The 57,671-nt window shown below is 37.6% G+C and carries 55 protein-coding genes (1 of these 55 only partly in view); 43 read left to right on the forward strand and 12 right to left on the reverse strand.

What is annotated here, in order from left to right; all coding sequences use genetic code 11:
- Positions 1–102: 102 nt before the first annotated feature.
- Positions 103–552, reverse strand: coding sequence for a CYTH domain-containing protein (locus CRN97_RS10805; RefSeq protein WP_097076895.1), 450 nt, complete (start codon positions 550–552; stop codon positions 103–105).
- A gap of 145 nt (positions 553–697) precedes the next feature.
- On the opposite strand from CRN97_RS10805, the gene efp reads away from it, so the two are divergent.
- The 22 genes from efp to CRN97_RS10915 all read left to right on the forward strand — a co-directional run bounded on the left by efp (position 698) and on the right by CRN97_RS10915 (position 20,719).
- Positions 698–1,255 carry an elongation factor P gene (gene efp, locus CRN97_RS10810; RefSeq protein ID WP_044935548.1) on the forward strand — a complete coding sequence of 186 codons (558 nt, stop codon included), beginning with the start codon at positions 698–700 and terminating at the stop codon, positions 1,253–1,255.
- A gap of 2 nt (positions 1,256–1,257) precedes the next feature.
- Entirely contained in the window at positions 1,258–1,458 is a 201-nt protein-coding gene (locus tag CRN97_RS10815) for a hypothetical protein (RefSeq protein WP_033151764.1), read from the forward strand.
- Positions 1,459–2,223: 765 nt separating this feature from the next.
- Positions 2,224–3,600, forward strand: a complete 1,377-nt coding sequence (locus CRN97_RS10820) for an MATE family efflux transporter (RefSeq protein ID WP_242962075.1) — start codon at positions 2,224–2,226, stop codon at positions 3,598–3,600.
- A gap of 104 nt (positions 3,601–3,704) precedes the next feature.
- The gene (locus CRN97_RS10825) at positions 3,705–4,850 is read left to right on the forward strand and encodes an FprA family A-type flavoprotein (protein ID WP_242962077.1); all 1,146 of its coding nucleotides are present in this window, start codon (positions 3,705–3,707) and stop codon (positions 4,848–4,850) included.
- A 119-nt stretch (positions 4,851–4,969) separates the two neighbouring features.
- The gene (locus tag CRN97_RS10830) at positions 4,970–5,923 is read left to right on the forward strand and encodes an L-lactate dehydrogenase (RefSeq protein WP_097076897.1); all 954 of its coding nucleotides are present in this window, start codon (positions 4,970–4,972) and stop codon (positions 5,921–5,923) included.
- Positions 5,924–6,006: 83 nt separating this feature from the next.
- Positions 6,007–6,570: a GNAT family N-acetyltransferase gene (locus CRN97_RS10835; RefSeq protein WP_097076898.1), complete on the forward strand. Its 564-nt coding sequence runs from the start codon at positions 6,007–6,009 to the stop codon at positions 6,568–6,570.
- Between the two features lie 13 nt (positions 6,571–6,583).
- On the forward strand, positions 6,584–6,877 hold the full coding sequence (locus CRN97_RS10840; protein WP_090394953.1) for a hypothetical protein: 294 nt from the start codon (positions 6,584–6,586) through the stop codon (positions 6,875–6,877).
- A 27-nt stretch (positions 6,878–6,904) separates the two neighbouring features.
- Positions 6,905–7,438, forward strand: a complete 534-nt coding sequence (locus tag CRN97_RS10845) for a hypothetical protein (protein WP_097076899.1) — start codon at positions 6,905–6,907, stop codon at positions 7,436–7,438.
- A 128-nt stretch (positions 7,439–7,566) separates the two neighbouring features.
- A complete protein-coding gene (locus CRN97_RS10850; RefSeq protein WP_097076900.1) occupies positions 7,567–8,046 on the forward strand; it encodes a YbaK/EbsC family protein in 480 nt (159 codons plus the stop codon).
- A gap of 18 nt (positions 8,047–8,064) precedes the next feature.
- Positions 8,065–8,445 carry a DUF4186 domain-containing protein gene (locus tag CRN97_RS10855; protein ID WP_097076901.1) on the forward strand — a complete coding sequence of 127 codons (381 nt, stop codon included), beginning with the start codon at positions 8,065–8,067 and terminating at the stop codon, positions 8,443–8,445.
- A 16-nt stretch (positions 8,446–8,461) separates the two neighbouring features.
- Entirely contained in the window at positions 8,462–8,632 is a 171-nt protein-coding gene (locus tag CRN97_RS10860) for a chorismate--pyruvate lyase (RefSeq protein WP_097076902.1), read from the forward strand.
- A 12-nt stretch (positions 8,633–8,644) separates the two neighbouring features.
- Complete coding sequence (locus CRN97_RS10865; RefSeq protein WP_097076903.1) at positions 8,645–9,103, forward strand: HD domain-containing protein; 459 nt, start codon at positions 8,645–8,647, stop codon at positions 9,101–9,103.
- A 23-nt stretch (positions 9,104–9,126) separates the two neighbouring features.
- Positions 9,127–9,540 (forward strand): EamA family transporter, encoded by a 414-nt coding sequence (locus CRN97_RS10870; protein WP_097076904.1) that lies wholly within the window; start codon positions 9,127–9,129, stop codon positions 9,538–9,540.
- A 165-nt stretch (positions 9,541–9,705) separates the two neighbouring features.
- Positions 9,706–11,505: a cache domain-containing sensor histidine kinase gene (locus CRN97_RS10875; RefSeq protein WP_097076905.1), complete on the forward strand. Its 1,800-nt coding sequence runs from the start codon at positions 9,706–9,708 to the stop codon at positions 11,503–11,505.
- Between the two features lie 2 nt (positions 11,506–11,507).
- Positions 11,508–12,998, forward strand: a complete 1,491-nt coding sequence (locus CRN97_RS10880; protein WP_097076906.1) for a response regulator transcription factor — start codon at positions 11,508–11,510, stop codon at positions 12,996–12,998.
- Complete coding sequence (locus CRN97_RS10885) at positions 12,995–14,197, forward strand: sugar ABC transporter substrate-binding protein (protein ID WP_097076907.1); 1,203 nt, start codon at positions 12,995–12,997, stop codon at positions 14,195–14,197. Before CRN97_RS10880 ends, CRN97_RS10885 begins: the two co-directional genes overlap by 4 nt.
- 130 nt (positions 14,198–14,327) lie before the next feature.
- The gene (locus tag CRN97_RS10890) at positions 14,328–15,605 is read left to right on the forward strand and encodes an extracellular solute-binding protein (RefSeq protein WP_242962079.1); all 1,278 of its coding nucleotides are present in this window, start codon (positions 14,328–14,330) and stop codon (positions 15,603–15,605) included.
- Positions 15,606–15,670: 65 nt separating this feature from the next.
- Entirely contained in the window at positions 15,671–16,585 is a 915-nt protein-coding gene (locus tag CRN97_RS10895; RefSeq protein ID WP_330400132.1) for a carbohydrate ABC transporter permease, read from the forward strand.
- 1 nt (position 16,586) lies between these two features.
- Entirely contained in the window at positions 16,587–17,420 is an 834-nt protein-coding gene (locus CRN97_RS10900) for a carbohydrate ABC transporter permease (protein ID WP_074791745.1), read from the forward strand.
- An 8-nt stretch (positions 17,421–17,428) separates the two neighbouring features.
- Positions 17,429–19,384 (forward strand): glycoside hydrolase family 127 protein, encoded by a 1,956-nt coding sequence (locus CRN97_RS10905; RefSeq protein ID WP_097076908.1) that lies wholly within the window; start codon positions 17,429–17,431, stop codon positions 19,382–19,384.
- Between the two features lie 184 nt (positions 19,385–19,568).
- A complete protein-coding gene (locus CRN97_RS10910) occupies positions 19,569–20,387 on the forward strand; it encodes an MBL fold metallo-hydrolase (protein ID WP_097076909.1) in 819 nt (272 codons plus the stop codon).
- A gap of 44 nt (positions 20,388–20,431) precedes the next feature.
- The gene (locus CRN97_RS10915) at positions 20,432–20,719 is read left to right on the forward strand and encodes an ABC transporter ATP-binding protein (RefSeq protein ID WP_097076910.1); all 288 of its coding nucleotides are present in this window, start codon (positions 20,432–20,434) and stop codon (positions 20,717–20,719) included.
- Positions 20,720–20,756: 37 nt separating this feature from the next.
- On the opposite strand, the gene CRN97_RS10920 is transcribed toward CRN97_RS10915, so the two are convergent.
- From CRN97_RS10920 to CRN97_RS10935, 3 genes are all read right to left on the reverse strand, one after another.
- The gene (locus CRN97_RS10920) at positions 20,757–21,566 is read right to left on the reverse strand and encodes a hypothetical protein (RefSeq protein ID WP_097076911.1); all 810 of its coding nucleotides are present in this window, start codon (positions 21,564–21,566) and stop codon (positions 20,757–20,759) included.
- Between the two features lie 191 nt (positions 21,567–21,757).
- Positions 21,758–22,438: a dihydrofolate reductase family protein gene (locus CRN97_RS10930; RefSeq protein ID WP_097076912.1), complete on the reverse strand. Its 681-nt coding sequence runs from the start codon at positions 22,436–22,438 to the stop codon at positions 21,758–21,760.
- 129 nt (positions 22,439–22,567) lie between these two features.
- Entirely contained in the window at positions 22,568–23,347 is a 780-nt protein-coding gene (locus tag CRN97_RS10935) for a DeoR/GlpR family DNA-binding transcription regulator (protein WP_179670744.1), read from the reverse strand.
- A 151-nt stretch (positions 23,348–23,498) separates the two neighbouring features.
- On the opposite strand from CRN97_RS10935, the gene CRN97_RS10940 reads away from it, so the two are divergent.
- From CRN97_RS10940 to CRN97_RS10955, 4 genes are all read left to right on the forward strand, one after another.
- Positions 23,499–24,290, forward strand: a complete 792-nt coding sequence (locus CRN97_RS10940) for an HAD-IIB family hydrolase (RefSeq protein WP_090477948.1) — start codon at positions 23,499–23,501, stop codon at positions 24,288–24,290.
- A gap of 316 nt (positions 24,291–24,606) precedes the next feature.
- Complete coding sequence (locus CRN97_RS10945) at positions 24,607–25,083, forward strand: pyridoxamine 5'-phosphate oxidase family protein (protein ID WP_097076914.1); 477 nt, start codon at positions 24,607–24,609, stop codon at positions 25,081–25,083.
- A 110-nt stretch (positions 25,084–25,193) separates the two neighbouring features.
- Positions 25,194–25,961: an alpha/beta fold hydrolase gene (locus tag CRN97_RS10950; RefSeq protein WP_242962081.1), complete on the forward strand. Its 768-nt coding sequence runs from the start codon at positions 25,194–25,196 to the stop codon at positions 25,959–25,961.
- 32 nt (positions 25,962–25,993) lie between these two features.
- Positions 25,994–26,614: a DUF4317 family protein gene (locus CRN97_RS10955; RefSeq protein ID WP_097076915.1), complete on the forward strand. Its 621-nt coding sequence runs from the start codon at positions 25,994–25,996 to the stop codon at positions 26,612–26,614.
- A 45-nt stretch (positions 26,615–26,659) separates the two neighbouring features.
- Here the strand turns inward: CRN97_RS10955 and CRN97_RS10960 are convergent, their stop codons facing one another.
- Both CRN97_RS10960 and CRN97_RS10965 read right to left on the reverse strand, forming a co-directional pair.
- Positions 26,660–26,851: a helix-turn-helix transcriptional regulator gene (locus tag CRN97_RS10960; protein ID WP_029319104.1), complete on the reverse strand. Its 192-nt coding sequence runs from the start codon at positions 26,849–26,851 to the stop codon at positions 26,660–26,662.
- Positions 26,852–26,853: 2 nt separating this feature from the next.
- A complete protein-coding gene (locus tag CRN97_RS10965; RefSeq protein WP_097076916.1) occupies positions 26,854–27,381 on the reverse strand; it encodes a hypothetical protein in 528 nt (175 codons plus the stop codon).
- 309 nt (positions 27,382–27,690) lie between these two features.
- On the opposite strand from CRN97_RS10965, the gene CRN97_RS10970 reads away from it, so the two are divergent.
- On the forward strand, positions 27,691–28,932 hold the full coding sequence (locus CRN97_RS10970; RefSeq protein WP_242962083.1) for a DUF438 domain-containing protein: 1,242 nt from the start codon (positions 27,691–27,693) through the stop codon (positions 28,930–28,932).
- A 2-nt stretch (positions 28,933–28,934) separates the two neighbouring features.
- Here CRN97_RS10970 and CRN97_RS10975 read toward each other — a convergent pair whose 3' ends face one another.
- Positions 28,935–29,588 carry a Crp/Fnr family transcriptional regulator gene (locus CRN97_RS10975; protein WP_033151745.1) on the reverse strand — a complete coding sequence of 218 codons (654 nt, stop codon included), beginning with the start codon at positions 29,586–29,588 and terminating at the stop codon, positions 28,935–28,937.
- Positions 29,589–29,693: 105 nt separating this feature from the next.
- Between CRN97_RS10975 and hcp the strand changes: the two genes are divergently transcribed.
- Positions 29,694–31,325: a hydroxylamine reductase gene (gene hcp, locus CRN97_RS10980; protein ID WP_097076918.1), complete on the forward strand. Its 1,632-nt coding sequence runs from the start codon at positions 29,694–29,696 to the stop codon at positions 31,323–31,325.
- A 208-nt stretch (positions 31,326–31,533) separates the two neighbouring features.
- On the opposite strand, the gene CRN97_RS10985 is transcribed toward hcp, so the two are convergent.
- Positions 31,534–33,267, reverse strand: a complete 1,734-nt coding sequence (locus tag CRN97_RS10985) for a methyl-accepting chemotaxis protein (RefSeq protein ID WP_097076919.1) — start codon at positions 33,265–33,267, stop codon at positions 31,534–31,536.
- Between the two features lie 195 nt (positions 33,268–33,462).
- Between CRN97_RS10985 and CRN97_RS10990 the strand changes: the two genes are divergently transcribed.
- From CRN97_RS10990 to CRN97_RS11000, 3 genes are all read left to right on the forward strand, one after another.
- Entirely contained in the window at positions 33,463–35,427 is a 1,965-nt protein-coding gene (locus CRN97_RS10990; RefSeq protein WP_097076920.1) for a fructose-1,6-bisphosphatase, read from the forward strand.
- A 66-nt stretch (positions 35,428–35,493) separates the two neighbouring features.
- Positions 35,494–36,822 (forward strand): MATE family efflux transporter, encoded by a 1,329-nt coding sequence (locus tag CRN97_RS10995; protein ID WP_097076921.1) that lies wholly within the window; start codon positions 35,494–35,496, stop codon positions 36,820–36,822.
- Between the two features lie 133 nt (positions 36,823–36,955).
- On the forward strand, positions 36,956–37,306 hold the full coding sequence (locus CRN97_RS11000) for a DUF3783 domain-containing protein (RefSeq protein ID WP_143483262.1): 351 nt from the start codon (positions 36,956–36,958) through the stop codon (positions 37,304–37,306).
- A gap of 12 nt (positions 37,307–37,318) precedes the next feature.
- Here CRN97_RS11000 and CRN97_RS11005 read toward each other — a convergent pair whose 3' ends face one another.
- Positions 37,319–38,530: an EAL domain-containing protein gene (locus CRN97_RS11005; protein WP_097076923.1), complete on the reverse strand. Its 1,212-nt coding sequence runs from the start codon at positions 38,528–38,530 to the stop codon at positions 37,319–37,321.
- A 247-nt stretch (positions 38,531–38,777) separates the two neighbouring features.
- Here CRN97_RS11005 and CRN97_RS11010 point away from each other — a divergent pair, with 247 nt between their 5' ends.
- Positions 38,778–40,313 (forward strand): DHH family phosphoesterase, encoded by a 1,536-nt coding sequence (locus CRN97_RS11010; RefSeq protein WP_097076924.1) that lies wholly within the window; start codon positions 38,778–38,780, stop codon positions 40,311–40,313.
- A gap of 98 nt (positions 40,314–40,411) precedes the next feature.
- On the opposite strand, the gene CRN97_RS11015 is transcribed toward CRN97_RS11010, so the two are convergent.
- Positions 40,412–40,774, reverse strand: a complete 363-nt coding sequence (locus tag CRN97_RS11015) for a hypothetical protein (RefSeq protein WP_074792095.1) — start codon at positions 40,772–40,774, stop codon at positions 40,412–40,414.
- Positions 40,775–40,907: 133 nt separating this feature from the next.
- Between CRN97_RS11015 and pepF the strand changes: the two genes are divergently transcribed.
- The 9 genes from pepF (at position 40,908) to CRN97_RS11060 (ending at position 51,637) form a co-directional block, all read left to right on the forward strand.
- Entirely contained in the window at positions 40,908–42,704 is a 1,797-nt protein-coding gene (gene pepF, locus CRN97_RS11020; protein WP_097076925.1) for an oligoendopeptidase F, read from the forward strand.
- A complete protein-coding gene (locus CRN97_RS11025; protein ID WP_097076926.1) occupies positions 42,705–46,211 on the forward strand; it encodes a DNA polymerase III subunit alpha in 3,507 nt (1,168 codons plus the stop codon).
- 101 nt (positions 46,212–46,312) lie between these two features.
- Complete coding sequence (gene pfkA / locus CRN97_RS11030) at positions 46,313–47,299, forward strand: 6-phosphofructokinase (protein WP_044935639.1); 987 nt, start codon at positions 46,313–46,315, stop codon at positions 47,297–47,299.
- On the forward strand, positions 47,283–48,089 hold the full coding sequence (locus CRN97_RS11035) for a TrmH family RNA methyltransferase (protein WP_097076927.1): 807 nt from the start codon (positions 47,283–47,285) through the stop codon (positions 48,087–48,089). The genes pfkA and CRN97_RS11035 overlap by 17 nt, the downstream gene beginning before the upstream one ends.
- Positions 48,090–48,227: 138 nt before the next feature.
- Positions 48,228–49,109, forward strand: coding sequence for a ParB/RepB/Spo0J family partition protein (locus tag CRN97_RS11040; RefSeq protein ID WP_097076928.1), 882 nt, complete (start codon positions 48,228–48,230; stop codon positions 49,107–49,109).
- A gap of 16 nt (positions 49,110–49,125) precedes the next feature.
- Positions 49,126–49,626, forward strand: coding sequence for an HAD family hydrolase (locus CRN97_RS11045; protein WP_083380780.1), 501 nt, complete (start codon positions 49,126–49,128; stop codon positions 49,624–49,626).
- A 30-nt stretch (positions 49,627–49,656) separates the two neighbouring features.
- Positions 49,657–49,923, forward strand: a complete 267-nt coding sequence (locus tag CRN97_RS11050) for a hypothetical protein (RefSeq protein WP_097076929.1) — start codon at positions 49,657–49,659, stop codon at positions 49,921–49,923.
- Between the two features lie 118 nt (positions 49,924–50,041).
- Entirely contained in the window at positions 50,042–50,722 is a 681-nt protein-coding gene (locus tag CRN97_RS11055; protein ID WP_097076946.1) for a GTP pyrophosphokinase, read from the forward strand.
- A 60-nt stretch (positions 50,723–50,782) separates the two neighbouring features.
- On the forward strand, positions 50,783–51,637 hold the full coding sequence (locus tag CRN97_RS11060) for an undecaprenyl-diphosphate phosphatase (RefSeq protein ID WP_177175725.1): 855 nt from the start codon (positions 50,783–50,785) through the stop codon (positions 51,635–51,637).
- A 604-nt stretch (positions 51,638–52,241) separates the two neighbouring features.
- On the opposite strand, the gene CRN97_RS11065 is transcribed toward CRN97_RS11060, so the two are convergent.
- Complete coding sequence (locus tag CRN97_RS11065; RefSeq protein WP_044935679.1) at positions 52,242–53,123, reverse strand: serine O-acetyltransferase; 882 nt, start codon at positions 53,121–53,123, stop codon at positions 52,242–52,244.
- Positions 53,124–53,281: 158 nt separating this feature from the next.
- On the reverse strand, positions 53,282–54,133 hold the full coding sequence (gene metF, locus CRN97_RS11070) for a methylenetetrahydrofolate reductase [NAD(P)H] (protein WP_097076931.1): 852 nt from the start codon (positions 54,131–54,133) through the stop codon (positions 53,282–53,284).
- 142 nt (positions 54,134–54,275) lie between these two features.
- On the opposite strand from metF, the gene CRN97_RS11075 reads away from it, so the two are divergent.
- A complete protein-coding gene (locus CRN97_RS11075; RefSeq protein WP_097076932.1) occupies positions 54,276–57,017 on the forward strand; it encodes a glycoside hydrolase family 3 protein in 2,742 nt (913 codons plus the stop codon).
- A 110-nt stretch (positions 57,018–57,127) separates the two neighbouring features.
- Positions 57,128–57,671, forward strand: the 5' end (the start) of a protein-coding gene (locus tag CRN97_RS11080) for an ArsB/NhaD family transporter (protein WP_097076933.1). Its footprint extends 806 nt past the window's final position; the window shows 544 of its 1,350 coding nt (coding positions 1–544); the start codon lies at positions 57,128–57,130; its stop codon lies off the right edge, out of view.

Below are 57,671 nucleotides of genomic sequence, written 5' to 3' on the forward strand. Positions count from 1 at the left end.
GATTTCTTCGCTCGACGAATGTCTCGCTTAAGAAATAGTAGAGCTTGATGCCTACATACTGGCTTCTGTTTTTGTAAATTTGAAAATCTGTATTTGGTGTCTCTACGAGAGCGGGTTGCCGAATATCATGTTTGAGTTGTGGTAACGGCGGTCGCTTGTGACGTCTTCCCCAAACCATTCTGGTGGGGTGAAGGAATTGGCGGCTTCCTCATTTGGAAACTCTACCTCAGCCATAATGAGGCCTTCCATGTGACCAGAGAACACATCAAGTTCGATTGTGTATGGATCAAGTGGAATAAGATAGCGGCGCTTTGTGATAGGATAACCGTCAATCTTTTCTAGAAGGTGTTCGTAGGCCTCCTTTGTGAGTGCGGCTTCGATTTCCTCACGGGCCATCAATCCACTTCCTTTATATGTCAGAATATATGCGTCATTCTTTCGACGGATTCTAACAACAGGGCTGGTAGAAAGATATCCCTGTTCAATTTCAACATACTTATATTGGCCTAAATCAGGCAATTCTTTGATTAAAAATTTTCTTTCAATTTCCATGGATTTATAGTAGCAAATAAAGAGAGAAATGAAAATATATTGAAAAAAACTGAAATTTGCGGTAAAATTACCATTACGAGTGCTAATATATCCGGGCGATGTGGTAGGGCTCGGTATAGGTATAGCTTTTAAGGAGGAATTTATAATGATTACAGCCGGTGATTTTAGAAACGGTATGACTATCGAAATGGATAATCAGGTTTATCAGGTAATTGAATTTCAGCACGTAAAGCCAGGTAAGGGTGCAGCTTTCGTTCGTACTAAGCTTAAGAACATAAAGAACGGTGGTGTTACTGAAACATCTTTCCGTCCAACAGAGAAGTTCCCAGCAGCACGTATCGATCGTAAGGATATGCAGTATCTCTACAACGATGGTGACCTTTACAACTTCATGGATGTTGAGACATACGATCAGGTTGCTCTTACAGCAGATCAGATTGGTGACGCTCTTAAGTTCGTTAAGGAAAATGAAATCGTAAAGATGCTTTCACACAACGGTTCAATCTTCTCAGTTGAGCCACCTATGTTTGTTGAGCTTCAGATTACAGACACAGAGCCAGGTTTCAAGGGCGATACAGCTACAGGTGCTACAAAGCCTGCTACAGTTGAGACAGGTGCTGTTGTATACGTTCCACTTTTCGTTGAGAATGGTGAGACAATCAAGATTGATACTAGAACTGGAGAGTATTTATCAAGAGTTTAATTATGGATTATAGAGAATACCCGCTTTCGGAGCTTTTAAAAAATCGAAAAATATTTGCCGTATTTGACGAAGAATTTCAAAAGGGCACTTGGCTGGATGCCACAGCTCTACTTGGAAGCGAAAGCACAATCAACCAACTTTATCGTGACGGCACAGTACCTCGCGATACCCTAGACAGGATAGTTGAGCGTCTCTCTAAATAATGCAAATCAAGGACCTTAGGATTACCTAGGGTCCTTTTTTATACCTTGCCGTCCGGGATTAATGTGGGCTAAATGTAAAGTTCTGATGGGCTCCCTGCCCGCCACACACTGGTGGTTGCTAGGCGTGGACGATTTCGCGAATATTATAGTTTTTCTTAGCACAAAAGGAGCCCACACTGCTGGTGTCTTGTTGCGGGATGAACTTTTTCTGAATCTGTATAAGCTAGGACGGACACTTATAAACTATAAATATGGATTTTCAAAGCTATGGTACCTTGGGTTCATATTACATTCACTAAGTAGAACTAAAAAAGAGATATTTGTATGTATGAGCACCGTGGCACATTCAACATCGTGTTTCAAGTGACCACTGCTGCCGCCGTCCTAGCGGCAGCTGCTCATCCATATCAAATATCTCTTTTAGTTCTACTAAGCTCATTCCAAAATCGCCCAAAGGTTACCATAGTTTTGGAAATCCATATATTAATCAAAAACAGTGTGTCCGTCCATAGACATACAGATTCAGAAAATGTACAGACCTGCAAAAGACGACAGCTAACAAGTGTGTGCTCCTTGTGCTCTAGAAAAACATAATATTCATGCGATGTCCACGCCTAGCAACCACCAGTGTGCGACGGGCAGGGAGCCCAGCTTCACATATTGGAAAGCCTACATTAATCCCGGGGTCGAATTTGCAAGTTAGTTACGGAATAAACCTATTGTGTTTGCGGAGGTTATCACGTAGTATTGGAGGAAATAAGGTATATGGAGAAGGATGTAATGACAAAGGATAACGAGATTAGAATAGACAATAGGCATTTTTATAGTAGATTGGTGACCATAGCGGGGCCGATAGCGTTTCAGAGTTTGATGCTTGCGCTGGTGGCTGCCTGTGATGCATTGATGCTGGGAAGGGTGGCGCAGGAGCAGATGACGGCGGTTTCCCTGGCTACGCAGATACAGTTCGTTCAGAATATGCTGATTATGGCTATTACGGGAGCGGGAGCAATCCTTGGAGCTCAGTATTGGGGCAAAGGTGATAAAGAAACTATACAGAAGCTTTTTGATATGATGCTGAAGTATGCAGGGGCTATTTGCATAGCCTTCTTTATCGGATGCGAGATTTTTCCGGAGGCCTTGATGCATGTGTTTGCAAGCGACCAGACTTTGATTGAGCTTGGTGCTGCTTATCTTCGCATTGCTGGATGGTCTTATCTGATAACAGGTGTGTCGCAAAGTTATCTAGCCATTATGAAGGTTACAGATCATGTCAATGAAAGTGCGTGGATTAGTAGCTGCGCCGTTGTACTCAACGTATTGTTTAACCTGATATTTATCTTCGGTTTTCTGGGAGCTCCAAGAATGGAGGCAAAGGGGGCAGCCCTGGCAACAACTATCGCACGTATAATAGAGCTTATTATTTGCCTTGTAATTTCCGGTAGAGCAGGTTACATTAGGCCGGCGCTAAGTAAGATGTTTAAAATTAGCAAGGAACTTACAAAGGATTTTTGGAGGCAGTGCTTGCCACTTATGGGTGGCTCACTTTTCTGGGGAGTTGGATTTACTTCATACACTGCGATAATGGGACATATGGGTGTAGATGCGGCTGCAGCAAATTCTATTGCAGCAGTTGTAAGAGATTTGATTTGCTGTGTTTGTAATGGTATTGGAAGTGCGGCTGGCATCATTGTTGGAAATGAGCTTGGTGCTGGTAATTTGGAGCTTGGCAAGGCTTATGGAATCAAGCTTATGAAGATATCTTATGTTATCGGAATTGCTTCAATGATTATCGTATTTGCGGTAACTCCGCTAACAGTTCATATGGTACTTCTCACTGATGAAGCTAGAAAATATCTTACAGGGATGATGTGCATAATGGCTGTGTACATGATAGGGCGATGTGTAAACACTGTCACAATTAACGGAGTGTTAGATGGTGGCGGAGATACCATATTCGATATGTATAGCTTGGCAGTGTGCATGTGGGGAATAGCCATACCATTGGCTCTTCTCGGGGCTTTTGTGTTCCACTGGCCAGTGCTACTTGTGTATTCATGTACATGCCTTGATGAAGTAGGTAAAATTCCATGGGTAATGATTCGCTTCCGCAAATATAAGTGGGTGCAGAATTTGACCAAATAGAAGAGGCATTCGTACTTGAGAACTTTTTATCGATAAAGATGAAATCATAGATAGTTATGTTGCTATTTGGTAAGATAGATATATGTAAAAGGAGGGTTTTGGTTATGACAATTTCAGAGGCTATTAAATATATAGGCAGCGATGACAAGACTATCGACTTGTTCGAAAGCCAGTATCCTGTTCCTAACGGTGTATCCTACAATTCATACGTAATCTTGGATGAAAAGATAGCTGTTATGGATTCAGCAGATCCTAGGGTGACAGAACAGTGGTTGGCAAATCTTGATAAGGAGCTGGCTGGACGTACACCTGACTATCTTGTGGTTTCGCACATGGAGCCAGACCACTCTGGTTCAATCAAGGTATTCCTTGAAAAATATCCTGATACCACAGTAGTTGGAAATGCCAAGACATTTACTATGATGGCGCAGTTTATGGATGTCAGCATATTTGAAAATAGAAAGCATGTGGTGGCTGAAGGAGACACACTTTCTCTTGGAAGCCATGAGCTTACATTTATCATGGCACCAATGGTTCACTGGCCAGAGGTAATGGTTGAGTACGAATCTGCAGAGAAGGTTCTTTTCTCAGCAGATGGATTTGGAAAGTTTGGCGCGCTGGATGTGGATGAGCCATGGATTGACGAAGCTCGTAGATATTATCTTAATATTGTGGGTAAGTACGGTGCATCGGTGCAGGGATTGTTGAAAAAGGCAGCAAATCTTGATATCCAGACAATCTGCCCATTGCATGGACCGGTTTTGACAGAGAATTTAGATTACTACATTAATCTTTATGATACATGGAGTAGCTATAAGTCAGAGGAAGAGGGCGTGCTTGTTGCATGCGCTTCTATCCACGGCAATACAAAGAAAGCTGCGCTTGAGCTTGTCGAAAAGCTAAAGGCAAATGGCACTAAGGTGCAGTTTATCGACCTTACAAGAGCAAGCCTGTCAGAGGCAGTTGCAAGAGCATTTTATTGGGATAAGATGGTGTGCTGCGCTTGCACTTATGATGGAGGATTATTCCCACCAATGCAGGATTTCTTACATCATCTTACAGCAAAGGCTTATCAGAATCGCAAGGTGGCATTTGTTGAAAATGGCACATGGGCGCCTCAGGCAGCTAAGTGCATGAAGGCAATTCTTGAGCCAATGAAAAATATGGAATTTGTGGAGCCAGTGGTTTCCATTAAATCAACACTACAGGATTCATCGGTGTTAGATGATTTGGTAGTAGCATTAAAGTAATAAAAATTTTTAAGTGAGCAAGTAGTACACAAGCTCTGATAATTCTCAAGTGAGACATGTTGTCGAACGGAGAATTCATCAGGCTTGTGGACGTAACTTGCGGAGTACAGGAGGTGCGTATGGCAGTAGAAGTAAACCATAGAAAAGTAGCGATTATAGGAGCGGGATTTGTAGGCTCAGCTACAGCTTTTGCTCTTTCTCAGAGCGGTCTGTTTTCAGAGATGGTTTTAATTGATGCAGACCATGAAAAGGCAGAAGGTGAGGCGATGGATATTTCCCATGGCGCACCATTTACAAAGCCTATTAAGATTTATGCGGGAGATTATGATGATGTGGCTGATGCAGCTATCTGTGTAGTTACAGCTGGTGCAGGACAAAAGCCAGGTGAGACAAGACTTGATCTTGTACACAAGAATGTTGGTATCTTTAAATCAATCATTCCAGAAATTTCTAAGAGAAATTTTGGCGGAATTTTGCTTATCGTAGCAAATCCTGTTGATGTTCTTACTCTTGCAGCTTTAAAGCTTTCTGGTCTCCCAGAAAATAGAGTAATCGGCTCAGGTACAGTTCTCGATTCTGCTCGTCTTAAGACAGAGCTTGGTGAGCACCTTGGCATTGATAGCCGTTCGGTGCATGCTTTTATCATTGGCGAGCATGGTGATAGCGAAATTGCTGCATTTTCAAGTGCTAATGTTTCTGGTATTCCTCTTAATGATTTCTGTGAAATGAGAGGTCACTTTAATCATGAGGCATCTGAAAAGGCAATTGCAGAGCGAGTAAAAAATGCTGCTTACGAGATTATAAAGAGGAAACATGCTACATATTATGGCGTAGCTGTTGCTGTAAGACGTATTTGTGAAGTTATCATTCGTGATGAGAAATCAATCCTTCCAGTATCATCTATGATGCACGGTGAGTACGATATTGATGGCGTATGCCTTTCAATGCCAGCTGTTGTTGGTGCGGATGGATTGGAGACAAAGGTTCCAATTTCTCTTGATGAAGATGAGATAAAGGCACTTCAGGAATCTGCTAAGACTCTTAAAGAGGTAGTAGGTACTATTGAGTGGTAAAATAATGTGCTAACTATATAATTAATAAAGGCGAGGGTTTCCCTCGCCTTTGATGTCAATGTCATATTATGGTGCAGGTGTGAATGAATTTACAGCAGTTAAATGAAAAACAAATTTCAAAGCTCTATGAAGAGCATATGGTTATAGACTTTCCTAAAGATGAGCTGAAACCATTAAAGATGATTCTTAAATCTGTTGAAGAAGGATTTTATGAGTGTCTTGGCCTTTTTGAGAAGAAAAAAATAGTAGGTTACACTTTTTTAGTAAGATTAGATAATAGCTATCTTATAGATTACATAGCTATTTTCCCGGAATTACGAAATAAAGGTATAGGAGCCAAACTTCTTAGACTTATAGACGAATATCTTGAAAATGCAGACAGAATCATAGGAGAAGTGGAAGATCCTACTTATACAAAAGATGAATCTCAAAAGCAGCTTCAGACAAGACGTTTGAATTTTTACCTTCGAAATAACTGTAGTGATACAGGACTTAGAGTAGAGTGCTTTGGAGTAAATTACATTGTTCTAGAGGCTGGAAATAAGCTTTGTCAAAATCAGAATGAGGCTTGGAATTTATATGAGAAATTCTATAAGAGTTTTTTACCGACAGATAAATTTATAAAAAACATAAAGAGGCTAAATTAAAGAAATATTAGATATGAGAAATAAATCACCACTTAGTATAGAACTTTATAATACGCTAGTGCAGGATGGCTACGGGCACCAGTTTGCAACGCTGATAACAGATAATTTAAATACCGATTTCACAGCTGGGCGAATGCTAGGATATCTTGCTCATTATGACCATCTGCCAGAAGTAGAAATTGCGGATGAGATGCTTGCTATATTAAGTGATAGAAAGCAAATCATGGATAAAAAGGCTGCAGAGAGCTATAATGCAGCTTGGAATAATTATAGACAGGCTGGAATATTTGATAATATCGAGGAATAATTATTTCTAAGGGATGAAGGGGGAAAAATGGAAAATCTTTTATATCTTAACGCAGTAATGCCATACGTTTATTTATTACTATTTTATGCTTCAAGCAGAATTACGGATAGTTGGGGATTGCTTTATAGCATTTGCTTTATTCTAATGGTAATAGAAATTATATTCTCATTAATAGTTGCTTTGGCAGCACACGATAAAAGTAAACTTGCGAAGGTTAATTTAATTGTAAAGCTAATACAGATTCCGTATTACGTATTATTTTTTATAGTGGCAACAGGTATTTTTTCTATTTTGATGGCTTTGGCAGGGGCTGGTATTTTTGTTTTACCAATACTTATAGCGATAGATGCGGCAGTATTCGCAACAACTGTTATACCTGCGGAAGTATGTTCAATAAAGCTAAAGTTGGATAATAAAATATCATTTGTCAAAATGGTCGGTTATCTAATTTTTAATTTATGGTATGTTTTGGATGTAATCTTAGCATTTGCCATAAGAAAAGATTATAAAAAAAATAAAGACTATACGAATATAGCTATGAGAAATATGGAGGCATCATGAGAAAAAGGGTTCAGACTATTTGAGATAGTCATGAATACAATGTAATTTGATAACTGCTTATAGAAAATAGCTATAGCATATATTCATTTCGGGTAGTCTATAATTACAAGTATTAGGAGGTATATGCCATGATTAATGAAAAGGTTAAGGCCTTCCTCGATGAAAAATCACTTGGGGATAGACTGACAGTCCATACAGAAACAATTGATACAGTTGAGCACGCCGCCCAGCAAATTGGATGCACTGAGCCAGAGATTGCGAAAACGCTTTCTTTTGTGGTAGAAGATAAGCCAGTTATTGTAGTAATGGCTGGAGATGGAAAAGTAAACAGCTCCAAGTTTAAATCTTATTTTCACACAAAGCCTCATATGATTCCACGTGATCAGGTGAGAGAAATCACTGGATTTCAGCCAGGTGGTGTTTGTCCTTTTGCTGTACCTGAGGATATTCCAATTTGGCTTGATGTTTCAATGCAAAGATTTGAATACGTTCATCCTGCAGGTGGAAATGAGTTCACATCTGTAAAAATCACACCAGATGAGCTTGAGCTTGCATCTGGCGCCGAAGGTTGGGTTGATATCTGCAAAGGATGGAATGACAATGAATAGGAATGGAAGTAACTTTTAATGACTAGAGAAGAATGGTTTGCTCAGCTGTTTACTCGGCTGGGCAATTCTAAATTTAGAACAAGTTTTAAATTAAAGCAAAAAGATATAGACTATATACATGAGAAAGGGCTAGAAACTATAAGAGCTCACGCTGTAGATTTCATTGCTAAAAGAGAAGCTCCTGCTGTTATCCCTAATGATGGCAAGCAAACTCCTACAAAGGGCCATCCTGTATTTATTGCGCAGCATGCAACAGCTACCTGTTGTAGAGAGTGCATTAGAAAATGGCATAAAATGCAGCCTGGCAAGGAACTAAGCCAAGTTCAGCAAGAATATTTAGTTGATGTAATCATGACATGGATTGAGAAAGAACTAGAAGAGAATAAACGTACAAGATAATGGGAGGGTATATGGAATGGAGACTTGGTTTTACGTTGTAGAAAGCATTGATGGCGATTACGCTAATTTAAAGAGAACTGATATCGAATCTGATGAACTTAAATTAGTAGCTCGTGCCTTACTCCCTGCAGATATAGAAGAGGGTAGTAAACTGAAATATGAATTAATGCAGTATTTTCTAATCTAGGGGGAATCACAAATGAGCAGATTAAAAACACTTCGTGAATACGTAGATAAAGAACTAAATCTATTGGAAGAAGATAAGCGCGCCAGTGCAACTGCACATTTATATGGCGTATCTCTTGCAGCCACTATTCTTGCCAAGAAGCGTGGACTTAATGAAGAGCTTGCCTCTATGGCAGCAATGCTACACGATATGCACGCCTACAAGAGTGGCTCTTACGATGATCATGCTCATTTAGGGGCTGATTTAGCCAGAAAGATTCTTGATGATTTGGCCATAACTACTTCAGCAGAAACTGATATTATCTGCTCTGCAATATATCATCATGATGACAAACTAGTAATTGATTCGCCTATGGATGAACTACTAAAAGATGCTGATGTAATCGATCATTGCTTTAAAGATTCATCTAAGCCTATCAAGGAAAAAGAGCAGAAGCGATATGAAAACCTTTGTAAAGAATTGGATTTGTAGAAATGATATTGGGGAGGTCTAACATGTGGTTTGTATTTGCTTTGTTATCAGCTATATTTGCAGCCTTAACTTCAATATTAGCTAAGATTGGTATAGAAGGAGTAAACTCAAACTTAGCTACAGCTATTCGTACTGTCGTTGTGGTTGGTATGGCCTGGATAATGGTGTTTATCACAAATACTCAAAGTGGCGTATTTGCTATAAGCAAAAAGAGCTGGATATTTCTCATACTGTCAGGCTTAGCCACAGGCGCATCATGGTTATGCTACTACAAGGCTTTACAGATTGGTGATGCATCTAAAGTTATTCCGATTGATAAGCTTAGTGTTGTTATCACTCTAGTTTTAGCTTTTGTATTTTTACATGAAGACTTTACTATAAAATCACTTGTAGGATGCGCACTAATTGGTGCTGGAACCTTATTGTTGGTACTTTAATAATATTAATATTGCTATGCTTTATAACAAGGAGAACGATATTAATGGTTTTAGAAAATGATTAACAAAAATCTAATTTAAATACTGTTAATTATGTAGGCCGCATTGCTTGTTGTGCAATGTGGCCATTTTTTGTATGATTATTGTATTGGGTGGGGATATGTTATGCGTAACATTATTAAAAAATATAATAATCTTAAAATAGGCCAAAAGCTTATTAGTATTTTCTTATTAATATCTATAATACCTATAATCCTTCTACAGGTATATCAATTTACTAGCGTCAGAAAAACTATGACGTCTCAGGTTGATGAAATCATTTATGATGATTTAGTCCAAATATCAGAACGAACTAATCTTAGCATAGAAAACTACACAAACCTTCTATATCAAATATATGTTGATGAGGATTTGATAGATGAAGTAATGGTCCTAATGAATGGAACAGAATCTAGAAAAGCAGCAGCACGAAGTGATATACGGGAAAAACTTCACAGATACACAAGTGTAGTAGAAGGTATTAGAGCTATAAGTCTTGTATGTAAGAATGGTGAATCTGTCACATATGACTTTGAGACTGATTCTTCCATGTTTAATATATGGCAAAAGTTTAATGATATGCGAATAGCTCCTCCATATTTGGATGCTGAAAGTAAATCAGGAATGGTCATTACACCTAGCATGAAGTTTGCAGAAAACAGTGGTACAAGCTACTATTTTCATATTTCAAAACGAATGTTTAATTTTGACATGCTTGAAAAAGGCAGCATAGCTACGGTAATTATGACTGTTGATGAAGATGTCTTAGATTCTATATGCAATTCTTCTGAAGCAAATACAAACGGAATAAACTTCATAGTTGATACAAATGGAAGAGTAGTATCTTATCCAGATGAAAAATATATTGCCACACAAGTAGGGGATGATATTAAAGCCTTCGTAAAAAATAGCGGTTATCTTTCTGAAACACACACACTAGGAGTCAATGAGTATATAGATGAATCTACCGGATGGACATTTATAAATGTATATGATGCAGATAAGATGCTAAAAGATGTAAGAAAAACTGAACTGATTACAATAATCATCTCTATTTCGGTAATACTTGTAGTTATTCTTATTATTATCTATACAACCAAAACCTTTAATAATTCTGTAAATACAATTGTTGAGGGAATGCAAACGGTACAAGAGGGAGACTTAGATAAAAGAATAAATATCCATAGCACTGATGAATTTGGAATTATTGCAAATAATTTTAATGTAATGACAGAACGAGTAAAAGAGTTAATGCATCAAATCTCATCTGCCAAAGATCGCCAACGACATGCAGAATTAAAAGCATTGGAAGCTCAAATAAACCCTCATTTTTTATATAACACCTTAGATACAATTAACTGGATGGCTATAGAGCATCATGAAAATGAGATTAGTAAAGCATTAAGTAATTTAGGTCTTATATTGAGACATTCAATTAGTAAAGTAGAAGATAAAACTCCTTTAAAACAGGAATGTGATTTTCTTACGAGATACTTGGATTTACAAGAACTTCGTTATGAGGGTTCTTTTAAATATGAGCTAATAATAGATCCAGAAGTAAAAAACATTGTTATACATAAGTTATTAATTCAACCATTTGTGGAAAATGCCATTATACATGGATTTGAAGGAATAGAAGAAGGTGGACTTCTTTCAATAAACATAGACTTATCTTACGACAAAAAATATCTTCAGATAAGTATTGCCGACAATGGAAACGGATTTGAAGAAGATCTGCTGGTCAAAATGAATGATAGGCAGTTCGTTATTGAGACCGATGATATTGAAGGCGTAGGTTTAGGACTAAGAAATGCATTTTCAAGATTAGTTATGTATTACGGAGATTTAGCACACTGGAATATTAACAGTGTAGAAGAAATAGGAACGGAAATAACCCTGTATATACCAATGAGTGAGTGTTGTTAGTTATGAACATAGTTATCGTAGAAGATGAAATTAAAATTAGAAATGGTTTATCACGACTGCTTTCTAGTTATGATGAGCACCAAGTAATAGCTAAGGCTAAGAATGGAAAGGAAGGAATCGATGCTATTATATCGCTTCGTCCAGACTTGGTTTTTACCGACATAAAGATGCCTGAAATGGATGGACTGCAGATGTTAGAGCAGCTCAAGGACGAAGGAATAGGCTGTCATAGTGTGATACTTACAGGTTATGCTGAATTTGATTATGCGAAAAGAGCATTAAACTGTGGTGCAGATGATTATCTATTAAAACCAATTACAGTGGACGCCGTTGATAAAGTTTTAAGCGATATATCTAAAAAAATCATTAAAGAAGCTACCAAAATAGATGCTAATCCGTCCTCATATATAAGAGCCATAATAACAGGTGCTTTAGATAACACAGAAGAAAATCTTAAGATAGCAGAGAGGATATTTGAACTGTTACCTGGGTATTCTCTTTCATTTGTTCGAGGATATAGCCCAAATGGTCGATTTAGTTATGATGCATTAGAAGAAAAGTTTAGAGATTACAAAGGATTATATATATCTGAGGATAGGAAAGATTTATTTCTTATAATTGACAAATCAACTAGTAGATATAAATCGAACGAAGATATATCGGCTATGTTAAATAGAAGACTTCCTGTGATTAGTGAATTAAAAGAATCAATTTGGTATATCTCTAACATACCAACCATTGAAAAGCTTAAAGATATTGCCTTGTCATCTGATAAAAAACTTCTCGTTTCACAGATGATAAATAAGAAGATCATTATTGAGAATGAGGTTTCCGAAATTGCTGAAAATGACTATAAATATAATCCTGAGATTGAGAAAGTAATAGAAAGAATCCTCGTTAAAGGCGATAAAAAGAATTGGGATGAATGGAGTGAAAACTTTATAAATGACATATTGGGAAAAGGCTATAATCCATCCTCAATAAGACAGCTATACATGAACCTTTCCAACTATATAATGCAACTTTCTGTAAAGATTTGGCCAGAAAAGGGACGCCAACTCAGAGAATTAGAATCAGTTGAAAAGATTTCTAAAGCAAAAGTATTGTATGAATTAAAGGAATGTTTGGATGAACAGGCTAGTATAATTTATACAAATGAGACTTCACGTGATGATATTCATAATTATACTATTCTAAGGGCTATTGCCTATATTAGGGAGAACTATGCCAATAAAATATCACAGGAAGATGTAGCCAATTACTTATCAATTACTCCAGAATACTTAAGTACATTGTTTCACCGTGAAATGAATAAAACATTTTCAGTCTTTGTAAATGAGTTTAGGGTTAGTCATGCTAAAAGACTTCTTAAGGGAAGTGATTTAAAAATATATGAAATAGCAGAACAAGTCGGTTTTACTGACACAAAATATTTTAATAGGGTTTTTAAAGACATCGAAGGCATATCACCTAAGGAGTTTAGAGAACGATGAAAAAGTATTTAAAAACAACACTTACAGCTCTGCTTATATTATCAATGATAACCAGCTGTGGGAGTACATCTAATGAAACTAATTCAAACGAAAAAGAAAAACAGCATTTGCTTATATGGTCTTATTATGAAACAGATGCTCAAGCAGATGGATTAGATGAGTTAACAGAATCTTTTAATTCTAGTCAAGATGAATATGAAATATCATGGGAATATGTTCCCATGACTGAATTCGATAAGAAAATATCACGAGCATATACAGAGCAAGAACTTCCAGATATTGTGATAATAGATAATCCGGATATGAAAAAGTTCATTCAATTAGATATGTTTGAGGATATTACAAGCTATGCGAGTACTTTAAACTTAGAAACAGATTATTACAGTGCTTCTGTAAATACCGTAAAGTATAACAACTTATATTATGGCGTACCATTTAATAGTAATAATGTATGTCTGATATACAGAAAAGATATGTTAAATGCGGCAAACATCACTCCACCTGAGACATGGGATCAGCTCAAAGATGCTGCCGCAAAACTCACTACGGAGGATAACTACGGCTTTCTAATGAGTGCCATGAACTCAGAACAGGGTGCATTTCAAATCCTATCTTGGGTAATGGCTGCTTCAAACTCAGATTCGCAAATAACAGTTGAAGCATTAAGTAGCGCATACGAATATTTAGCTGATTTGATTAACGAAGGATATATGCCAGCTGATTGTTTGAATTACAGTCAGACAGATATTGCAAGACGATTTATTAAGGGCGATATTGCAATGATGGAGAATGGACCATGGGTGTTTCCCATGTTAGATGAAGCTGGTATTGACTATGGACTTGCACCTATGCCTAAAAATAAAAGAAATGCAGTAATTCTAGGAGGTGAGAACTTAGGAATAATAAAAGGGAAAAATATAGAAGGTTCTATTGCATTTATAAAATTTTGCATGGAAAAAGGTGGGACAGAAACCTTTTGTGCAAAAGCAAATCTTCTACCATCACGAATAGAATCTGCTAATAATATAATAATTGATAATCCAAAACTTGAAATTATCGCAGAACAAATGGATTATGCTATTGTTCGAACTGATCTTGAAAACTATACTAGTACTTCTAAACAGCTCACAAGCAATTTTAAAAATGTTGTAACTGGAGACTTATCGGCCCAAGAAGCGGCCCAAGCAACATTAAATTAAATTTGGTTGAACATAGTCCACCTTTTTTAATATATTAGAATTTTTTAATTCCAAAACCTCTCTTAGAATACTTATATAAACAAAGAGATATTTAATATCTCTTATATGAGTATCCGAAGGGAGGTTTTTTATGAGATTTAAAAAAGCCGTATCAATGGCACTAGCAGGAGCCATGGCAGCATCGCTTATGGTGGGATGTGGTAGTTCTGGGGAAACAACCACAACAGATTCTTCAGCATCAAATTCGACAACAGAAACTGCTTCTAATGGGGAAAAACAAGAAGTTGTTATCTGGGATTATTTTGAAACAGATGCACAAAAAGAAATGATGCAAACTTTGATTGATGGATTCAATTCATCCCAAGATCAGTATGTAGCAAGTCATACATATGTACCATTTGCTGACTATGAAAAGCAGTTAACTCTCGGTATAGCATCAGGTGAACTTCCAGACGTTGTAATCTTGGATGGTTGTGACATGTCATCATTTATTGCTATGGATTTATTTGGAGATATCTCAGATGCTAACATTGATTGGTCAGAATATCTCGAAGGCCCAATGAATTCTACTATGATGGATGGTAAACATTATGGCCTTCCATTTGCCACAAACTGTACAGCATTATTCTACAACAAAGATATTTTAGATGATGCCGGAGTTCCATATCCTGATGAAAACACTACATGGGAAGAGTTTCATGAGATGGCAAAGAAACTTACAGATTATGGCGTAACTGGATTTGGTAATGCTGCTATTGGCACTGATGAAGGTACATTCCAATGCTTACAGTGGTTATATACAGCCGGTGGTTCTTACACAGATATCGAAGGTGGCAAGGATGCATACCAACTTATGCAAGATATGATTAGTGACGGTTCATGGTCAAAGGAATGCGTAAACTGGGCACAGACAGATGTTTGCAATAACTGGAAAGCAGGAAATATTGCAATGATGCAGAATGGTCCATGGCAGATTCCTGGTATTGAAGCAGATGCTCCAGATATGAACTATGGAGTAACAGTTCTTCCAAAGAAGGATGCATCTAGTGGACAAGCTACATCTATCCTTGGTGGAGAAAACATGGGCGCAGTAAAGAAAGACAACATGGATGGAGCAAAGGCATTTCTTGAGTATTACAACCAAACAGATGTTATGGTTAATGCAATGAAACAGTATGGTTCTTTCCCTCCTAAGACTGAAGCTGCAAAGGATAGCTATTGGACAGATGATCCAATTCAGAAGGAGTTTATAACACAGCTTGAGACATCAATTCCTAGAGGCCCATCACCAATTTGGCCATCATATTCAAATGCAATTCAGACTGGTTTCCAGGAAGTTCTTACTCTTGCTAAATCACCAGATCAGGCTGCAAAAGACACTCAGGCTGCAGTTGATGCCGTTAAGTAATAATAATCATTTGGCGGGGAATTCTTTCCCCGCTATTTTTGAAATAACAATTTTGGAGGGATGTTATGATTTCTAAAAAGAAGAAACTAAATGGACCAGGGAAGATGGGCTTTCTCTTTTCTCTGCCAGCAGTAATCTATATGCTTATTTTTGTTGGATATCCCACAATTTCAAATTTAGTACTTAGTTTAAAAAACGTTAATGTTTTTAATTTCTCAAGACCAGAAGCTCAAGACTTTATTGGCCTAACCAACTACATAGAATTGTTTACAGATGCGAATTCTGTAATGAGTAGGGCCATTTTAAATACTTTAATATTTACAGTGGCATCTATCTTTTTCCAATTCATCATAGGTTTTATATTGGCTTTATTATTTAGCAAAAAATTTCCAGCATCATCTTTCTTTAGAGGTGCAACTATGATTTCATGGTTACTTCCTGTTACTGTTGCAGGCCTCTTGTTCAAGTTTATTTTTGCTAGTTCTGGCGGTATAGCTAATCAAATATTAATGGCTTTACATATAATAGATTCTCCTATTGATTGGTTATTGAATGGTCCAACTGCAATGGTTGCAATAGTGGTAGCCAATATTTGGATAGGTATTCCATTCAATATGATGCTACTTCTTACTGGGTTAACAACTGTACCTGCAGACATTTATGAAAGTGCAAAAATTGATGGAGCAAACAAAATTCAAACATTATTCAAGATAACAATACCAGTAATTAAGCCAGCAATAATGTCTGTGCTTACACTTGGATTCGTATATACATTTAAAGTATTCGATTTAGTATGGGTTATGACAAAAGGTGGCCCAATCAATGCAACTGAATTGGCTTCTACATATGCTTATAAATTGTCTTTTGAACAATTCGAATTCAGTAAAGGAGCGGCTTCTGCTAATATTCTTTTCTTAATACTATTTATAGTTGGTATGTTCTACATCAAACTAATAAATGCAGAAGAGGAGGTAATGTAAGATGAAACATGAAAAAAGAGAAAATGCCATAAGTTTTGGCGTGGGATTCATTATTTTTGTGATTCTCATGTTTCCTCTGTATTGGATGCTTGTTACTTCGCTTAAAACACAAGTAGAAATCTTTCAGGTTCCTACACCTTTATGGCCTAAGAATTTAACTTTTGAAGCCTTCCAAAGCCAGTTTTCGGAGACTTCATCGACTATGAAAGGCTTTAAGAATAGTTTTTTAATTGCTTTTTCAGCTATGGCAATATCAACTATTTTGTCAATTCCGGCAGCATATGGTTTAGCTCGTTTTAGATTTAATTCTAAAAAGCTTTTAATTCTATTTTTCCTTATGATGCAAATGTTGCCATCAACACTTATTCTGACTCCGCTTTATATCATGTTTTCAAAGATGGGGTTGTTAAATAACTATTTAGCACCAATTCTTGCTGATGCAACTTTAGGAATACCTTTTTCAATAATCATTCTTAGAACTTACTTCTTATCCATACCTAAGGAATTGGACGAAGCCGCAGCTATAGATGGATGTAATCCGGTAACATCATTCTTTAAAATAATGTTACCAATAGCTAAACCTGGAGTAATAGTAGCTGCTGTGTTCTCGTTCGTTTATGCATGGGGCGATTTAATATACGGAATCACATTTATGACAGATCCAAATATGAGACCTATCACTTCAAATATTTACAATTACGTACAGCAATATCAAACATTATGGAATGCTACAATGGCCTTTGGTCTTGTTGCTATCTTCCCAATCGTATTGATATTTATCTTCATGCAGAAATACATTGTAAGTGGATTAACAAATGGTGCTGTTAAAGCGTAGGGGGACTAATGAAATATAAAGCAAATTCTTCAATTCCAATTAAGAATATTAAAATTACAGATAAATTCTGGAATAAATATCGTGACCTTGTTGGCGAGGTAATAATTCCATATCAATGGGATGTGTTAAATGATCGTCTTAAGGATGTAGAAACAAGCCATTGCATTGAAAACTTTAAAATAGCGGCAGGTCTTTCAAATGGTAATTATGAGGGTGCAGTATTCCAAGATACAGATCTGGCAAAGTGGCTTGAAGCTGTTGGCTTTTATCTTTCTTCATATGGAAGAGATGAAAAGTTGGAAGCTCTTGCAGATGAAGCAATTGATTTAATTGAAAAGGCACAGCAACCAGACGGCTATTTGGATACATACTTCATTATTAATGCACCAGATAAAAAATGGAAAAACTTATGTGAGGGACATGAGTTATATACAGCTGGTCATTTCATGGAAGCAGCAGTTGCATATTATGAAGCTACCGGTAAAAGAAAAATTCTTGATATTGTATGTCGTTTAGCCGATTTGCTTTGCACTGTTTTTGGTGATGGTAAAAATCAGTGTCACGGATATCCCGGACATCCTGAAGTGGAAGTAGGTCTTGTAAAACTATACCGAACAACTGGTGAAAAAAAATATCTCGATTTAGCAAAACACTTTATTGATATAAGAGGTGTTGGAGAAAACTATTTTTTAGAAGAAGAAAAGCAGCAAGGCTTCGAAAGAATCTTTCCTGAATTTATGAATTATGATCCAAGCTATAGTCAATCACATCTTCCTGTACGTGAGCAAGAGACTGCTGAGGGGCATGCAGTTAGAGCTGGATATTTGTACAGTGCAATGGCTGATGTGGCTGCTGAAACAGATGATAAAGAGCTTTTAGATGCTTGCAAAACAATTTGGGATGATATGGTCCATAAAAGAATGTATATTACAGGAAGTATAGGTTCTTCTGGTTGGTTAGAACGTTTTACTACTGATTACGATCTTCCAAATGACTGCAATTACTCAGAAAGCTGTGCATCGATTGCTCTTGCCATGTTTGGTAAGAGGATGGCTGAAATAACAAAAGATGCAACATATTATGACGATGTAGAAAGAGCACTCTATAATACAGTTCTTGCAGGAATTGCAATGGATGGCAAAAGCTTTTTCTATGTAAATCCACTTGAAGTTTGGCCTGATGTATGCAAAGATCACACCTCACGTTTACATGTAAAAAGTGAGCGGCAAAAGTGGTTTGGAGTAGCATGTTGCCCTCCTAATATAGCGAGAACTCTAGCTTCCCTTGGACAATACATCTCATTTGTTGAGGACAAAATACTGTACATTAACATGTTTGTATCGTCAGTTATAGAAGCTGAAGTTTCAGGACAAACAATAAATGTAAAGATGGACAGTGAAGTTCCATGGAATGGTAAAGTTAAGCTAGTTCTTACATCAGCTGATGAAATGTCAGGAAATGTAGCCATTAGAATTCCATATTATGCTATAAATCCAACAATCAGTATTAATGAATCAAATATTGCAATTGCACAAAAGGACGGATATACATATATTCCTCTTACAGGAAAAACTATGGATATTGAGTTCTCATTTGATATGAAAGCAAGATTTATTCATTCTAATCCAAGAGTAAGAGCTGATGCAGGAAAAATTGCTATTATGAAAGGACCAATCGTTTATTGCTTAGAACAAGTAGATAATGGCGATAATCTTGCTAGCATTTTTGTATCAAACAAAACACCTCTTGCAGAAGAGTTTGACCAAAATCTTTTAAGTGGAACAATAAAGATTACTTTTAAAGGTATTAAGCTAAAAGAAGATAATTGGAATCCAAAAAGTCTATATGATGAAAAAGAAAGTATCTTTGAAGATATAAATCTTACAGCTGTTCCTTATTGTTATTGGGGAAATCGAAATAAGAACGAAGAAATGACCGTATGGATTAAAGAAACATTCAATTAAGAATCCCAATCATAACATCCTTATAAATGGCCTTAGAAATCAATCTCTAAGGCCATTATTTTATATCTAACTGTACAAAAAACTGCTAATACAGTGCACGTAATTGAGTGGGTGCTCGACTTTTTATTTGAATTGGGTATAATAATGCAAAAGTGAGTTGTAATGCAGAGAAAAGAGGCTTGATATGGATACTAGGATGACGGTGATTGTGGATAATGTTTCGGCTGACGGAATCGAGGGAGAGTGGGGGCTTTCTATTTTGATTCAGCTGGGAGGTAAGCAGATTCTTTTGGATGCGGGGGCGTCTGAGCTGTTTGCTCATAATTTTGAGAAGCTTGGTTTTGATATTAGGGATGTGGATTACGGTGTGCTTAGCCATGCACATTATGACCATGCCAATGGTATGCCAAAGTTTTTTGAGGAGAATACGAAGGCGAAGTTTTTTGTGAGAGATAAGGCGGCTGAGAATTGTTACTATAAGAAGTTTTTTATAAGAGAGTACATTGGTATACGTAGGAATGTGCTTGAGAAGTATAGTGACAGGATTGAGTATGTTTCAGGAGATTATAAGCTTTGTGAGGGAGCTTATTTGATCCCACATAAGACGAAAGGGTTGTCACGCCTTGGTCAAAGAGAATGTATGTATTGTCGAACAGATGGCGGCTGGAAGGTTGATGATTTTTCTCATGAGCAGAGCCTTGTTATAGAGACTGAGAATGGGCTTGTTATTCTTAATAGCTGTTCACATGGTGGTGCGCTTAACATAATTAATGAGGTTAAAAGTACATTTCCTGATAAGAAAATTTGTGCTTATATAGGTGGTCTCCATTTGTATAACAAGTCGAAGAAGGAAATTAAGAAGGTGGCTCAGGAGCTGAAGGATAGTGATATTCAGTATATATATACAGGGCACTGCACAAAAAACAGAGCTTATGGCATTTTGCAGCAGGATTTAGGGGATAGACTTCATAAGCTTCATGTAGGGCTAAAGATTGAGTTTTAGGGATATTAATATTGCTATGCTTTATAACAAGGAGAACGATATTAATGGTTTTAGAAAATGAAAAAGTCAGAAGCGAAAAGTTGTATTGTGTAGGGTACCTCAAAAACCTCGGTAAATACATTTTATCGCAGACAGTACCTGCATCTGCTTGGTACAACAGATATTATGAAATCACAAAAGAGCAATATGATTCATTTGGTAGTGAGTCACTAGATGAATTTGCTAATGAATGTTTGTATTTTAAGCATGAAGATAAATTCTTGTTTTCGGACTTAATCTCTGAAAATAATGATTATAATAAATCCCTAAGACTTAAAGCAAAGGGCAACTAAATGCTCGAATGTATATATCTCTTATACAAATTAGAATTTAGAGATTTCTTTTTTCATCCATCAAAAGTTCAAACTCATGTAAATAATTCTGAAATCGCTGATCATCTTTCCCTTCTTCGCACATTTTCTTATGTTTGCATAAATTATAGAATACTCGATAACCATCTTTATCTCTTATTCCTATTTTGGTATAAGGCTTTGTTATGGAACCTTTAAGCGATTCCGGAAAATGTGCAAGCAAATTGGCTAGTTCTTCCATTGTAAACTGTGTAGGATTAAGTTCTAATTCCTCGATTTTGCTCTTGGATAAGCATATGAAATCCTTATCCTCAACAGACTTTCCCCACCACTCAAAATGTCTTATCCCAGTATTTATTATTGGTTTAAGAGATTGAATCGTCATACTCGCCGTAACCTTATTACCAATATGAAAGTTCACAAGATTAGGCGCAGTCTCAATCCTACCGATATCATGAAGTCTGCTAAAATCATATATTCCTAGTCCAATCAGATTTATATTTCCTGACATATTCCATAAGTCGATAGCTCGCTGATTAAAGAAATAATTGATATACTTAACTTTATTTAACTCACCTAAGCAAGCCAAATTCTCTACACTTTTATTTTTCCAAAAGGAAATCGCTTCAAATTGGTTGGCATATTTCGTAACAAAATACTCAAACGTCTCTTGCCTTAATCCAGAAATAATAATCGTTTTAGCATCTGGATATTTCTCTATCTCATCAATCTGATGATAGTTAATCATTCCGCCATCAACTTCTTTTTGACATAGATTAAGATCAAAAAGCTCCGGTGAAGGATCTGTAAAATTGCTTATATTAATCATAGTCTTCCTCTATATGTTTCATTTAGACAAACTGCCGATTTGTATACATTTTACAGTTCTTTTGTATAGTAATGTCTTTTGCCTGTATATGGATATTCAGCAAGTGTAAAAACTTCATCATACCCATGCTTTATATAAAACTCTGGTGCTTGAAATGAAAATGTATCAACTATCCGTTTATTTTAAATTTATCAACTTAATACTTTATATCTTAATCTAATGTATGAATCTTCTAAGACAGAGCACTCATCTAATTTAAGTACCCCTAAAGATGACAACTCCTTAGTTGTAGCTAATGATTCTCCATCTATCAATGTCGATGTCTCTCGCCCACCGACCAAAACAGGAGCGACTACAATATCCACATAATCTATTAATTTTTCTCTAAGAAACAAACCATTAACTGTGCCACCAGATTGAATTGTTAACCTATCACAATTGCATTCCGTTGCTAATCGTTCTAATGCATCTTTTATTGAGGGCTTTTCTTGGTAGATAATATGTAAATTCCTTTCTTTAACCTTAAATGCTGGATGTTCTGAATTTGATGTGATAATTACAGCATTCTTGGATAAAGCGCAAAAGTATTTAACACCATGTTCAGTTAAATGATGATTATCAAGAATTGCAAAAGATACCGCTGTTTTTGAAGGCTTATCTTTTGTATTCACACCCATCTTTTCCTGGACGCGGCCAGTATTAAAAGACCATAAATCTGTCGTTTGCTCAATTTCATAATATTGATGCAAGCCTTCTTTTAGTCCAGCAATATTAGGAAAATCCTTATCATAATCCATTTCATCAGTTGAGCCTGTACTGATTTTTCCATCGACTGACATTAGCATAAACAATGTTGTGATTGGTCTGTCCATAATTCCCCCTTGTATATTCTTTGATTTATCACTACAACAGAATACAATAATATACTCAATAATCCAATTATGACTTTTATTTAAGTGAATTATATATAGACTAATATAACACCATCACCATGGGGCACCTTAACAATGTGTTATGTTTAGATTTACCTTTTCTTTTAAAATATTATATTGATCCTCATCGGAGATATCAGAGTCTGTGATAATAGTATTAAAGTCTTTGATATCTCCGAACTTTTTCATGGTATGTTGCCCGAATTTTGAGTGGTCAACCAGAAGAATATTTTGCTCCGAATTTCTCATTACCGCTTGTTTTATTGAACAATCCATTTCTGTGCTGGTAACACCATAGACAGTATCTATAAAGCCTGTTCCTAGAAAGGCTGCGTTAAAATGAAAATTTGAAAGATAAGTCAAAGTATCCATATCCATAGGACCGCCGTTTGAGTCCTGATATTTACCAGGAGCTATGTATAATGTGACATATGGATTGTGAGAACACTCATGCATTACAGCCAATGAGCTTGTTACAACGGTGTGATGCAAAGGTGGAAGGTATCTAGTCATAAGCAATACTGTGGTACTTGGATCTAGATAAATTACATCATTTTCTTTAACAAGTTCTGCAGCTCGGCGTGCAATTGCTGCTTTAGCCTCGTAAAAGCTTTCTTTTCGCATGTCAAAAGTATGTAGAGATGAGCTTGGATGCCTGATAGTAGCACCTCCATAATGAGTAATAAGTATTCCCTGTTCTTCCATTATGTGTAAGTCTCTTCTGATTGTCATATCAGACACACCAAATTTTTGTGATAAATCCTTTACATATACGGTAGTCTGTTCTTTTAATAATTCGTATATAGATTCACGGCGGCCTATTCCATTATTTTCATTTACCTGTTTCATAGAAAGCTCCTTCAGAGAATATAATGTTTTATTAAACATAATTATATCACAGAAATTGGGAAATTAAACAACATCGAACATTAAACCGTGTTAATACATGTGCTATTATCTTTTTGCAATCGGAAATATAAAATATTGTTAGGAGATAGCAATGTGTAAGAAAAAGTATTTGTTTTTTGATATTGATGGCACACTAGCCGCAGGAGGATATGAAAATTTCTATATTCCTGACTCAACGGTTGTAGCGCTGCAAAAGCTTAAAAAGGCTGGTCATTTTCTATGTATTGCAACAGGCAGAGCTCAGGCTCTTGCAGTTGATATTATGAATGAGTTAGGTTTTGAAAATATGGTGAGTGATGGCGGTTATGGTATTACCATTAATAAAGCTCTATTAGGAATCAAGCCACTTCCAAAAGAAAACGTGGTTGCTTTAATAAGAGAATGTCAGGAAAAAGGATATCCATGGGGAATTCAGCCTGAAAATTCAGCTGTAAGATATGTGCCAGATGAGCGATTTAATGAAATCGCAAAGGATACATATATGGATCAAAAGATAGTTAAGGGATTGAATCCTGAAGATTATGAAAATATATATAAAGCATATGTAGCCTGCAGAGCAGAAGAGGAGAAAAATCTCAAAGCACTTGAGAATCTTCCCTGTTGTAGATTTCATGAACGATATTTGTTTATTGAGCCAAGCTACAAATCTGTAGGTATAAAAAAGATAATGGATTATTTTAAAGCTGATTATAATGATGCTGTTGTTTTTGGTGATTCTGGCAATGATATTTCAATGTTTACAGATGATTGGACCAAGGTTGCCATGGGAAATGCAATTCCTGAACTGAAGAAGCTTGCAGACTATGTGACTTCCGACGTTGATAAGGATGGAATTTACAATGCCTGCGAGAAGCTGGGATTATTTGATACTGTTGCTTGTTAATCCCTTTCAGCGTGATCTCGGTAAAGAGCGTTATGGAAGGTATTAATATAAGAAAAATATTTAAATTTGGGCTGTCTCAATTTAAGGGGCAGCCCGAACTTTTTTGTCTTAGTTTCTACCGACATAATTATTGACGAATCAAGTTATATTGAGTTATCATCTCATCAATGAAATAATACAGACGCTCATTGCTACCGAGTAATGGGATTCACGTCATTCCTTTGCCGTTAGGTCTTAGCAGGTGAGGGGGTGGCGATTTTTATTATTATTGGAATAGCTGGATTAAAAATATTATCAAAATAGAGAGGCGTTAATTATGTTTAGAGAAATGAGAAGATTTAAGCAACAGGTATCAGATGAGGAATGTATCGAGATATTAAAGACAACCAAACGTGGTGTGCTTTCTGTAATTGGTGATGATGGTTATCCATATGGTTTGCCTATTAACCATTATTATTGTGAAGAGGATGGAAAAATATACTTCCACGGGTCAAAAGCAGGACACAAAATTGATGCAATAAAATCATGTGATAAAGCAAGTTTCTGTGTATATAACGATGGTTACCGCAAAGAAGGGGATTGGGCTCTTAACATTACAAGTGTAATTACTTTTGGAAGAATCCATTTGGTAGAGGATGAAGCTACAGCTCTTAAAATCTGCTCTGAACTCACCAAAAAGTTTACTGATGACGACGAATATCTAAAACAGGAAATTCAAAATTCATTTCGTAATGTACAATGTCTTGAGCTTATACCAGAGCACATGACTGGTAAACTAGTAAATGAATCTTAAAAAATCATATTTATTATAACCTTATCTTGTTAGCAACAACTAACTCAATGTGATATTATTTTATACAGAATTAAGAAACATGTGAATAATATCAGAAAGAAGGTATAGTAATGCAATTTGAGGAAATGGGAAATATGTCAGGAAAGACGTTGATGTTATTGCCAGGGACATGCTGTGACTGGCAGACGAATTTTGGCTCAGTTATAGACAGTCTTTCTGAGAAATATCATCTAATATGTGTAAATTATGATGGTTTTGATGGAAGTGATGACATCTTTCCAGATATGATTACAGTAACTGAAAAAATAGAGAATTATATTAAAGAACATCATGCTGGCGTGCTTGACGGAGCAATCGGCTCATCACTAGGTTCTAGTTTTGTGGGACAGCTTGTCATGCGAAAGAACGTACATATAAATCATGCCATTTTTGGCAGTCCAGATCTTGATCAGAGCGGAAAAGTAGCTGCGAAGCTACAATCGATGCTTGTGGTGCCGATCCTAACTAGCTTTACTAATGGAGAAAAGAAGCGAAATAAGACAAAAGAAAAGCTAAAAAGTTTTTTCCTTATGAGCGATGAAACGGCAGAGAAATTTATTAATTGTTTTTCAAAATTCAATCCCGAATCGATTAAAAATGAATACTATACGGATTTACTGACGCATTTAGAAGAAGATATTAATGTAGATCACACAAAAGCACATTTTATTTATGCAAACAAAATGGGAGAGAAATATCTGAAGCGCTATAAGAAGTATTTTCATAATCCTGATATTCGAGAATTTGATATGCAGCATGAGCAATGGCTATTTGGAGAAAAAGAATATGCTGAGCCTGTGCTTGAGGCTATAGACGAATTTATGGATACAGCAATTTAAGGGATAATTCTAGAGGATAATCAAAAATAATAATGGGAAAGATTAATAGAGACGATATGCTGGAGCTTACTAGAAGAATGACTTCAGCAAGAAGCAACCTTGTGAGAATAGCAGGGGCTTATATAGATGAAGAAGGTTATATTGACGGTACCTTCAACACAAGCTTTTTAAGCCTGAAAGGCGAAGAAAAAAGAAGATGTCTTGAGATAGCGAAAGCTATTCCTTTTGCAAAGCCAAATGAGGAGCTCATTTCATATAAGATTCCAGGTCTTGGACCAGGTTCCATCTGGCAGATGATATATGCATTAAAAGACTGTGGCTTGCAAAACGATGCATTGATGCTAAATCTTTATGAGCTTATAGCAGAAAAATATCCTAAGGGAAGACCTTATGCCATCTATATGTATTACGGAGCGTATGATGTTCCTATCAAAGGATCTGATAAAGCCTACCAGGATGAATCAGAGGAAGTTTATCAGTATCTGATACTTGCTATTTCGCCAGTTGATGAAGAACAGATTCCACATAGCCCAGAGACTGGATTTCTTTATCCTGCATTTACAAATAGAAGCACAGATATAGCTCATGTGAACTTTTATAGCAAGGATTATGAAGAAGCAAAAGAACTGATGACATTTTTAAGTCTTTCTTAGATGAAAATATGGAAAAAGTAATGATGTAACATGTAATAAAAGTGACTATTCCCAAAACAACTCATCCAATGTTTTATCTAAAGCTTTGCAGATAGCAATGCAAAGCTTTATGGTTGGGTTGTAATCACCCTTTTCTATGGCGCTGATGGTCTGTCTGCTAACATCGCAAAGCTTTGCCAAATCTTCTTGTGATAAATCTTTTGCAGCACGAGCTGATTTTAAACGTAGATTTTTCATCGTTAACTCTCCCATTTATCCATTGCTTTTCTTGCAAAAAATATAATTGGAGTTATGCCGTATACTATAGCCATTGCCAGCTGAATAATAGTGTTGTTGAATTGTAATATTCCATTATCTATAGAAAGAGATAATTCATCTAATTCAAGAATAAAGGCTAGTATATTAATGACCGCAATAAAGCCATATATGATAAAAACACCCGAGCTTTTTTGATTAACCTGTATGAAAGCGTGGTTCCAAATGCTGTAGGCGATATAAACTGTCTCACCAACCACAATTGCCGTTATTGCAAGCAGAGATGATGATAGTCTCACAAAAATATCACCCAAAATAAAATCATATATAAAGTAAATTGCCAGAAAGATAGTAGTAGTAAAAAAGGCAAATCTATAAGCTTTTCCCCTAATCATTTCCTGCATTTCATCAAAATGCCCCTCATTATACTTGTGGGCAGGAATTGTAAATAATAGGCAAGTACCAAAAACTAGTGCAAATAGCACCAACACAAACATTTTATTATTATCCATGACTGAATTCTCCTATAAATTAATGTAAAAACAATGATGTAGATTGTAATGTGGCTTTAATTTAAGTATATCTCCAATGTGAAAAATGTCAACTATATTTTACATTATTCATATGGTAGGATTATATAATGTAGAATCCATAAGCATTCCTCATCACTTTTAAGTAAAGATTACAATTCACCTTCTTCATCTATAATTTGAAATCTAAGTAAACTGAGCCTATGTTTAAACTGTTGCAATTGCAACAACTCCAGTTTTGACAAATTGCTATATTGTATGTGTAAATATAGTTTGAATTGGAGGTTAGCCATGGAAGAGAAGAATATTGAATTATTAAAAGATTATATAAAGCGCCTTAGCAACGGAGAAAGTCTAGAATCTGTTCGTGCAGATTTTGTAGCAAATTTTTCTGATGTTGAGGCGTTTAATATAATGCAGGCTGAGCAACAGCTGATGAAAGAGGGTGTGCCTTTTACAGAGGTGCAAAAGCTTTGTGACGTTCATTCTGCATTGTTCCATGGTAAAACCAGAGAAGAAAAAATAGCTAATGCAGAAAAAGAAGTTGAAGCATCAGCTGCAAGAGTTACATCCAATATCACTATAGAAAAAAGAGAAGCTGCAAAAAAGCAGGCTGAAATAGTGGGACATCCACTTCACCTTTTTACTAAGGAAAATGAAGCTCTCACGGAAGTAATCAATAAAACCAAGAGTTTGATTAAAGATATTAAGATTGATCCATCTGATGATAACAATAGAAAAATAATTGAAATTATAGATAATCTCAGAAAAGTAGCTATCCACTATGCTAAGAAGGGTGATTTACTTTATCCTCATATGAAGTCTAAATACGAGATTTCAGGTCCTTCAGATGTTATGTGGTCTGTTGATGATGAGATAAGAGATGAGCTGAAATTTATAGCTGACTCTGATTTTAGAAATGCTGAATATTTGGGAAGATTAGAGCATGCCATTACCCGCATGGAGGAAATGATTTATAAGGAGCAGAATATTCTCTTTCCTATTTGCACTAAGTTTTTCACTGATGAAGAATGGTATAAGATTTATCAGGATTCAAAGGATTATGCGCCTTGCTTGGTTGATTTTGTAAAATGGCCTGAGGCAGAGACAGCACTGTCCAAAGAAAACGCTACTAGCAATGCTACAGAAGATATGATTAATCTGCCAGGTGGACATTTCACACCTGCTCAACTTAGAGCAATGCTCAATACTCTTCCCGTAGAAATATCATTTATAGATGAAAATGATATTAACTGTTTCTTTAACGAAGGACCCAAGCTATTTAAACGTGCAGGCATGGCCATAGGACGTGATGTGTATAGTTGTCATCCACCAAAGATTGAGATGATGGTTCGTTCTATAATTGGAGATTTCAAATCTGGCGCCAGGGATAAGGTGTCAGTTTGGATGGAAAAAGAAGGCATCCCAGTGCTTGTAGAGTACATTGCAGTTCGAGATGAAAATGGACAATATATCGGCACAATGGAATGCGTTCAAAAAATGGATGAAGCAAAAAAGCATTTTGAAAAATAAAATTATTTGATGACAAAGGTATTTCTATCGAAGTCGATAATTCCTTCGTCACGCATTTTACCAAGCTCTCTTGTCATGGCGCTGCGGTTGATGGATAAGTAATCAGCCAGCTGTGTTCGTGACAGGGGAGCTTTTATATATTTTGATTTTTGTTGCTGAGCAAGGGTTGAAATGTATGCCATAAGTTTTCCACGGATGGATTCTTTCGACATGATTTCCAGTTTATTCATATAGGAGATGCTTTTTTGCCCCAACAGATGAAACATGTTTTCTGCAATTCTGGCATGGAAGCTACAAGCATTTTCGCATGTGTGGATGATTTTTGAAGCAGCAAGAAATAATACTCTTGTTTTTTCTACGGCAACAAAAGTAACAGAAGATTCCTGCTCAACGCTGACGGCAAAGTTTTCTCCAAATAGTTCGCCTGGACCAACATAGGATAGAAGCGATGAGTTACCCCATATATCTTCTTTCAGAAGGTGCACATTTCCAAAAAGAACAATTCCGATATAAGGGACTTTGTCCTTTTCCATAATGATGGTTTCCCCTTTTTCAAAATCCTTTTTAAAGGAGTTGATGCAAATCAGTAGTTTATTCAAATTGTCCGGATGAATTCCCTCGAATAGGGGAATATCATTGTAATCTATTTCTTTCATGAGCTTATTATAAAATCAAACTGTTGCAATTGCAACAAACTGACTCCCGTTCTAGCTGTATATTATGAGCATCAAAGAAATCCGGTTAGAAAATGGAGGAAAACAATGGAAAATAAGATGTTTTGTTATCAGTGTCAGGAAACAGCAGGCTGCATTGGCTGCACAATGTCAGGTGTTTGTGGAAAGAAGCCAGAGGTAGCAAATCTTCAGGATTTATTGGTATACGTTACCAAAGGAATTTCATTTGTAACAACAAAGCTTAGAGCAGAGGGTAAAGAGGTTTCAGAAGATATTAATCATATGATTTCGGTAAATCTTTTTACAACAATTACAAATGCAAATTTTGATTATGATTCAATAGCCCAGAAGATCGAAGATACTATTAATGCTAAGGAACAGTTATTAGAAAAGCTTACAGATAAGAGTAATCTTCCAGATGCGGCTATCTGGGATGGAGATAAATCACAGTATGATGAAAAAGCTAAGACAGTAGGTGTTCTTTCAACTAAGGATGAAGATATTCGATCATTGAGAGAGTTGATAACATATGGCCTTAAGGGACTTGCTGCTTATTCGAAGCATGCAAATGCTCTTTTAAAGGATAATAAGGATGTTGATGCATTCCTTCAAAAAGCGCTTGCAGCTACTTTAGATGATAGTCTTTCAGTAGATGATTTGGTTGCGCTAACTCTTGAGACAGGAAAATATGGAGTGGATGGCATGGCACTTCTTGATGAAGCCAATACATCAGCTTATGGAAATCCTGAAATCACAAAAGTAGATATAGGCGTTAGAAATAACCCTGGTATTCTTATTTCTGGTCATGACCTGAAGGACTTGGAAATGCTTTTAGAGCAGACTAAGGGTACAGGAGTAGATGTATATACTCACTCAGAAATGTTACCAGCCCACTATTACCCATTCTTTAAGAAATATGATAATTTTGCTGGAAACTATGGTAATGCATGGTGGAAGCAAAAGGAAGAATTTGCTAGCTTCAATGGCCCAATTCTGATGACAACAAACTGTATCGTGCCACCAGCAGATTCTTATAAAGATAGAATGTTTACAACAGGTGCTGCAGGATATCCTGGATGTAAGCATATTGATGCGCCTTATGGTGAAACAAAGGATTTCTCTGAAATCATTGAAATGGCAAAGAAATGTGATGCACCTACGGAAATTGAACGTGGTGAAATTATCGGAGGATTTGCTCATGAGCAGGTATTTGCTCTTGCAGATAGTGTAGTAGATGCAGTTAAAACTGGAGCAATCAAAAAGTTTGTTGTAATGGCTGGTTGCGATGGAAGAGCAAAGAGTAGAAGCTACTATACTGAGTTTGCTAAGGCGCTTCCAAAGGACACAGTGATTCTTACAGCAGGATGTGCAAAGTACAAATACAATAAGCTAAACCTTGGTGATATCAATGGAATTCCAAGAGTTTTGGATGCAGGACAGTGTAACGACTCATATTCGTTGGCGCTTATCGCATTAAAGCTCAAGGAAGTGTTTGAACTTGATGATGTTAATGAACTTCCAATTGTTTACAACATTTCATGGTATGAGCAGAAGGCTGTAATAGTTCTTCTTGCACTACTTTACCTCGGAGTAAAGAACATCCACCTTGGCCCAACACTTCCTGCATTTCTTTCACCAAATGTTGCAAACGTTCTTGTTCAGAATTTTGGTATAGCGGGAATCACAAATGTAAAAGATGATATTAAGGCATTGATATAACCATATATCTAAAAATATTATATAAATTTATATTTTTGAGTATAATAGTACTGTAAGATGTAGGCAGATATCGAAAGGAGAGGAAAATGAGTAGGGTGAACAACTGGAAGTAGATTTACTGAAGGCGATTCACAACCCTGTAAAGGATATTAAATAATAGAAAATAGGGCTGCGCTCAGCAGCCCTATTTTTTCAATCAAGAAATCCTCTAACTAATCTCTTTAAATTTCTCAACTTCTATATTTAAAGTTTTTATAGTTTCTCTGTTATTCTCAGATTCACTTTGAATATCCTCAACTGATTGATGGAGTGTGTTCATTTCTTCCGTGGATTTTATAAGTGCGGCAACGCTGTTTTCGGATGCAACGCTGATTTCGCTGATGCCAGCAGAAAGTGATTCGGTGAGCTCTTCCATAGTTCTTGCGTGGTCAGAGAACTTCATTAAAAGTTTGTTAATCTTCGTAATTCCGTTTTGGTTTTCAACAGCATTTTCAACAAACTTGTCATAGTCAACAAGTATGCTTGATGTGAGATATTCAAGTAATTCGTTGGCGTTGGCCACAAGCTCATGGACGGAATCAAGAACGATGACATTAGTTTCTTGAATTCGGTTTGCTATGGCCTTTGTGTTTTCAGATAAGCTTTGAATTTCTGTAGCAACTACAGCAAATCCACGGCCTGCATCTCCGGCTCGGGCTGCTTCAATTGAAGCGTTAAGGGCTAACAAATTAGTCTGGTCTGAAATGGAAAGAATGTTGTCAGTAAGTTCTCTTATGTTTTCCACAGAACTACTTTTCTCAATTGATTCTTCCATGCGAGAACTAATATCTTCAATCATGTTCATGGTCTGTGCTTTGCTTGTTTCAGAATTGTTTTTAGCAAGTTCAGCATGTGCAAGCAATTCCTGAACCTGAGCTGTGTTCTCCACAGAACCATCTTTTATCTCTTTTGCAGCAGTAAGAATATTCATTGAAGACTCATCGATAGTTTGAAGAGTTGCATTTATTTCTTCCATGTTTGCAGAAAGCTCGCTGAGGCTTTCAAAGATGGAAGCGGAAGTGGTTTCACAATCATTTATGTTGTTATTCATGTTGAATGTTGCAGACTGGATGTTACTTGAACCATTTTGAATAGATTTTATTACCTGCTGTAATTCATCTAAAAATGTATTTATTCCAATGGCGATTTTGCCAACTTCATCTTCGTACAAGTAATCCATACGCATTGTCAAATCACCCTGTCCGGCTTGAAGCTCATCAATCATCTGGTTCATTCTTGACTGCATATTATCAAGAGGCTTAAGTACTGTTCTAAGTGTAATGAAAATTGCAATTCCCATAGAGATAATAAAGATAATACCCATCACGATTGTGATAGCAGTAGCACGATTAACACGGATTTTTACAAGTCCTGTTTCGTGCTCGACCAAAGAATCAAGGGTGTTTAAATATTCGGTTTCAGGGGTTTGCATATCGGCAACAATAGTTGATAAGGTCTGATATTCTGATTTAAGTATGGCAGGATTACCGGCATTTATTGCGGCAGCAACCTTATATGCCTGAGTAGCATAAGCCTGAATTGAATCATAATAATCAGCGTAAGAATCGCGGAGTGAATCATTCATTTCTGCATCAGAAAATGCATCAACGTCAGCCTTAATTGATTCAGAAGTTTCCAGTAATCCATCAACTAAAGCACTGTAATCGCTTACTACTGCCCAATCTTGGCCGTTCATTTTTGTCAGGGCTCCGATTTCGAGCATAGCCATGTTCTGCTTTAAATCATTCTGAAGAGATTTTAATTCCACAGTATAATCTGCCAATAGGGTTGTAGACAGCTGGACTTGGTCGTTAGTTACTCCGCTCATACCAGCATTTATCGAAAACAAAATCAGCAGAACTACTAGGATTGTTAAAATTCGTAGTTTAATTGACTTTTTCATATACAAAATCCTCCATTATCTCATTTTGTTAGAAGCAATATACCATCATTCTCGCGGAATGATATTTATATAGGATAACTGGTCGTTTTGGAAGTATAACTGACAGCCCGAAGAAAATTATTGTTTCTTTCGCTCCTTTAATAGTGTAAAGTTTAAACAAAGATGTAGGGAAACGGGAATACAAAAGGAGAGAAGATGCAACAGAATGAAATGGAAAAGCAGTATTTAAGGATTTTGTCCAAGCAATTTCCTAATGTAGCATCCACTGCTACAGAAATTATTAACTTGCAGTCGATTCTTAGCCTTCCAAAAGGCACAGAGCACTTTCTTTCGGATATTCACGGTGAATATGAGCAATTCGCTCATGTTTTAAGAAATGGCTCGGGAGCGGTGAAGCGCAAAATCGATGAAGAGTTTGGCAACATGCTTTCGGAGAAAGAGAAGAGAGATTTAGCCACCCTTATTTATTATCCAGAAGAGCGAATCAGAATGATTAAAGAATCAGGCTGGGGTAATTCAATGGACGACTGGTATGTTGTGATGATTAACCGCCTGATTCAAGTATGCAAGGCAGCTGCTAGCAAATATACCAGGTCAAAGGTGCGAAAAGCTTTGCCAAAGGATTTTGCATACGTTATTGAGGAGCTTATTACTGGCAGGCGAGACCACAGTGACCAGGAAGCATACTTTAACGAAATTATCCACACGGTAATTCGTATTGGAAAAGCGCCAGAGCTTATTGTGGCGCTATCGAATGCAATCAGCCGTTTTGTGGTGGATCATCTTCATATTGTAGGAGATATTTACGACAGAGGGCCAGGTCCACATATCTGCATGGATATTCTTATGAAGTATCATAGTGTGGACATTCAATGGGGAAATCATGATGTAGTTTGGATGGGAGCTGCAACAGGACAGCTTGCTTGTATCGCCACAGTGCTCAGATTTTCTGCTAGATATGGAAACCTTGATATTCTTGAAGATGGCTATGGCATAAATCTTCTTCCACTGTTCAAATTTGCTATGGAGACCTACAAGGAGGATCCTTGCGACCAGTTTGCTTTACACTATCGTGAGGGCGAATACGATTTGGCAAATGCGGAAATTGACAGGAAGATGCACAAGGCCATAGCAATCATTCAGTTTAAAATTGAGGGACAACTCATAAAAGAACATCCTGAATTTAATATGGATGACAGACTTCTTCTAGATAAGATGGATCTAACAAGGGGAGTTGTCCTTATAGATGGTAAAGAGTATGAGCTTTTAGATTGCAATTTTCCAACAGTTAATCCAGAGGACCCTTATGCTTTATCCAAAGAAGAAAAGGATGTAATGGATAAGCTTCGAGTAGCTTTTATGAAATGTGAGAAGCTACAGGAGCATGTAGGATTTTTATATCGTAAAGGCGGATTATATAAGACTTACAATAACAACATTCTTTTTCATGGTTGTGTCCCTCTTGATGACAAGGGCCAATTCAAGGATGTGGAATTGTGTGGCAAACACTATAAAGGAAAAGCATTGTATGACGCCCTAGAACAGCTTCTTAGAAAGGGTTACTATGCAATAGACCCGGAGGAGAAACAAAAGGGCATGGATATGCTTTGGTATACATGGTGCCACGCAAATTCTCCTGTGTTCGGGAAAGACAAAATGGCCACATTTGAGCGCTATTTTGTAGCAGACAAAGAGACACATGTGGAGAAAAAAAATCCATATTACACTTGGTATGACAAAGACGAAACTGTAACTATGATTCTCAATGAGTTTGGTCTTAACGCACCTGAGAGCCACATTATAAATGGCCATGTTCCAGTGGAGGCTAAAAAGGGCGAACTCCCTATCAAGTGTGGTGGAAGATTAATAGTAATCGACGGAGGATTTTCAAAAGCTTATCAACCAAAGACTGGTATCGCGGGATACACACTTACATATAATTCATATGGTTTCTTACTTGCGGCACATGAGCCTTTTGAATCTGTAGAAAAAGCAGTGGAAACCGGAAGCGATATTCATTCTGACACAGTGCTTGTTCAACACGTGGACAGACGAAAGACTGTGGCAGACACAGACAATGGACAAGCATTAAAGCAGAATATTATGGAGCTTGAAGAATTGCTTGAAGCATATCGCACAGGTATATTGGTTGAATCATAAAATAGTTGAATTTTAAAGGATATTTAGAGTAGAATAGAGCCCAAATTTAGTTAGGAGAATAAACTCATGGAGAAAAATCTTACACAAGGCAGCTTACTAAAGAACATTATGATTTTTTCAGGGCCTTTTCTACTCTCTTATTTTTTGCAGACTCTCTATGGAATGGCAGATTTGTTCATAGTTGGTCAGTATAATGGAGCAGCATCTATATCAGGTGTATCAATCGGTTCCCAGGTAATGCACATGATTACTGTCATGATTGTAGGACTTGCTATGGGTTCTGTTGTTATGATTGCAAGAAATGTAGGAGCTAAGGACCGAGCTAAAATATCCAAGACTATCGGAAATACGATAGTTTTATTTGCTATAGTTGCTGTATTATTAGCAGTACTTTTACTGGCATTAGTGAATCCAATTGTTTCTGTTATGAGTACTCCAGTGGAAGCTGTTGATGAAACTACAGCATATCTTATTGTTTGTTTTGCAGGCATTCCATTTATTGTTGCATATAACGTAATTGCAGCAATTTTCAGAGGTCTTGGGGATTCAAAAAGCCCAATGATTTTCATAGCAATTGCGTGTGTTTTAAACATTGCGTTGGACTATCTTTTTATTGGTGGTTTCGGAATGAAAGCCGTGGGCGCAGCATGGGCTACAATTATTGCGCAGGCATTCAGTGTTATCATTTCGATTATTGCTATTTATAAAATGAAATTGGTATCTATCTCTAAAACGGATTTACGAATTGATAAATCTACTTTGGGAAGCATTCTAAGAGTGGGCGTTCCAGTATGTCTTCAGGATGGATTCATACAGGTTTCGTTTTTAATTATCACTATTATTGCAAATTCTAGAGGCGTTGAGATATCTGCAGCAGTTGGTATCGTAGAAAAGATTATTTCATTCCTATTCTTAGTACCTTCATCAATGCTATCAACTATTTCAACAATATCATCCCAGGCAATCGGTGCAGGGGACAAGCCTCTAGCAAGGAAAACACTCTTCTATGGCATGACGATTGCGGTATCAATTGGTCTTGTTTTTGCCATAGCATTCCAGTTTATAGCAAGTCCTGTAATCGGTATGTTTACTGATGATATGGTGGTAGTTGCACTTGGCGTATCCTATATCAAATCATATGTATTCGATTGTACTGTTGCCTCATTCCACTTCTGCTTCAGCGGATTTTTTGTGGCTTCAAATTACTCATATATTTCATTTATCCACAACGTGGTATCCATCATTTTGATGAGAGTACCAGGAGCATATTTGGCATCAATTTATTATCCAGATACTCTGTTTCCAATGGGCCTGGCAGCACCACTTGGAGGCGTCATTCAGCTAATTATATGTGTGGTTGCATATATGATTCTAAGGAAAAAAGAGAAAATATAAAACGTTCGAAAAAACAACACATACACATCACATAAGCGGGCTATCATTCGATTATGCATACAGATGTGTAGCTGTAATGGAATGGTTATTTGAGAACTAGCATTCTCCTGATAAATTGTTTACAATCATAATTATGAAAGTATACGTTTATAATTTGATGTTCAACAAAATAGCAGCAGCCAGCAAAGCCTGTAGCGCAGTTGGCGCAGAGCTTGTGACAATTTCCAAGGATGATATTCATAAATCGGTAGAGCATATTATTGGAGAAGCTAAGAATCCAAAGCCGATGAAGGACTCAAGTGATGCGATTACAGAGCTTATGATTTTTGATGGGTTCACAAGTGATAATCTAGATGTGTTCTTAGAGGCATATAAACAAACAAAGGCGCCAGCCATAGTTTATAAAGCTATGGTGACACCTATAAATAAAAAGTGGTCATTGACCTACTTATATTCCCATTTAGTAAATGAGGCAGGACATTAAGTCCTGCCTTTTTTATACATATGTTCCATCTTCAAAATCAAGATTCTGAATGAATGACACTACATAAACATCATTGTTTCTTTCACTTTCCATGAAATAGTCTTCAATGGCAACCTTGTGGAGTTCATTATTCTCATCTCTTTGATAGACGATTCTCATAACTCTTCTTTCGCCATTTTTATATGCTTCAAGAAGGCTTTTTCTGTTGAAAGCATTAAGTATATCCTTTTGTGATTCAGGTACGGTGGCATCAACAATTCGTCTTAAGCAATCATCATAAGAACCTGTTTCAGGGATAGTTGTATTCATAAAGTCTTCATATCTCATAAATGTGTATGAGTTTTTGCTTATATTGGCAAACTTTATAAGTTGAAACTTTTTATATACTGAATCAATTAGAATTTTAACTTGCTCAAAAACAGCTCCTTCTTCAAATGGTTCCATTGTACCGATTTCAACAGGTGCTTCCTCAATGCACATGCGAATGAAATCACTTTTTTCAAGAGGCTTAGAGAAAATAAAGCCCTGGATATAATCACAATCGCAAGTATTGATAAACTGAAGCTGGGATTCGGTTTCTACACCTTCAACAACTGTAAGCAGATGAAGTCTGTGGGCAAAATAGAATACCGATTCGAGAGTCATTTTTCCGCGTTCGGTCTGACAATTGTCTGCCAGAAATGATCTGTCAATTTTAAGGATTGTGGCTGGCACATCTTTTACAAAAGAAAGAGATGACATACCGGAACCGAAATCATCGATTGAAACTGCGTAACCAGCAGCAACAATTTTGTTAACCCATTCGATAACATCCTGCTTGTCCGTTGCTACGTCAGATTCAGTGATCTCAACACCTAATAAAGATTTATCAATGCCGTAGGTTTCTACAAGTTTGTCTAGCTTTTCTATGAACTGAGAATCATGAGCATGTTCTCGTCCGAAATTAACACTTATTCTAACAGCTCTGCTTTTTAGTAGCTTGATGGTTTTGCAAGCTTCCTCAGCAATAAACCAATCTACAACAGAAAGCTGGCCGTTTTCTTCTAAAATAGGAATGAAATCCTTTGGTAAGACGATGGTGCCGTCTGGCTTTATCCATCTTACGAGGGCTTCAGCTCCGCCAACAACACCTTTTTTGGCATTATACTGTGGCTGGTAATGCGCTTGAAGCTCACCGTTTTCTATTGCGTTTACAATATCATTTAATAATATTTGATTTTCCATAACTTCCTTAAAACGTTATAAAAACATTAATAGACACGAAAACAAATTATAATGTCACGTATTGGAACTGTCAACGAAAAAAGTTGCCATAAACCTTGAAAATTCAATGTTTGTGCAAAATTGCAATAAGTTGTCAGGAAACTGAGTTTGAAGTGTACAGTTTTCATAATTGAGAAAAAAGACAATTATTAGACTATTGAGGAGATAGTTCTTTTATTTTAATAATTAAAACTATATAATAGTTTCTATGAAGCTTGAACAATTATTAAAATTCGATAATATCATAGTGCAATGCCACAATAATCCCGATGCAGACGCTCTTGCATCTGGTTTTGCTGTCATGAAATATTTAAAGTTAAGTGGCAAACATGCTCGATTTGTTTATGGTGGTAATTTTGAAATATCTAAGAGTAATCTGAGACTTATGATCGAAGATTTGGATATTCGAATTCATCATGTACGCTATCAGGAGCAGTTAAATGAACTCCTTGGAATAGATAAAGAAGGATTGCCAGATGTGCTTGTTACAGTTGACAGCCAGTATGGTGAAGGTAATATTCAGCAGTTTAAGGCTAAGAATATTGCAATCATCGATCATCATCAGGTTGCAAATGAGCTCCCAGAGTTGGCTGAAGTTCGTTCATATCAGGCTAGCTGTGCTACAGTTGTATGGGATATGCTTAGAGAAGCAGGCTACGATGCTAACGACGATGTTAAGCTTGCGACTGCTCTTTATTATGGCTTGATGACAGACAGTAACAATTTCTCGGAGCTTCACCATCCATTAGATATGGATATGCGAGATGAGTTAAAGTACAGTGCGTCTATCATCACAAAGTTTAGAAATTCAAATATTTCCCAGGCTGAGCTTCGAATTGCAGGAATTGCTCTGCTTGGTTCAGAATATTACAGTGATAATCATTACTCGATTGTAAAATCGGATCCATGTGATCCTAATGTTCTAGGTATTATTTCAGATATGCTTCTGGAAGTAGAGGATGTTCACTGCTGCCTCGTATATTCTATCCATGAAGGTGGTGTAAAGATTTCCGTACGAAGCTGCATAAAAGAAGTAAAGGCTGATGAGCTTGCCAGATTTATATGTGCAGGTGTCGGTGATGGCGGTGGTCATCTGATAAAAGCCGGTGGACAGATTCGTCGTTCTCTTTTGGAACTCCAGGAGATGGAGTACACAGCGCCAGCTATTCAGCAGTTTTTCAGAGAGCGCATGAAGGAATACTTCAAGGACAACGAAATAATCTATACAGATAATTATATTGCCAATACTAAAGGCATGGCTAAATATAAAAAGAAACGTCTCCATGTAGGATATGTTAAGGCTACAGATATTCTTCCAGCATCAAGCAGATGTGTCATTCGTACATTAGAGGGTGATGTGGAGCTTGAAATCCAGGAGGATACAGTTATCGCCATTGGTATCAAGGGTGAGGTTTATCCTATGACATGGGATACATTTGTAAAGAAATATGAAATTTCTGATGAAGAATATGTTTATCCAGGAAATTATCAGCCTACAATAAAAGATGTAGACAGAGGCATAAGCCGAGAGCTATTGCCATGTGCACACAGTTGTATTTCAGTGGGCACAAGTGAGATATATGCAAAGGAAGTAAATGTCCGCACAAAGGTATTCACCAAGTGGGACCCAGAGCATTATTATCTTGGTAAGCCTGGGGACTACATGGCTGTTTCCGCTACAGATAAATCAGATGTATACATAATAGAAAGAAGTATTTTCGGCGACACATACGAAAAAATCTAAAAATCGGGCTCTGGATTCCAACTAAACTGGGAGGTCTCCAGAGCCCTTTTATAATAAGTTACCTGAAGCTCTTAGCTTCAAGTAGCAAATGCACTTGATTAAAAAGCTACGATATAATAGCCTTCCTTAAGACCACTAATCTGCAAATATGATTTTACATCAAGTACACGTTTTGTAAGCTTGTGGCCTGTCTGAGTAAAGCCATCAGCTTCTACTTCATTAAATGTGATGTCGTTACCGTCTTCAATTCCGCGGCGGTCTGTTACGTGGTATTTTGAAACGCCACTCGCAATTCTTGCAAATTCAGCTTTTGAAACAAGGACACTGACTTCTACGTTTCCACCAGCAGCACCTGTTCTTAATGTGTTTGTATCTGCAAAAAACTGACGACCAAGTTCGTCTTCTTTGTTGCCATTCATTGCCTGGCTTAGTCCCTTGATTAAATCCTCGCGGCTATCCATGGAATCCTCCTATAAATTATGATAATTTTTATCGTCATTTCCCGGTGGGAACATTTTTATAATACAATGTATCTTTGAATAATCTGTGATAGAATAGTGAAAGATTCAGTGGGTTTAGACGGAGGATAATGGAATGGCAAAGGAGTTACTTACAAGAGATCAGGTTAATGTTGAAGATACATGGAATCTTAAGGATATGTATTCGAACGACAGCGACTGGGAAGAAGATATAAAGGTTATTCTTGGCAAAACAGAGAAACTTGTTAAGTTTGAAGGTAGAGTTTGCGAAAGTGCAGATACTCTTTTGCAGGTTCTTGAGCTTTCGGCTTTCATTTCTGAAAAGCTAGAGTTTGCATACAACTATGCAGCACGTCTTTTCGATGAGGACCAAGGCAATACACTTCATCAAAGTATGAATCAGAAGATATTCAGCATTATGGCAAAGATTAGTTCTGATGTTTCGTTTATCGACCCAGAGATTCTAGCTTGTGATGAATCAAAGCTTGAAGAGTTCTATAGCAAAGAGCCAAAGCTCGATTTATATGAGAAGCAAATAAAAGAAGTTCAAAGATTAAAGGCTCACACACTTTCGGCAGAAATGGAAAAAGTTGTAGCTATGACAGCGGAGATGTCCAACACTGCATCAGAGGTGTACGAAGCATTTACAAATGTTGATATGAAATTCCCTACCATAAAAGACGAGGATGGGGAAGAGGTAGAGCTTACACACGGACGATTTGTTCCATTTTTGATGTCAGCAAATAGACGTGTCAGAGAAGATGCTTTTAAGGCATACTATGACACAATGAAGGATTACATAAATACATTGGCATCTTCATACAGTGGAGAGGTTAAACAGAGAGTATTTCATTCCAGAGTAAGGGGATATTCTTCAAATCTTGAAGCGGCAGTAGATGCAAATAATGTTTCGCCAGAAGTTTATGAAAACCTGGTTAAGACAGTAAACGCTAATCTAGACAAGCTTCATGCGTATGTATCGCTTCGAAAGAAGTGCCTTGGTGTTGATGAGCTTCATATGTACGATATCTACACACCAATGATTTCAGACGTTGCTAAAAAGGTTACTTATAAAGAGGCCCAGGAGACTATCTGCAAAGCACTTGCAGTTCTTGGAGATGATTATGTAGAACTTCTAAAAGAAGGATTTGCAAATCGTTGGATTGATGTATATGAAAATAAAGGAAAGCAGGGAGGCGCCTATTCAGCAACAGCATATGGCTGCCATCCATACATGCTTTTAAACTACAACGATACATTTGATGATATGTTTACAACAGCTCATGAAATGGGACATTCAATGCACAGCCACTATTCAAATAGTGCGCAGCCTTATATTTATTCAAACTACAAAATCTTTGTTGCAGAGGTAGCTTCAACCTGTAATGAGATTTTGCTATTAGAGTATTTGCTTAAAAACTGTACAGATAAAAAGGAAAAAGCATATCTTTTAAATCATTATCTGGATAGCTTTAAGGGTACTGTTTATCGTCAGACTCAGTTTGCAGAGTTTGAAAAAATCACAAACGAAATGGTAGAAAATGGAGACAGTTTGAATGCAGAAAATCTGTCGACCATATATAAGGACATAAATGAGCGTTATTATGGTCCGGATATGATTTCTGATCCGGAGATAGCTTACGAGTGGGCTCGCATACCTCACTTTTATTACAATTTCTATGTTTATCAGTATGCCACATCATTCTGTGCAGCAGTAGCTATTGCAGAAATGATTCTTACAGAAGGTGAGCCAGCAGTGGCTCGCTACAAGAAGTTTTTATCATCAGGTTGCACAGATGCGCCAGTTGAGCTTCTTAAAATAGCAGGCGTTGACCTCACCACACCAGCCCCAATCGAAGCTGCCTTAGCAAAGATGGGTGAAATAGTAAAGGAATTAGAGGAATTAGTATAAATGAGTTTTGTTCATCTACATACACATACAGAATATTCTCTACTGGATGGTTCTAATAAGATAAAGTCATATGTTAAGAAGTGCGTAGACATGGGTATGACTGCAGCAGCCATCACAGATCATGGAGTAATGTATGGTGTTATCGATTTTTATAAAGAATGTAAAGCTGCAGGAATAAATCCTGTATTAGGATGTGAGGTCTATGTTGCTCCTGGTTCTCGTTTCGACAGAGAGCGAGTACAGGGGGAGGATAGATACTACCATCTTATTTTGCTTGCAGAAAATAACGAAGGATATCAAAATCTCATAAAAATCGTTTCTGCAGGTTTTGTAGATGGATATTACTACAAGCCACGTGTGGATTTTGAGACTCTCCAGAAATATCACGAGGGTATTATTTGCTTGTCTGCCTGTCTTGCAGGTGAGGTGGCAAGACTTCTTGCCCGTGGATTATACGATGATGCAAAGGCTGTAGCTATTAAATATCGTGACACCTTTGGAAAGGATAATTATTTCCTTGAGCTTCAGGACCATGGTATTGATGAGCAGAAAACTGTTAATCAGGGATTACTTCGTCTTTCAAAGGAGACAGGCATCCCTTTAGTTGCCACAAACGACTGCCATTACACAAATAAAGAAGATGCAGCAAGCCATGACGTGCTCCTTTGTATCCAAACAGGTAAAAAGCTTCAGGATGTAGATAGAATGCGTTTTGAGACTTACGAGTTCTATGTCAAATCAGAAGAAGAAATGCTAGAGCTTTTCCCTTATGCAAAGGAAGCAGTTTATCGTACACAGGAAATTGCAGACAGATGTCATGTGGAAATCGTTTTCGGTGAGACAAAGCTTCCTCATTTCGAAGTCCCAGAGGGCTACGATTCATGGACATATTTGAACAAGCTTTGTTACGAGGGCTTGGACCGTCGTTATGGTGATAAGGCAGAAAGCCTTAAGTCTCGTCTTGAATACGAATTAAATGTTATTAAAAACATGGGATACGTTGATTACTTCCTTATTGTTTGGGATTTCATCAACTATGCCAGAACTCATGGTATTCCTGTAGGTCCAGGACGTGGATCTGCTGCAGGTTCACTTGTCAGCTACACCACAGGAATCACTAATATCGACCCAATCAAATACAGCCTGGTGTTTGAGCGTTTCCTTAACCCAGAGCGTGTATCCATGCCCGATATAGATATTGACTTCTGCTATGAGCGTCGTTCAGAAGTTATCGATTACGTTATTGAAAAGTACGGCAAAGACTGCGTAACCCAGATTGTTACCTTCGGTACATTAAAGGCTCGTGGTGTTATTCGTGACGTAGGACGTGTAATGGATTTGCCGTATGGATATGTGGATTCCATTGCCAAAATGATTCCTATGGATTTGGGCATCACTTTGGACAAGGCACTTGAAATGAATCGCGACCTTAAGGCCATGTATGATGCTGATGAGCAAATCAAGAGTCTTATTGATGTTGCTCGTACTCTTGAAGGCCTTCCACGTAACACTGGTATGCATGCAGCTGGTGTTGTTATTGCCGGAAAGCCAATGGATGAGTATGTTCCTCTTTCAAGAGGTGGTGACGGCACTATCGTTACACAGTTTGTCATGACCACCATCGAAGAGCTTGGACTTCTAAAGATGGATTTCCTTGGCCTTCGTACTCTTACAGTTATTAACGATGCGGTGAAGCTAGTAGAAAAGAACCACGGCATCAAGCTTGATATTGATAACATTGATTATAATGACCAGGGCGTTATGGAAATGATTTCTGCTGGTAAATGCGAGGGTGTTTTCCAGCTCGAATCTACCGGTATGAAGAACTTCATGAAGGAGCTTAAGCCTCATTCAATCGAAGATGTTATAGCTGGTATTTCATTATATCGACCAGGCCCTATGGATTTCATCCCTAATTACATCAAGGGTAAGAATAACCAGGAGGGTATTGTGTATGAATGCCCAGAATTAGAGCCAATCCTTGCTCCTACCTACGGCTGTATCGTATATCAGGAGCAGGTTATGCAAATCGTTCAGTCTTTGGCTGGATATTCACTTGGTGGTGCCGATGAAATCCGTCGTGCCATGAGTAAAAAGAAGCAGTATGTCATCGAGGAAAACCGCGAGATTTTCGTTAATGGTGGTCAAATTGAGAACCATATCACTGGTAAAATCACAAAGATTCCAGGCTGTGGTGCCAACGGTATATCAAGCCAGGTTGCTAATGGAATTTACGACCACATGGTTGATTTCGCCAAGTACGCTTTCAACAAATCACATGCTGCTGCCTATGCTGTAGTTGCCTTGCAGACAGCATATTTGAAAAAGTATTATCCAATCGAATTTATGGCAGCCCTTATGACATCTGTTATTGATGCCAGTGGAAAGGTTGCAGAATACATTGGCGTATGCCGTTCTTCAGGAATCGAGGTTCTTCCTCCAGATGTTAATTATGGAGATGGACGTTTCTCTGTTGATGGCAAGAGCATTCGATATGGCTTATATGCTATCAAATCAGTTGGTCGTCCTACAATCGACGCAATCAAATATGAGCGTGAAAAGAATGGACCATACCATGATTTGGAAAACTTTATAGATCGTGTTAGTAAATATGATGCCAACAAACGAACCATTGAAAACCTTATCAAATCAGGAGCACTTGATTCTCTTGATGGAAACCGAAGACAAAAATGCATGATTTTCCCAAGCATTTTGGATTCCATGAACAGCAAAAAGAAAAATGAGATTGATGGTCAGATGTCTCTTTTTGATTTTGCAAGTGAAGAGCAAAAGGAAGATTTGAAAATCTCATTACCACCTGTTGAGGAATTTGATAAGGAAATGCTACTAGCCTTTGAGAAAGAGCTGATGGGAGTATACGTAAGTGGTCATCCGCTTGATGATTACATTGCGCTTCTTGAGAAAAATGTTACAGCCCATGCCAGTGAGTTCCTAGTTGATGACGAAACAGGAATGGCAAAGGTAGAGGACAATAAAACAGTTGTTGTAGGTGGAATGATTACAGATGTTACAATCAAGTACACTAAAAACAACAAGGCTATGGCATTCATTACTTTGGAAGACCTTACAGGTCAGGTGGAAGTAATTGTATTCCCTAACAGCTTTGAGCCAGCTCGTTCACTAATCGCAGAGAATAATAAAGTCTTTATAAGTGGCCGAGTTCAGGCAGAGGAAGAAAAGGATGCTAAAATCATTTGCCAGGATATAAAGAGCTTTGACGATTGCAAGCGAGAAATCTGGATTCAGTTTAGCAATAAGGTTGAGTATGATTCCAAGGAACAGCTTCTTTCTGACACAATTCGCAGTATGGATGGCAACGATAATATGGTTATCTATTTAACCGAGGAAAAGGCTGTAAAGCGTATGCCAGACAACTGGGGAATAGGTGCAACAGCAGAGAATCTCGAAATCCTTTACGAGAAATTTGGAGAAGCAAACGTAAAGGTTGTAAACAAAAAGGTTCAATTTGCCTCTAGAAGGTATTAATTTCAATGAAAAAGAGTGATTTTTTATTGAAATCGCCTACAAAAGAGGATAAAATAGATTGGAATTGTTTTCAGAGGGATATTTTAGGAGGATTTATCAAAATGGCAGATAAAGTAAACACAATTGGTGTCCTTACCTCAGGTGGTGACGCTCCTGGCATGAATGCCGCTATTCGTGCAGTTGTTCGTCAGGCAATCGCTAGAGGCAAGAAGGTAAAGGGTATTAGAAGAGGTTACGCCGGATTACTTTCAGGCGAAATTATAGATATGGACGCACATAGCGTTTCAGAGACTATCCAACGTGGTGGTACTATTCTTCAGACAGCACGTTGTTTAGAGATGCTTGATCCTGAGTATCAGGAGAAGGCTGCTAAGAATGCAATCGCTGCAGGTATCGATGGCCTTGTTGTTATCGGTGGTGACGGTTCATTCAAGGGTGCTCAGAAGATTTCTAAGTTCGGAATTAACACAATCGGTCTTCCAGGTACAATCGATCTTGATATTGCATGTACAGAGTACACAATCGGTTTCGATACAGCTGTAAACACAGCTATGGAAGCTATCGATAAGGTTCGTGATACATCTACATCTCATGAGCGTTGCTCAATCATCGAGGTTATGGGACGTGGCGCTGGTTATATCGCTCTTTGGTGCGGTATTGCAAACGGTGCTGAGGACGTACTTCTTCCAGAGCGTTATGATTATGATGAGCAGAGACTTGTAAACCACATCATCGAAGGACGTAAGAAGGGCAAGCAGCACCACATCATCATCAATGCAGAGGGTATCGGTCACTCAACATCAATGGCTAAGCGTATCGAAGCTGCTACAGGTATCGAGACACGTGCTACTATCCTTGGTCACATGCAGCGTGGTGGTTCACCTACATGTAAGGATCGTGTATATGCATCTACTATGGGTGCTATGGCGGTTGATCTTCTTTGCGAAGGAAAGACAAACCGCGTAGTTGGTTACAGACATGGTGAGTTCGTTGATTTCGATATCGACGAAGCACTTGCAATGAAGAAGGACGTTGACGAGTATCAATATCAGCTTTGCCAATCTTTGAACAATGATTACAAGTACTAATAACAATCAAATCAAAAATATTATTGCACTTAACAAAAAAGCCAGAGAGCGTAAAGCTCAAAGGCTTTTTGTGATTGAAGGGATTCGTGCCGTTGCAGAGGTCCCAGCCAATCTTTTAGATAGTGTATATATCATAGAGGGTTTTGAAGCTACAGCTGAGGGAAAGGCTTTTCTTGCAAAGATAAAGGAGAAGGCTTCCCAGGTTCATGTGGAGGAAGTGGCTACAAATGTATTCAAAACCATGTGCGATACTGTCACTCCACAGGGGGTTCTTGCGCTTGTAAAGATGCAGGATTTCACTATGGATGATGTGCTAGGTACAGCTTTAGGCAAGCCTGCACATGTGGTTATTCTTGAATCACTGCAGGACCCTGGCAATATGGGCACAATAGTCCGTACTGCAGAGGGTGCAGGAGCTACCGGAATTATCATGAACAACACCACTGTGGACATCTATTCACCAAAGGTTGTGCGTTCTACAATGGGAAGCATTTTTAGAGTTCCACACATGATAGTTTCAGACCTTGGCGCTACTATCAAGGAGCTTGAAGAAAAGCATGGTCTTTCAGTTTATGCAGCACACTTAAAGGGTGAGAAGTTCTACGATGAACTGGATTTCACTGGCCCTACAGCTTTCATGATTGGAAATGAGGGAAATGGTCTGACAGACGAAATGTCAGCATTGGCTACAAGCTACCTAAAGATTCCAATGGAAGGTCAGCTAGAATCATTAAATGCATCAGTTGCAGCTAGTTTGCTGATGTATGAAACACACAGACAGAGAAAATAGAATAGGATATTAATAAAAAGCTAACATCCCAATTTTTTTATTTGGTTTGTTAGCTTTTACCATTTCTTCACTATTTTCGTTTTAGAGTGTGATATTATACTTCAATAGGGAGAATCAGACGAAAGTGTGAGGAGACCTATGGGCAAAAATATAAGTGTAGCGTTTGATCAGTATATAGCTGATGACATTGCAAAATATGCTGGAGTTACAATGCCTGTTAAGGCAGGTTTTTTTAATCGTATTATGGTGACGAAAGCCTTGTGCACAGCTCTTCATCCTAATCCAGATGATGAGTTTTCTATTCCATCCGTGGGACCAAGCTACCGAATTATTTCGGAATACGAAAAGAGGTACATTTATAATTTAAACCATAGTATGAATTATTTTAATGGGGAAGAGCCTATCATGGTAGAAAAAATCAGACCAGATGGATATATGATTTTAAATGGTCATCATAGATGGGCAGCAGCTCTTAAATTAGGATATGAGAAGATTCCTATTCAAGTCATAAATGTGACTAGCAATCAGGAGATAAAGAATATTATCAAAAATTCAAAGCATGACAAGAGAGTTACTTTGGATTTAGATGAGGTTGTTTTCTGGAATCCTAATAATGGTCCTGCTGAAAATGATTTGCCATTTCCTCTTAATAAGTTTTACAAGGATAAGCTGAGATTAGGAATACCAGCTTTATTCAGGATGTTGAATCAAACTGGCTATGATATTTGGGTATATAGCTCAAAGTTTTATGCAATGGAGTATATAAGGGCATTGTTTAATAAGTACCATGTTCATGTGACAGGAATTGTAACTGGCACATCTAAAAGAAAACAAACATCCCAAGAAAAAAATGAAATGCAGGATTTATATGTTAAAAAGTATTTATTTACATTGCATATAGATAATGACTCAGTTTTTATGATGGATAATGTGAGAAAAGAATTTCAGGAGTTTACAATTGACAAAGGCATCAATTGGTCAAAATCAGTTATGGATATTATTAAAGAAATTGATGCCTAAAAAAGAGGGCAAAGGGATGAATAAAAAGAAAAATCACGAGGAAAAGATGAGGGTTTCCTTTGATTTGGATGAGGTGTTGTTTGTTAATCCAAATTTTATAAAGGCAGAACCACAGCTCAAGTTTCCTCTCAATATCATTTATAAAGAAAGACTAAGACTTGGTACTCCGGATTTAGTAAAGGAATTACAGCGGCTGGGGTACGAAGTTTGGATTTACACGTCTTCTTTTAGACCGGAAAAATATATCAAAAGACTATTTAAACACTATAACGTTCATTTTGATGGTATAGTAAATGCTCAGCGTCATCTCAAGGAAGTACAGCAGGGAAATAAAGATATACTTCCTCAAAAACTTCCGAGCAAATACAGAATTTCTCTTCACGTAGATGATGAAACTGTGGTATGCTCTTTGGGGCCTCAGTATGGTTACACCACATACAAGCTAGAGGCTGAGGATGACAACTGGAAGGAAAAAATTATAGAAAAAGCGGAACATATAAAGCACCTACCAAAGTAACGCTATATATGTTTTATAAAAGGGATTAGAATAATGCGAATTTGGTTTAAATCATGGAAAGACAATCACATGCTTCATGACTATGTTGTGGAGGATGAATCAGAAGAGACACGTACTCATAAAATCTTTGCGGCGGTAGATAAAGCCAGCTACGAATTTGATACAAGCAAACCAGTATGGCTGGATTCTACAATCAGAGAATTCAAACGTCACGGAAAAGCTCGTTTTACACAGGATAATTTCGTAGACGAAATCCCATTCGATTATTTAGAAATTCATGTATTAGAAGAGGATTAAGCTCCCACATTTTTAGTGATAATTTCAAATTTTAAAATTTGTTAATAATTTATCAGAGAAAGTATGCTATTATATAGTAGTAATAAATATGGGGAGGTGATTCATTGTGGATTTAGGTATGTTTCCAGATGACGGAGTAAATTCTTGGAACACCGTTATGCTGCTATATGAGTCAGCCATTAAAAAGTTTCGTACTAAGGTAGAAATTCTCAACGACGAATTTCAGCAGGTACATCAATATAATCCAATTGAATACATTAAAACAAGAGTAAAAACACCAGAGAGTATCGTTAAGAAATTAAAAAAGAATGGATATGAAATTTCCATTCCAAACATGATTGAACATTGTAACGATATTGCAGGTGTAAGAATAGTTTGTTCCTTTACATCAGATATTTATCAGATTGCAGAAATGATTGGACGTCAGACAGATGTTACAGTCGTTTCAATAAAGGACTACATCAAGAATCCAAAGGAATCTGGCTACAAGAGCTATCATATGCTTGTTACAATTCCTATCTACCTCTCAGATAAGACAGTTGATACAAAGGTAGAAATCCAAATTCGTACAATCGGAATGGATTTCTGGGCAAGCTTGGAGCACAAGATCTACTACAAGTTTGAAGGTAATGCTCCTGAATACATCAGCCGTGATCTTCGTGAGTGTTCTGAAATCGTTTCAATGATGGACACCAAGATGCTTCAGCTTAACAACGCAATCATGCAGACAAAGCTAGAGGAAGAGGAAAAGAAACGAGAGGAGCGACTTCTTAGGAATAGCTGGAAGGAAAATATATAAAAGTATATAATGAGAACTGCTGTGTATGCAGCAGTTCTTTTTGATTAATGGAGGATAATTATGATTGAAATTTTAAAAGCCATATTATTCGGTATAGTTGAAGGAATCACAGAATGGTTACCTATCAGTAGCACAGGCCATATGATTCTTTTAGATGAAATCGTAAAGCTCAATGTATCAGAAGAGTTTTACAGCATGTTCCAGGTAGTAATTCAGCTTGGCGCAATCCTTGCAGTAGTTTTGATTTTCTGGAACAGCATTTGGCCATTTGGCAAGAAAAATAACAAAGCACCACTATCAGAAAGTGGAATTGGTGCATGGATAAAAAAAGACATTTTTGTTTTATGGTTCCACATTTTAGTATCATGCGTTCCAGCTGCAATCGTTGGAGTATTATGGGACGATTTATTCGAAGAACTTTTTTACAACTACACTACAGTAGCAATCATGCTTATCATCTTTGGTGTAGCATTTATCTTAGTTGAAAACATGAAGTCAGGCCACAAGGCAAAGATTAATGCCGTAGCAGACATCACATACACTACAGCATTTTTAATTGGTATGTTCCAGCTCATCGCCGCTATATTCCCTGGCACATCTCGTTCAGGCGCCACAATCGTAGGTGCACTGTTAATTGGTGTCGCTAGAACTACAGCCGCAGAGTACACATTCTACCTTGCTATCCCTGTAATGCTTGGTGCCAGCCTTCTCAAGATCCTAAAGTTTGGCCTCAGCTTCACAGCCATGGAAGCAGCCATCCTTATCGTAGGCATGGTAGTAGCCTTCGCCGTATCAATGTTCGTAATCAAATTCCTTATGGACTACATCAAGAAGCACGACTTCAAAGTCTTCGGATGGTACCGAATCGCGCTAGGCCTCATCGTACTAGCATGCGGCATCATCGGGGTAATCTAAATTACGGGACACCTCCCCTGCCCCTGGCCCGCGCTATGGAGCTGTGGTGGTGTCGATTTCGCGAATATTATAGTTTTTCTTAGCACAATAGGAGAGCATACTGCAGGTGTCTTATTGCGGGATGAACTTTTTGTCGATTTGTATGTTCTAGTACGGACACTTTAGGTTATCTACATGGATTTCCAAAGTTATGGTTCCTTGGGTTCATATTCCATTTGCTAAGTAGAATTAAAAAAGAGATATTTGTATGTATGAGCACCGTGGCACATTCAACGTCCTGTTTCAAGTGACCACTGCTGCCGCCGTCCTAGCGGCAGCTGCTCATTCATATCAAATATCTCTTTTTATTCTACTAAGCTCATTTCAAAATCACCCAAGGTAACCATGACTTTGGAAATCCATACTAGCTTAAGTATATGTGTGTCCGTATCTAGAAATACAAATCGACAAAATGTACAGACCTGCAAAAGACACCTGCAAATAAAGTATGCTCTCCTTGTGCTTTAGAAAAACATAATATTCATGCGATGACACCCCTACAGCTCCATAGCGCGGGCCAGGGGCAGGGGAGGTGTCCTACTTACTATACACCCCGATGATGCCGCTACTTTACGTCGTAGTAGATGCGGGATTCGGGTGGTACGGATTCGGTTATGAAGGTTGAGCCTCCGATGATGGAGTCGTGCCCGATTACGGTGTCACCACCGAGGATTGATGCGTTGGAGTAGATTGTTACGTTGTCTTCGATGGTTGGGTGTCTGCGGACACCGCGAAGACATTGGCCACCGCGAGTTGAAAGGGCACCAAGTGTAACACCCTGGTATACTTTTACGTTGTTGCCGATGACTGTGGTTTCACCGATTACGATGCCGGTGCCGTGGTCGATGAAGAAGTATTCACCGATGGTTGCACCTGGGTGAATATCAATACCTGTATTTGAGTGAGCGTACTCAGTCATAATACGTGGAATGATAGGTACTCCAAGTAAGTATAGCTCGTGTGCAAGACGATAGATTGTGATTGCTAAAATGCCTGGGTAAGCAAAGATGATTTCGTCGATGCTTGTAGCGGCAGGGTCGCCATCGAAGGCAGCCTGTAAATCGGTGTCGAGAAGAGCACGAACGTGAGGAATTCTCTTGAGAAATGCTAGTGAAAGCTCCTCAGCCTTTGTAGTGCAAATCTCATCACCACAACCGTCAAATACAGAGTTGTAGCAAAGTACAAGTGAAATCTGCTTGTTAAGATTGTAAACAACATCCTCCATAAGAGTGTTGATGTTGGTTTCTACGTTGTAAACTTTGTATACGTGATCACGATAATAGCCAGGATAAACAACACGAAGAAGCTTCATAGTGATGTCGATGATGCTATCCTTGTTTGGCTGATGATATGTATCAAGTTTATCTATTGCTCTGTCAGATTTGTAATCCTTCATGAGCTCTTTTGTAATTTCGAGCATTTCCTGCTCTATCTTTTTTCCATCCATAATAGTACCCCCGTGGTAAGATATGTAAATCTATTGTATCACATTTAATAGCATGTAGCTAACAAGGTATAGTGTTACTCAAGCGAAACATTCTTAGTTGAGCGGAGTAATACTATTCTTGTTAGCGTAACATGCGTAGGTTTTAGAAGAACTTGGTTTTAGATAGATTTACAGATTTCTGCTGTCATCTTAGGTTTGTTCATACAGTAGATGTGGATGTGTCCTACTCCGCATTTACGAAGATCTCTAATTTGGTCAATAGCGTATTCTATGCCTGCTTTGCGCATGTCATCTGGTGACTCTCCATACCTTGCACAGATGTCAGCTAATTTCTTTGGTACAGATGAGCCTGCAAGTGTGACTGTAGAACCAATCTGTTTTGCAGATGTGATAGGCATGATTCCGGCTACAATAGGAATTGTTATGCCTGTCTTGTCGGCGCGCTCAGTAAAGCGATAGAAATCTGCATTATCAAAGAATAACTGGGAGATAAACATTTTAGCGCCCATATCCTGCTTCATCTTCATGAAAGCTAAATCAGAATCCATAGACATTGCTTCTGGATGCTTTTCAGGATAGCAGGAAGCGGAGATATCAAGCTTTGTGTTTTCGTTTAAGAAACGAATCAAATCGGTAGCATGAGGGAATACCCTTTTATTGAACTGTTCGTCAGACATGTCGCGAGGCTTGTCACCACGAAGAGCAAGCACGTGATTGACACCAACTGCCTCCAAGTCACGGGTCACTGCAAGAATGTCTTCTGAAGTGGAACCGACACAAGTCATATGAGCCATAGCGTCTGTGTGTAATTCGTTCTGAATATAAGAAGCTATTTCAACAGTCTTCTTTGAACGGCTTCCACCGGCACCATAAGTAACGCTTATGAAGTCTGGCTTTAATTCAGAAAGTGAGTCTAGTACCTTGTAACAATTTTCAAATTCATCGTCCTTCTTTGGAGGAAATACTTCAAAAGATAGAGATGAATCATTAGCAAACATATCTTTAAACATAAAAATCTCCTATAAACTAGCCAAAGTTAACAATTTAGACACATATTTTAAATAAAAAGATAGTATCATATTCACTAACGAAAAAAAAGCTTTTTGTGGGGATAATAAGGGAAAAAATTGTTGATTTTGGGAGTATTACATTATGGCCATCAAACGTTTAAGGGGAGTGTTTTCTAAAACCAGCAAAATACAATTTCCTGAACACAGAGATGTAGTTCGTGGATTAGGCGCAGACGGTATGGTGTTGCTTAAAAACAGCGGAATTTTGCCAATGAATAAGGGTAATGTTGCGCTGTTTGGAGCAGGTGCAGTAGACACAGTTATTTGTGGTCTATACTTCAACTACGTATTTACGGATTCCACTGTAAACGTTAAAGAAGGTTTGCTTAATAACGGATTTACGTTAACTACCGATAGCTGGCTGAGTAAAATGGAAAAGGCGGTAAAGCTTAACGACAAGAAGGAGAAGCAGGTAGCGAAGAAGGGATTGGCCTTCGAGGGGAAGCGCTGCCGTACTCCTGAAGTACCTATTTCTGTTGCAGATATGGCAGAAGCAATTTTAGGTACTGATACATGTATATATGTAGTACGACACGGAATTATAAGTGAAGGTGAGGAAGGTGGAGAGAATCAATACCAACTCACAGAAACCGAGCTTAGCAACATTGGTTTGATTGCCAGCTCTTTCAAAAATGTAATTTTAGTTATTAATTCCGGAATGCTGGAGCTTTCATCTGTTGCAAGGATGAAAAGCATTAAGGCGATTATTTATATGGGTGTGCCTGGCATGGAAGCAGGCAACTCATTAGCTGATGTATTGACGGGCGCAGTAAATCCAAGCGGTCGCCTTACTGCAACGTGGGCTAAAAAGTACAAGGATTATTCGACTTGCTATAGCCCATCAGTTTTAAACAAATCGGTAAAATCAAATGAAATCGATTATAAAGAAGGTATCTTTGTGGGATACCGTTATTTTGATGCATTTGATGTGACACCGCTGTTTCCTTTTGGCTTTGGTCTAAGCTATACATCCTTTGACATGGAATTAGAATATTTGGAAGCAAGCTGGATGGCTGTTGTAATGCGAGTGAAAGTTACCAACACTGGTGACTGCGCCGGCCGACAGGTTGTTCAATTGTATTGCAGCCAGCCTCAGGGAAATATTGAAAAGCCGTATCAGATTTTGGCAGGATTTGGTAAGACTGGAAAGCTTAAGCCAGGTGAATCAGAGGAGATGACTATAAAGATTCCAATCATGCCATTGTGCTCATTTGACGAGGAAAGCACTGCATGGGTAATGGAAAAGGGTGACTACCTCTTTAGACTAGGTTCAAATTCAAGAGATACAAAGCTTTGTGCTAAGGTTGTTCTAGATAGAATGACTATTATCAAAAGAGTTACAAATGTTATGGAGCCTACAAAGGAATTGAAATTCCTATCACCATCTCCTAGAGCAGAGGAAGATACAGGCTATATAAAGGTAGCTTCATTATCAGGGGACGATTACAATTCAGAAAATAAATATGTTCCGGTAAAACAGGATGTTACAACCTATCTTACAGAAGGTAGCAAGTATGCTTCTTATGTAAATGAGAATTCATATAGCATGCCTACTAGGGTTCATGAGAATCTGGAGTATATCAAACCGTGTGGCTCAACAACATTGTTTGATGTTATTAAAAATAAAGTATCAATGGAGGAATTTGTTTCTTCATTATCACCGGAAGTATTAGCCCGCATAGTGGCTGGCGAATGTGGCGAGTCAAAAGTAGAAAGCGAGAATCGCCTCAATTTTGATATTATTCATGAAAAGAATAAGCTTGGAATATCCGCAAGAACCACATCACAGTTTGCAACTACACTTGGTATTCCAGGGGTAACATTTGCTGATGGGCCATCGGGGCTTAGAATCGAAGGGGTGGCATGCACATGTTTTCCTTCGCCTATGAATATGGCCCAGACCTGGGATATGTCTGCAATGGTTCGTATGGGTCGAGTGTATGGAAGAGAGATGGAATACTATGGCATAGATTACTGTATAGCTCCAGCTCTTAACATTCATAGAAATCCTATGAGAAATAGAGCGTATGAATTTTATTCTGAGGACCCTTCGCTTGCAGGAATTCTTGGATCGGGATTTGTTATTGGCGTCAAGCGCTATGAAGGCCGTGATGTAATAATGAAGAATGTGGCTACCTACAATCAGGAAAGTGGTACATCTGATGTAAATATTAATGTATCTAGACAGGCATTTGGCGAGCTATATCTTAGACCGTTCTCTGCATGTCAAATGGTGGCTGCACCAGCAGGTCTGTTAAACTCTGGAAACAAGATTAACGGATATTATTCGTCTTCTCAGAGAGGCTTGAATACAGATATTATTAAAAGCGACTGGGGTTCAACAGGCATGGTGCTTTCCGATTGGGCTTCCAAGTCAGAAAAAGCTTATGATTTACATGCAGGCTGCGATTTGATTATGCCAGGCTTCGACCCGGATCATATTCTTGAGGCGATGATTAAAACATCCCCTACATTTGAGCCAGATGGATATGTAACCGTTGTAAACAAGAACTATGTCTATAATGAGCCAATGATTACATATGAAAAATGGGGCTCATTCCTGTTAGACAAGAATGGTGATACTCAGATCTCTACAGTAGTAGCTGCTGATGTTCAGGTAAGCGATAAAGTGTTAGAGCTTGAAAATCAAGGTCTATGCACGGTCAAAACTCAGGATGACGGAAGCAGATTAATCACCTATAAAGGTATTGATAGAGGTGCATATTTAGCCCTTGGAGAATTACAACAGGCAGTTATGAATGTTTTGGGTACTGTAAAGAATTCTGCATCAATGAAAAAGTTGATGGAAAACGCTATAAATTAGCATTTTTTACTTTAAAAAAAATACAGCCTAATATAAAATAAAAAACGTCGTGGGCAATTAGATATTGTCCACGAGTTTTATTTATTTTAATTAAAGAAAGGAAGTATTTTATGTTAGCAGAAATACTAGCTATAGTAATTTTTATTGCTATGTTTGTGCTTATTGTTTGGGATAGATTTCCTAAGCATTACGTTACTCTTGGCTGCGGAGCCTTGACCAGCATTTTTGTTTTCGGTGTTGGAATGAGAAGCGTAGAAGCATTTGTTAACACTCTGGCGATAGGAGGTATTTTCAAACCATCTTTTTGGTATGAAGCAGGAGAATCTGCAGAGCAGACATCAGGCGTCAACTGGGCTACAATCATTTTCCTTTGGGGAATGATGATCATGGTTGAAGGAATGGCTGAAGCAGGATTCTTTGATTGGCTTTGCCTTAAGATTGCAAAGCTTGCTCACTTTGAGCCAGTTAGAATATTCGTTGCATTTATGATTCTTTCTTCTGTACTTGCAATGTTTATCGATTCAATTACAGTAATTTTGTTCCTTGCAGCAGTTACTATCAGATTGGCTAGAACACTTAAGTTCAACCCAATTCCGGTTATTATGGCAGAAATCTTTTGTGCCAACCTAGGCGGAAGTGCCACTATGTGTGGAG

The sequence above is a fragment of the Pseudobutyrivibrio ruminis DSM 9787 genome (assembly GCF_900218035.1).
Classification (GTDB): domain Bacteria; phylum Bacillota; class Clostridia; order Lachnospirales; family Lachnospiraceae; genus Pseudobutyrivibrio; species Pseudobutyrivibrio ruminis.

Bases quoted from the DNA above. Each gene is read 5' to 3' on its own strand.
- CRN97_RS11025 (WP_097076926.1), top strand. From the start codon at position 42,705: ATGAGTTTTGTTCATCTACATACACATACAGAATATTCTCTACTGGAT.
- CRN97_RS10845 (WP_097076899.1), top strand. From the start codon at position 6,905: ATGGAAAATCTTTTATATCTTAACGCAGTAATGCCATACGTTTATTTA.
- CRN97_RS10825 (WP_242962077.1), top strand. From the start codon at position 3,705: ATGACAATTTCAGAGGCTATTAAATATATAGGCAGCGATGACAAGACT.
- CRN97_RS11010 (WP_097076924.1), top strand. From the start codon at position 38,778: ATGAAGCTTGAACAATTATTAAAATTCGATAATATCATAGTGCAATGC.
- CRN97_RS10970 (WP_242962083.1), top strand. From the start codon at position 27,691: ATGGAAGAGAAGAATATTGAATTATTAAAAGATTATATAAAGCGCCTT.
- CRN97_RS10905 (WP_097076908.1), top strand. From the start codon at position 17,429: ATGAAATATAAAGCAAATTCTTCAATTCCAATTAAGAATATTAAAATT.
- CRN97_RS10860 (WP_097076902.1), top strand. From the start codon at position 8,462: ATGGAGACTTGGTTTTACGTTGTAGAAAGCATTGATGGCGATTACGCT.
- CRN97_RS11055 (WP_097076946.1), top strand. From the start codon at position 50,042: ATGTTTCCAGATGACGGAGTAAATTCTTGGAACACCGTTATGCTGCTA.
- CRN97_RS10915 (WP_097076910.1), top strand. From the start codon at position 20,432: ATGGTTTTAGAAAATGAAAAAGTCAGAAGCGAAAAGTTGTATTGTGTA.
- CRN97_RS10890 (WP_242962079.1), top strand. From the start codon at position 14,328: ATGAGATTTAAAAAAGCCGTATCAATGGCACTAGCAGGAGCCATGGCA.
- CRN97_RS10880 (WP_097076906.1), top strand. From the start codon at position 11,508: ATGAACATAGTTATCGTAGAAGATGAAATTAAAATTAGAAATGGTTTA.
- CRN97_RS10950 (WP_242962081.1), top strand. From the start codon at position 25,194: ATGCAATTTGAGGAAATGGGAAATATGTCAGGAAAGACGTTGATGTTA.
- pepF (WP_097076925.1), top strand. From the start codon at position 40,908: ATGGCAAAGGAGTTACTTACAAGAGATCAGGTTAATGTTGAAGATACA.
- CRN97_RS10985 (WP_097076919.1), bottom strand. From the start codon at position 33,267: ATGAAAAAGTCAATTAAACTACGAATTTTAACAATCCTAGTAGTTCTG.
- CRN97_RS10805 (WP_097076895.1), bottom strand. From the start codon at position 552: ATGGAAATTGAAAGAAAATTTTTAATCAAAGAATTGCCTGATTTAGGC.
- efp (WP_044935548.1), top strand. From the start codon at position 698: ATGATTACAGCCGGTGATTTTAGAAACGGTATGACTATCGAAATGGAT.
- CRN97_RS11015 (WP_074792095.1), bottom strand. From the start codon at position 40,774: ATGGATAGCCGCGAGGATTTAATCAAGGGACTAAGCCAGGCAATGAAT.
- CRN97_RS10865 (WP_097076903.1), top strand. From the start codon at position 8,645: ATGAGCAGATTAAAAACACTTCGTGAATACGTAGATAAAGAACTAAAT.
- CRN97_RS11040 (WP_097076928.1), top strand. From the start codon at position 48,228: ATGGGCAAAAATATAAGTGTAGCGTTTGATCAGTATATAGCTGATGAC.
- CRN97_RS10965 (WP_097076916.1), bottom strand. From the start codon at position 27,381: ATGGATAATAATAAAATGTTTGTGTTGGTGCTATTTGCACTAGTTTTT.
- CRN97_RS10930 (WP_097076912.1), bottom strand. From the start codon at position 22,438: ATGGACAGACCAATCACAACATTGTTTATGCTAATGTCAGTCGATGGA.
- CRN97_RS10990 (WP_097076920.1), top strand. From the start codon at position 33,463: ATGCAACAGAATGAAATGGAAAAGCAGTATTTAAGGATTTTGTCCAAG.
- CRN97_RS10955 (WP_097076915.1), top strand. From the start codon at position 25,994: ATGGGAAAGATTAATAGAGACGATATGCTGGAGCTTACTAGAAGAATG.
- CRN97_RS10885 (WP_097076907.1), top strand. From the start codon at position 12,995: ATGAAAAAGTATTTAAAAACAACACTTACAGCTCTGCTTATATTATCA.
- CRN97_RS10830 (WP_097076897.1), top strand. From the start codon at position 4,970: ATGGCAGTAGAAGTAAACCATAGAAAAGTAGCGATTATAGGAGCGGGA.
- CRN97_RS11045 (WP_083380780.1), top strand. From the start codon at position 49,126: ATGAATAAAAAGAAAAATCACGAGGAAAAGATGAGGGTTTCCTTTGAT.
- CRN97_RS10975 (WP_033151745.1), bottom strand. From the start codon at position 29,588: ATGAAAGAAATAGATTACAATGATATTCCCCTATTCGAGGGAATTCAT.
- CRN97_RS10900 (WP_074791745.1), top strand. From the start codon at position 16,587: ATGAAACATGAAAAAAGAGAAAATGCCATAAGTTTTGGCGTGGGATTC.
- CRN97_RS11065 (WP_044935679.1), bottom strand. From the start codon at position 53,123: ATGGATGGAAAAAAGATAGAGCAGGAAATGCTCGAAATTACAAAAGAG.
- CRN97_RS10820 (WP_242962075.1), top strand. From the start codon at position 2,224: ATGGAGAAGGATGTAATGACAAAGGATAACGAGATTAGAATAGACAAT.
- CRN97_RS10995 (WP_097076921.1), top strand. From the start codon at position 35,494: ATGGAGAAAAATCTTACACAAGGCAGCTTACTAAAGAACATTATGATT.
- CRN97_RS11035 (WP_097076927.1), top strand. From the start codon at position 47,283: ATGATTACAAGTACTAATAACAATCAAATCAAAAATATTATTGCACTT.
- CRN97_RS11005 (WP_097076923.1), bottom strand. From the start codon at position 38,530: ATGGAAAATCAAATATTATTAAATGATATTGTAAACGCAATAGAAAAC.
- hcp (WP_097076918.1), top strand. From the start codon at position 29,694: ATGGAAAATAAGATGTTTTGTTATCAGTGTCAGGAAACAGCAGGCTGC.
- CRN97_RS10960 (WP_029319104.1), bottom strand. From the start codon at position 26,851: ATGAAAAATCTACGTTTAAAATCAGCTCGTGCTGCAAAAGATTTATCA.
- CRN97_RS10895 (WP_330400132.1), top strand. From the start codon at position 15,671: ATGATTTCTAAAAAGAAGAAACTAAATGGACCAGGGAAGATGGGCTTT.
- CRN97_RS10840 (WP_090394953.1), top strand. From the start codon at position 6,584: ATGAGAAATAAATCACCACTTAGTATAGAACTTTATAATACGCTAGTG.
- CRN97_RS10940 (WP_090477948.1), top strand. From the start codon at position 23,499: ATGTGTAAGAAAAAGTATTTGTTTTTTGATATTGATGGCACACTAGCC.
- CRN97_RS11000 (WP_143483262.1), top strand. From the start codon at position 36,956: ATGAAAGTATACGTTTATAATTTGATGTTCAACAAAATAGCAGCAGCC.
- CRN97_RS10835 (WP_097076898.1), top strand. From the start codon at position 6,007: ATGAATTTACAGCAGTTAAATGAAAAACAAATTTCAAAGCTCTATGAA.
- CRN97_RS10850 (WP_097076900.1), top strand. From the start codon at position 7,567: ATGATTAATGAAAAGGTTAAGGCCTTCCTCGATGAAAAATCACTTGGG.
- CRN97_RS10920 (WP_097076911.1), bottom strand. From the start codon at position 21,566: ATGATTAATATAAGCAATTTTACAGATCCTTCACCGGAGCTTTTTGAT.
- CRN97_RS10910 (WP_097076909.1), top strand. From the start codon at position 19,569: ATGGATACTAGGATGACGGTGATTGTGGATAATGTTTCGGCTGACGGA.
- pfkA (WP_044935639.1), top strand. From the start codon at position 46,313: ATGGCAGATAAAGTAAACACAATTGGTGTCCTTACCTCAGGTGGTGAC.
- CRN97_RS11060 (WP_177175725.1), top strand. From the start codon at position 50,783: ATGATTGAAATTTTAAAAGCCATATTATTCGGTATAGTTGAAGGAATC.
- CRN97_RS10855 (WP_097076901.1), top strand. From the start codon at position 8,065: ATGACTAGAGAAGAATGGTTTGCTCAGCTGTTTACTCGGCTGGGCAAT.
- CRN97_RS10875 (WP_097076905.1), top strand. From the start codon at position 9,706: ATGCGTAACATTATTAAAAAATATAATAATCTTAAAATAGGCCAAAAG.
- CRN97_RS10935 (WP_179670744.1), bottom strand. From the start codon at position 23,347: ATGAAACAGGTAAATGAAAATAATGGAATAGGCCGCCGTGAATCTATA.
- CRN97_RS11075 (WP_097076932.1), top strand. From the start codon at position 54,276: ATGGCCATCAAACGTTTAAGGGGAGTGTTTTCTAAAACCAGCAAAATA.
- CRN97_RS10945 (WP_097076914.1), top strand. From the start codon at position 24,607: ATGTTTAGAGAAATGAGAAGATTTAAGCAACAGGTATCAGATGAGGAA.
- metF (WP_097076931.1), bottom strand. From the start codon at position 54,133: ATGTTTAAAGATATGTTTGCTAATGATTCATCTCTATCTTTTGAAGTA.
- CRN97_RS10815 (WP_033151764.1), top strand. From the start codon at position 1,258: ATGGATTATAGAGAATACCCGCTTTCGGAGCTTTTAAAAAATCGAAAA.
- CRN97_RS10870 (WP_097076904.1), top strand. From the start codon at position 9,127: ATGTGGTTTGTATTTGCTTTGTTATCAGCTATATTTGCAGCCTTAACT.